Genomic DNA, 49,682 nt, shown 5'->3' on the forward strand with positions numbered 1-49,682 from the left:
CGTCAGGAGGTTAGGGTCAAAAAGACGACTTTCTTGAAATATTCTCAGAGGGTGTTTGCAAAATATAGCGCCAAAGTGGCATAGCCTAATGATTAGGTTAAACAAATCGAAAAGACCGAGCTTCGAGTGTGGCTATGAAAGTCAATTTGTATCAATAGGTTGTGCTTTTTGTAAACACCCTCTCGTGCGAGTATGTTGTCAGATTGGAAATCTGTGGTATAAAATGGGGCTTCCCAGGCTGCGGTGTTTTCAAATGATCGCCTGTGTCGGAATGAGGTGAATAAAATTTAAAGAGCTGTATGCCTATGATTTGTAACTGAGTTTAGAGGAGGAATGGTTTGTTGTGGGGGTTGAAATACCATTATATATATAAGGTTTTTTAGTTGCTTAATAATTTGAGAAATGGAATGCCTAAATGATGAGTAATAACGGTGGGAATGGTGCGGGTTTTTTTCATAATGTATGGGCGCAAGTAATCGCGACGTCAGTGGTGTTATTATTTGTTGGCCTGCTGGGATTGATTGGGTGGCTTATTCACGTAAATCAGAATACTAAAGATGCTTATCAAGATCTTCGGGAAGTTGTAAGAGAGGGCGAGGAGCGGTTGCAGAAGAAGATTCGGGATGCTACGGATAATGGGGGTGTGGAGAAGGATATGGCGAATGGTGGGGCAAGTAATTTGGTGAGTGAGGGGGCTGGTGAGTATCTCGTATCCAAAGATGAATTGTATAACGAAATTAATAGGGTGGTCGGTCCGATATTTAAAGATATATCTAGATATAGTGAAGTGAATTTTCAGGAGTTGCGACGAATTGAAAGAGAGGTGACTCAAAGAATGAGTGGTTTGCTTGAGGACGAGAGGAAAAAAAGTGAATCGCTTACGGAAAAAATTATTGTGCTGAGTGGCGATAAGTCATCTATCGAGGCTAAATTGATTTCCATTCAAGAAAAGCTGGAAGAAAAAGAAGGAAGAATATCGGTGCTGGAAAGGGAAAATGAAAGGCTGACTCTTATTGGTTCAAAAATGGGAGCGCTTCAAGCAAAGACTTACGAAGTGGCTGACCAATATGGGAGAGGGTACTTGTCATGCCTGAAAGATGATAACGCGCTGTCTCAAATTGGTGGCACATTGAAAAATATTGTGTCCATTGATTGGGTTAACAATGATGATTATAGAGGGGAAGAGGAGAATTATAGAAGAATAATGAGTCGTTTGCAGGATGAGCAAAATAAGATTGATTTTCATCAGTCTGTGTTGAAATTAAATTGATGAATTTTTAGCTTGTGATTTATTACCCAAAAAGCCGGCGCTCCAAGCCGGCTTTTTGCATCAGGGTGGTGGCGATCTCCTCGATCGACATGTTGGTGGTGTTGAGGTAGGGGATCGCCTCCATGCGGTAGAAGGACTCGACCAGTTCGATCTCATAGCGGCATTGGCGAAGTTCGGCGTATTTGGAGCCGGGGAGGCGGCGTTCGCGGATCTCCTGCAGGCGTTCGGGGTCGATGATCAGGCCGAAGAGGCGGCTGCGGTAGGGTTTCAGTTTCTTCGGCAGGTGGTTGGCCTCCAGGTCGTCCTGGGTCAGCGGGTAGTTGGCGGAGAGCACGCCGAACTGGAGCGAGAGGTAGAGGGCGGTGGGGGTCTTGCCGGTGCGTGAGACGCCGAGCAGGATGATGTCGGCGGCGTCGTAGTTGCTGTTCATGGCGCCGTCGTCGTTGACCAGCGAGAAGTTCAGCGCGTCGATGCGGGCGTTGTAGACGTTGTAGTTGCGCGCCGAGTGGGAGACGCCGGCGACGTGGGAGGCGGGCATGCCCAGCTCCTTCTCCAGGGGGGCGGCGAAGGCGTCGAAGAAGTCGATCAGCAGGCCGTCGCTCTTCTCGATCACCTTGCGCACCTCGGGGTTGACCAGGGTGCTGAAGATCAGCGGGCGGGTGCCGCGCTCCTTGCCGGACTGGTTGATCTTGCCGACCGCGGCGCCGGCCTTCTCGACGGTGTCGAGGAAGGGCCAGGAGGTGAATTCGAAGTCGATGCCGTCGTACTGGGTGAGCAGGCTGCGGCCGAGGGTCTCGGCGGTGATGCCGGTGTGGTCGGAGACGAAGAAGACGGGACGTTTCATTGGCGTGATCTCCGGAATCGATTCAATACGCGTTTCGTGGTTTCGCGCTCGGACGCGGTGGAGCGGGGTTTCGCATGGGTGCCTCCGTTTGCGTCGCCGCGGTAGCGACGACCTACGCTGCATCCATCGCCTTACCTGTTCCAGTATCCAAATTCTTTTTTTTCGTCAGAAAAAAAGTGGGCGCATCCGTGCGCCCGATGGGTAAGGTTCGTCTCAAGGCGAGACGAAAGCGCAGAGTCGGTCGGTCAGTCGGTCAGGCCACTTCGGCGTGGTTCTTCTTCGCCGCGGTGGCGGCCAGTTCGAGCCAGGTGGAGACGACGGTGTCGGGGTTGAGCGAGACGCTCTCGATCCCCTGTTCCATCAGCCACTTCGCCAACTCGGGATAGTCGGAGGGACCCTGGCCGCAGATGCCGACGTACTTGCCGTGCTTGCGGCACGCCTCGATCGCCATCGCCAGCATCTTCTTCACCGCGGGATCCCGCTCGTCGAAGTAGTGGGCGATCAGCCCGGAGTCGCGGTCGAGCCCGAGGGTCAGTTGGGTCATGTCGTTGGAGCCGATGGAGAAGCCGTCGAAGTGCTCCAGGAACTCTTCGGCGAGCACCGCGTTGGAGGGCAGCTCGCACATCATGATCACCTTCAGCCCGTTCTCGCCGCGCTTCAGCCCCTGCTCGCCGAGCAGTTCGATCACCCGTGCGGCCTGATCCACGGTGCGCACGAAGGGGATCATGATCTGCACGTTGGTCAGGCCCATCTCGTCGCGCACCCGCTTGAGTGCCGCGCACTCCATCTCGAAGCAGGGGCGGAAGTCCTCGGAGACGTAGCGCGCCGCGCCGCGGAAGCCGATCATCGGGTTCTCTTCGCCCGGCTCGTAGCGGTCGCCGGCGAGCAGGTTGGCGTACTCGTTGGACTTGAAGTCCGACATGCGCACGATCACCGGGCTCGGCGCGAAGGCGGCGGCCAGGGTGGCGATCCCCTCGCTCAGTTTGCCGACGTAGAACTCGGTGGGGCTGGCGTAGCCGGCGGCGCGCTCGTCGATGGCGGCGCGGATGTTCTCCGGCTGCTTGTCGTATTCGAGCAGCGCCTTGGGGTGGACGCCGATCATGGTGTTGATGATGAACTCCAGGCGCGCCAGGCCGACGCCGGCGTTGGGCAGGTTGGCGAAGTCGAAGGCGCGGCCGGGGTTGCCGACGTTCATCATCACCTTCATCGGCAGCTTGGGCATCTCGCCGGTGTCGGTGCGGTTCACCTCGAAGTCGAGCAGTCCCTTGTAGACCATGCCGGTGTCGCCCTCGGCGCAGGAGACGGTCACCTCGACGCCGTCCTTCAGCCGCGCGGTGGCATCGCCGCAGCCGACCACCGCCGGGATGCCCAGTTCGCGGGCGATGATCGCCGCGTGGCAGGTGCGTCCGCCGCGGTTGGTGACGATCGCCGAGGCGCGCTTCATCACCGGCTCCCAGTCGGGGTCGGTCATGTCGGTGACCAGCACGTCGCCGGGCTGGACGCGATCCATCTCGGCGATGTCCTCGATCAGGCGCACCGGGCCGGCGCCGATCTTCGAGCCGATGGCGCGGCCGTTGACCAGCGCCTCGCCGATCCCCTTGAGGCGGTAGCGCTCCAGCACCTGGGCGTTGCCGCGGCTCTTCACCGTCTCCGGGCGGGCCTGCACGATGTAGAGCTGGCCGTCGCCGCCGTCGAGGGCCCACTCGATGTCCATCGGCCGCTGGTAGTGGTTCTCGATGATCACCGCCTGGCGGGCGAGGTCGTGGAGCTGTTCGTCGCTGAGGCAGAAGCGCTTGCGCTCGGCACGTTCGACGTCGACGGTGTCGACGGTGTGGCCGGGCGTGTCGTCGCTCGCGTAGACCATCTTGATCGCCTTGCTGCCGAGCTTGCGCGAGAGCACCGCGGGGCGGTCGGCGGCCAGGGTCGGTTTGTGGACGTAGAACTCGTCGGGGTTGACCGCGCCCTGCACCACGGTCTCGCCGAGGCCGTAGGAGGCGGTGATGAAGACCACGTCGCGGAAGCCCGACTCGGTGTCGAGGGTGAACATCACGCCGGCCGCGCCGATGTCGGAGCGGACCATGCGCTGGATGCCGGCGGAGAGGGAGACCTCGGCGTGTTCGAAGCCCTTGTGTACGCGGTAGGCGATGGCGCGGTCGTTGTAGAGGGAGGCGAACACCTTCTTGATCGCGGCGATCACGTTGTCGAGGCCGCGCACGTTGAGGAAGGTCTCCTGCTGGCCGGCGAAGGAGGCGTCGGGCAGGTCCTCGGCGGTGGCCGAGGAGCGCACGGCGACGGCGAGTTCCGCATCGCCCGTTTGCTTCTCCATCTTCTCGAAGGCGCCGGTGACCGCGTTGAGCAGCGGCTGGGGCAGCGGGGTCTCCTCGATCCAGGTGCGGATGTCGTTGCCGGCGCGGGCCAGCTCGGCGACGTCGTCGATGTCGAGGTTCTTCAGCCGCGCGTAGATCCGGTCGTTGAGCCGGTCGTGACGCAGGAATTCGCGGAAGGCGTCGGCCGTGGTGGCGAAGCCGCCCGGCACGCGTACACCGGCTCCGGCCAGCCCCCCGATCATCTCGCCGAGGGAGGCGTTCTTGCCGCCCACGCGATCCACGTCCCCCATGCCGAGGGATTCAAACCAGATGATGTATTCCACGGTAGTACCCTTTCTCTCTTTGGTGATCAATTTTTTTCCGCAAATGAACGCGAATGAACGCAAATGAAGAGGAAGGGTTTCTGTTTGCGTTCATTGGTGTTTATTTGCGGAGTGCCTACGACTTCCGGCAGCTTCCGCCGCCGCACAGACAACTGCCGCCGCAGCCGCCACCTTCCTGGGTGGAAGGGCCCAGTTCGGGGTGGCGTCGGGTGAACAGCCGTGTGAGCTGCTGCACGGTGACCCAGCCGAGGGTGATCAGCAGGGTGGCCCCGATGGCCGCGATGTAGTGGTTCATGACTCTCCTCCCGGGGTTGTTTGGGCGGGACGCCTTACCCGTTCTCGTTCCCACGCTCCGCGTGGGAACGTCTGCTTCGACGCTCCGCGTGGGAACGTCTGCTTCGATGCTCTGCGTCGTACCTGGTTCTGCTTCCCGCTATCGGGCGAGGTGCCACATTCAGGACGCAGAGCGTCCAAGGTGGGGGTTACGACGCGGAGCGTCGTAACCAGAAGGTTGGGGGAGGGCGGTGGGTTCGCGTTCATTTGCGGATCCCTCTTTTTCAACCCACCGCGCCGCCGAGGCCGGCGAAGCCCATGAAGGAGAGCGACAGCAGGCCGCCGAGCATCAGCGACAGCGCGGCGCCCTGGCTGACGCTGGGTACCTCGGCCAGCTCCAGCTTTTCGCGCAGGCCGGCCATCAGCATGATCGCCAGGATGAAGCCGCCGGCGGAGCCGGCGCTGTAGGCGAGCGATTGGGTGAAGTCGTAGCCCTTGAAGGTCTGGAACAGGGCGAGGCCGAGGATCGCGCAGTTGGTGGTGATCAGCGGCAGGAAGATGCCCAGTGCGCGGAACAGCGACGGGCTGAACTTCTTCATCGCCATCTCCACCAACTGCACCGCCGAGGCGATCACCGCGATGTAGCAGATCAGCCGCAGGAATTCGAGATCGAGGGCGACCAGTGCCTCGTTGATGAAGTAGGCGACCGTGGAACTCATCAGCATCACGAAGCCGGTGGCCAGCCCCATCGACCAGGCGGTGTTGAGCTTGCCGGAGACGCCGAGGAACGGGCAGATGCCGAGGAACAGCGCCAACACGAAGTTGTTGATCAGCAGCGCGTTGAGAAAGATGAAGCTGACGGAATCGTGTGCCATTACCGGTCACCTCGAAGAATAGGAGTTGTCCGCAAACGCAACCGAATGGACGCAAATAGAGAAATGGATCTGCTCACTTTCATTGCTGCTCACTCGTGCTCCTTGTCGTAGGTCGGCGCTACCGCGCCGACGCAAACGGAGGCATATCGGTTGAATTACGCGCCGAAACCCTCCGAGCGGTACGAGGCACTCGGAGCGAATCATGTGGTTCACGCCGCGGTGCCTCCGTTCCGTCGCGGCGGTAGCCGCGACCTACGACAGCACCTGCCGACATCCTGGATTCGACCTCTTCGCATTCGCGCTTGTTTGCGTTCATTTGCGGAAAACTCTTCTCTTAGGCCTTGGCCGCCACCGCGGCGTCGAGTTGGCGCTGCTCCTTGCGGTTCTTCAGCCAGTTGAAGAAGAGCAGCCAACTGCCGAGGACGAAGAAGCCGCCGGGGGGGAGGATCATCACCACCCACGGCTGGAAGCTCTCGCCGAACAGCGGGAAGCCGAGCAGGGTGCCGGCGCCGAGGATCTCGCGCACCACGCCAAGCGCCAGCAGGCCAATGGTGAAGCCGAGGCCCATGCCGGCGGAGTTGACCACGGTCTTCACCGGCGGGTGCTTGGAGGCGTAGGACTCGGCGCGGCCGAGGATCATGCAGTTGACCACGATCAGCTGGATGAAGGCGCCGAGCTGGTTGTAGAGGTCGAGGCTGATCGCCTGGATCAGGTAGTCGACGATGGTGACGAAGGTGGCGATGATCACGATGTAGGTGGCGATGCGCACCTGCTTGGGGATCAGCCGGCGCAGTACCGAGACCATGAAGCCGGAGGCCATCAGCACGAAGGTGGTCGCCAGCCCCATCGCGAGCGCGTTGGTCGCCGAGTTGGTCACCGCCAGCACCGGGCACATGCCGAGGAGCATGACGAACACCGGGTTCTCTTCCCAGACACCTCTCAAGAAGGTGTCGAGGGTGATCGGCTCGCCGGGGTTTTGATCAGCCATGGCTGGTTACCTTTAAGAATTCTTGTCCGCAAATGAACGCGAATGGACGCGAATGGACGCAAATCAAGAAGGAGATAGGTCGGTTCGATTTCATGTGGCTGTTCATCTTCGTAGGTCGGCGCTACCGCGCCGACGCGAGCGGGGGCACCGGGGTCCAATTACGCGCCGAAACCGTCCGAACGGTATGGATGGTTCGGAGGGGGGCGTGGAGCTCATGCCGCGGTGCCTTCGTTTCGTCGCGGCGGTAGCCGCGACCTACGCGGGCGGGTGCCTTTTCCCATTTGCGTTTATTTGCGTTCATTTGCGGACCCCTCTTCTTTCTTCACTTCGATCCGCTCGATCTCCTTCAGGTGCGGCATCAGCTTCGGCATCAGGTGCTGGGCGCCGCGGTCGAGCGCCTTGGCCACCGCGGTGGAGGAGACGGTGGCGCCGGAGATGGCGTCGATCTCCCACGGGTTCTTCTTGCTGCCGTGCTTCACCGCGACCACCGGGTGGGCGAGGGTGTCTCCGGCGACGGTGACGTCGAGCGCCTTGAAGTTGGCGAGGAAGCCCTTGTCGGTGAAGATCTTGTCGCCCAGCCCGGGGGTTTCGGCGCTCTTCAGGATGTAGTTGCCGGTGATGCATTGGCAGTGCGGATCGATGCCGAAGAGCACCCGCACCAGGTCGGCGTAGCCCTGGGCCGCGCTCTCGACGGCGACGCCGACCAGCTTTCCTTGCGCGTCGTAGGCGGCGTAGAAGGGCACGCCTTTCTTGCCGTCCGCCTCGGCGGCGGGAACGATGCCGGCGTCGGTGGCCACGTAGTCGCGGCGCTGCACCGCACCCTTCGGCACCACCTGGAACAGGGCGCGTTCGATCAGCTCCTGTTTGTTGGCCTCGATCATCGGCTTGGTGGTCTCGAAGACATAGACCACCAGCAGGCCGGAGATCAGCGAGACCAGGCCGAGGGTGAGGATCATCGCGGCACTCGCGGTCTTCGGCGGCGCGGGCATCGGCTTGCTTTCGGTCGCGGCGTTCATTGCGCGCCCTCCTTGCCCTTGCGCGCGCCGTAGATGCGCGGCTGGGTGAACTGTTCGATCAAAGGCGACGCGGCGTTGCCCAGCAGGATCGCGTACATCACCCCCTCGGGCAGCGCGCCGAAGAGGCGGATCACCACCGTCAGCACGCCCATCAGTCCGCCGTAGATCCACACCCCGGCGGGGGTCACCGGCGAGGCGACCATGTCGCTGGCCATGAACAGTGCGCCGAGCATCAGGCCGCCGGAGAAGATCATGAAGAAGGGGTCGGGGAAGCGGCTGGCGTCCACCAGATAGAAGATCGCCGAGAGCAGGAAGGCGCTGCCGATCATCGCCGCCGGGATGCGCCAGTCCATCATCCGCCGGGCGATCAGGTAGCCGCCGCAGAGCAGCACCAGCAGCGCCGAGGTCTCGCCGGTGGAGCCGGCGGTCATACCGGTGAAGAGGTCGAGGTGCGCGGTCTCGACGCCGCCGTATTTCCACGCACCAAGGGGCGTGGCGCCGCTGAAGGCGTCCACCGCCACCTGCGCCGACCACTCCTTTACCGACGGCGGCACGGTGAAGGGGAAGGCGAGGGTGGAGGGGATGAATTCGAGGAAGCGGCCGTGGGCGCCGGCCGGGGTCCAGGTGGTGATCGCCACCGGGAAGGCGGCCTGGACGAAGGCGCGGCCGACCAGTGCCGGGTTGAAGACGTTGAAGCCGAGGCCGCCGAACAGCGCCTTGCCCAGCGCGATGGCGACGAAGCCGGCGACCGCCGCCATCCACAGCGGGAAGCCGGGGGGGAGGGTCAGCGCCAGCAGCAGGCCGGTGATGGTGGCGCTCCAGTCGCCGAGGGTCGACTCGCGTCCGGCGAGGTGGTTGGAGAGTCGTTCGGTGCCGATGCAGGCGAGCACCACGGTGACGATCAGGGCGAGCGCGCTGAGGCCGAACTGCCAGACCGAGAAGGCGGCGAGCGGCAGCAGCGCGTAGACCACGTTGCGCATGATCTGCGGGACGCTCGCCGCGCTCTTGATGTGCGGCGAGGTGCGCAGTTCGACTCGGATGTTCTGTTCGGGCATGGGGTGTTGCCTGGTCTCTGTGGTCGTTCGCCCCGCGGGCTTCGTTGGTCGCTTCGGTGGCGGGTCGGTCGGTGCCTTCTTCATCGCGGCCTGGGGGCCGCTCCTACAGGGGGTGTCGCGCTGTAGGAGCGGCCCCTAGGCCGCGATGGCGCCCTTTCCGCCGCTCCCGCAAGTTCATGCCGCCGTGCGTTCCCGGTTGATCGACTTGGCGATGCGGAAGTACTGCACCAACGGAATGTTGGAGGGGCAGACGTAGGAGCAGCTGCCGCACTCGAAACAGTCGTTGAGGTGGTACTTCTCCGCCATCTCGCCGTAGTGACGCTTGGCGGCGAGGCGGCCGAGCATCGACGGGTTGAGGTGCAGCGGGCAGGCGTCGAGGCAGCGGCCGCATTTGATGCACGGCTGCACCTTCATCTCGGCGCTCTGGCGCTCCTCGCTGCGCCGCTCGGGGAGGATCACCACCCCGGAGACCGCCTTGGTCACCGGCACGTCGAGGGAGGCGACGGTGGCGCCCATCATCGGGCCGCCGAGGATCACCTGGTTGGCCGCCGAGGCGCAGCCGACCCGTTCCAGCAGGAAACGCAGCGGGGTGCCGATCGGCACGAGGTAGTTGCCGGGGTGCTCGATACCGGGGCCGGCGACGGTGACGATGCGCTCGATCAACCCCTCGCGGCGCGGCAGCAGGCGGCCGATCTCGGCCAGGGTGGAGACATTGTTGACCACCACGCCGACCTGATAGGGGAAGCCGCCGGAGGGGACCTCGCGGCCGAGCACCGCCTTGATCAGCATCTTCTCCGAGCCCTGGGGGTATTTGGTCTCCACCACCTCGACGCTGATCGAGCCGTCCTCGGGCAGCACCTTGCGCATCGCCTCGGCGGCCTCGGGCTTGTTGTCCTCGACGCCGATGATCGCGCGTTCCACTCTGGCTGCGCGCATGGCGACGCGGATGCCGGTCATCAGCTCCTCGGGGCGTTCGACCATCAGCCGGTGGTCGGCGGTGAGGTAGGGCTCGCACTCGCAGCCGTTGACCAGCAGGGTGTCGACCTTGTGGCCTTCCGGGACCGACAGCTTGACGTGGGTGGGGAAGCCGGCGCCGCCGAGGCCGACCATGCCGCAGGCCTGCACCTCGCGGATGATCGTCTCCTCGTCGAGGCGCTCGAGATCGAGCGCGCCGCCGTAGAGCACCTCCTGGCTGGAGCCGCCGAAGGGGCGCAGGATGATCGCCTCGCTCTTGGGGCCGCGGGCGGTGGGCATCAAGGCCACCGCCTCCACCTCGCCGGTGACCGGGGCGTGCATCGGTACTGACATGTGGCCGTCGGCCTCGGCGATCGGTTCGCCGCGGGCGACCTCCTGGCCGGGGCGGACGATCGCCTTGGCCGGGGCGCCGAAGTGCTGGGAGAGCGGTACGACGAAGCGCGGCGCGAAGGGCAGCCGTTTCAGCGGCTGATCGCGGGTCTGCTCCTTGTACTCCGGCGGGTGGATGCCGTGGGGGAAGCTCTTGCGTTTGAACAGGTCGAGGATGCCCATGTCAGTTCGTTTCCGCTTCGGGGTGATCAACGCGGAGGACGCGGAGGCGCAGAGACGCGGAGGGGAATAGGGCTTGGTTGGTCACTGCGCTGGTCCTGGTCTCGTCGTTGTATTGTGTCGTTCAGTTCTGCGAAGGCCGTTGCGGTGCGTTACGGCAGTGCCTTCGTTTTGGTGGATGCGCTGCGCTTATCCACCCTACGGTTTTGCGAGGGCGTCTCTTGTGGGAGCGGCCCTTAGGCCGCGATGACGCCCTTTCTGCGAACCGCCGTTGGTGTCGTCGAGGGTGGTGGTCCGCACCGATCGCGGCCTGGGGGCCGCTCCTACAGGTGACGGGGTGCCGGCGTCTCGCGATACCTTCAAATTCGTCGGGTCCTTCATTCCTCAAAAAAAGGGCTCCCTCCCTGGAGCCTATGGGGAGGATGTCGTCGTGATGACGACCGGATTGAACCTTATTAGTGGTTCGTTTTGCCTTCGATCAAACTCTTCTCCGCGTCTCTGCGTCTTTGCGTTCTCCGCGTTTCTTTCCAGAGCGCCTATTGATACTTTTCAGCGCGCTTCATCAGCTTGTCGATCCCGGCCTCGGCGGGATTCGCCGGGGTGCCGGGGTGGATGCACGAGGCGGTGCACTTCTCCGCGGCGCGCACGATCTCCTTGAACGGTGCGCCCGCCGGATCGACCACCACCGCCTTCTTCTGGTCGTTGTACTGGAACACCTTCGGCGCGATGTTGATGCACTCGTCGCAGGTGGTGCACTCGGGGGTCTCGACCCATACCGGCTCGAAGCCGCCGCCGTTACCGTTGGCGCCGTTGCCCGGCTTGGGTGCGGCGGCGCCGTCGGAGAGCATCGCGGTGAGGTTGCCGCCGCCGCTGCCGGTGGCCAGCGAGAGCAGGCTCTCGGTGAGACGGCGGGCCATGTCGACCCGTGCCGCCTCGGCCGCCTGCTCGGCGCCGATGCGCTGGGTGTCGCCGGTGAGCGACTTGAGCTGGCGCCAGAAGCGACGCCGCTCCAGGGTCGACTCGACGATCTCGGCGGAGACCAGCACCCGGTTCAGGCGGTTCTTGCCATCCACCGTCCAGATGTAGGGGTAGAGCCCCTCGCGCTCGCTCTCGTCCATCTCCAGGAAGTCGGTCAGCGCCACCATCTCATCGCCCCAGGTCTCCGGCGGCGCCTTCTTGAAGTGCTTGCGGAAGCGCCCCTCGGTCACCGCGAAGTCGGCGAAGGTGAGCGGCAGCTCCATGCTCTTTTCGGCGCCGTCCTCTTCATAACGCAGGGTGTAGCTCGGCCAGTCGCGCTCGACGAAGGGGTTGCCCTCCAGGGTGGAGCACTCGTCGAGGGTCTCGCCGGCGTCGGGGTCGAACTTGAACAGCGGGTAGGCGCGCGACTCCACCGCCAGCTTGGACTGGGCGCGGGAGGCATCATCCGCCACGCCGTGCTCCGGCTGGCACACCGCGTAGACGTTGAACAGCGCCGGGCGGCGGCTGTTGAGGCCCTCGATGTAGCCCTCCAGCAGGTGGGTGATGTTGGAGATGGAGCCCTGCAGGGTGTAGGTGGAGCGGTGGCCGACGGCGATCAGGCTCATCTCCTTGCGGATCTCCTCCTTGCCCTTCTGGCGCTTGCCGTAGGGGGACATGTCGGCGATCTGCGCGACGAAGCCGGAGGTGCAGGCCTGGCCGCCGGTGTTGGAGTAGACCTGGGTGTCGAGCACCAGCACCTTGATCGGCATGCCGGATATCATCATGCGTGAGAGGTTCTGGAAGCCGATGTCGTACATCGCGCCATCGCCGCCCACCGAGACCACCGGCGGGCTGAGGCGGAACTCCTCGTCGGAGAACTGCTTCCAGTCGAAGTACTTGAAGAACTTGTCGTGCTTGTCGCGGTTGTACTGGCCGGCCAGCTCCAGCTCGGCCATGCGGATCGCCTTGAAGCCCTCGGCCATCTTCGCCATGTGCCCTTCGAAGAGGCCCATCGCCATCGACGGGGAGTCCTGGAACAGGTTGCTGGTCCACGGGAAGGGGTAGGGGGCGTAGGGGAAGGTGGAGCCCCACACCGAGGTGCAGCCGGTGGCGTTGACCATGCCGAGGTTGGCGCGGCCCTGGCCGGTGTTGCCGTGGGTGTACTGCCACTTGAGGTGCTTGAGCTTCTCGATCAGCTGGGTCACCCACTGCAGCCACTCGGGGTCGATCGGCTCGTCGTCGGAGGCGCCGAGCTTGGCGGCCAGGGCGGCGAGCGAGAGGTTCTTCTCCTGGTGCTCGTTGATCGCCTCGGTCACCGCGGCCAGCGAGCCGAGGTTCATGTGCTCGGCGAGCTTGATCCGCACGTGGCGTTCGAGGCCGTGGATCAGGGTGTCGAGCTTCTCCAGCAGGGCCTTCACCCGCGGCTGCATCAGCGCGGTGACGGTGGCGGTGAAGAGGTGGACCACGGTCTTCTCGCCGCAGCCGATGCAGGCGCCGTCGCCGCACACCATGGAGCCGTAGGTGGCCTTGTCGAGGAGCAGGGTCTCCAGCGCGCCGATCTTCTCGTCGAGGTCCTCGATGCGGATGAAGTCCTTGCGCGTGTTGGGCAGCTCCAGGTAGCGCGACCAGTCGTCGCGCAGCCGCTGGATCGCCTCCGGGGTCTGCGGGCGCGGGGTCAGGGCGTCGTCGCCGCACACCTCGACGCACTCCATGCAGCCCTTGCAGGTGTAGGGGTTGATAGTCAGCGAGAAGAGGCCGCCGGAACCCTTCTGCTTCTTCTCGCGGGTGGTGTAGTAGGGCTTGGTGATGGCGAAGCGGTAGTCGCCGATCCAGTCGAGGAGTAGCGCCAGCTCTTCGCCGAGGGTTGCCTTGGCGTCGGTTTCGAGGTCGCTCTCGGCGAGGTGCTGATCGCACGCCTCGCGCAGGCGGGTGGAGACCTCGCTCGCTTCACCGTCGCTCTCGACCAGCGCGGCGAGGCGCTTCTCCACGTCGCGCACCGCGCGGCGCAGGTGGACGGTGGGGTGGCCGCTGGTCTCGATGCGCTCGACGGCGGTGTTGAGCACCTCGCCGATGGAGCTGACCAGGCCGGGGATGGCGCTGTCCGGGCAGACCGTGTAGCAGTCGCCGCAGGCGGTGCAGTTCTCGGCGTTCCACTCCGGGTAGTCGAAGCGGATCTGGGTCATGTCGCGGAAGAGCCCGGTGGAGGCGGGGATCAGGCTGACGCCCATGAAGGGGTCGACCAGATTGTCGGAGCCCTGGCCGGAGAGGTAGAAGTTGCCGGTCTGCTCCCAGAAGCGGTGGATGTCGGCGATCTTGTGCTCGTTGGCCGGCAGGTGGCGGACCATCTTCGGCAGCTTGATCTCGCGGCGCAGCTGGCGGTAGCCGGCGGCGGTTTCCGCCTCGATGCGCTTGTCGGTGACTTCGAACAGCTCGTCGAAGCCGCGGCGCACCACCCGCAGGTTGTCCTCCACCACCCGGCGACCCTTGGCGCCGAACTTCGATTCGAGCTGGTGCTCGATCGCCTGGAACAGGGTGGTCTCGTTGAGCCCGGCGTTCTCCATCACCGGCGAGGCGCGGAAGAAGGCGCCCTGGAAGGCGATGCCCTGCATGCGGAACTGCAGTTCCGGATTGGAGGCCTCGTCGCGGGCGATCCTGAAGGCGTCGAGGTAGAAGAGGCGAATCTCGTTCTCCGCGATGTAGCGCCGGGTGGTCAGCGGCAGGCTCCGCCACACCGCCTCGGGGGTCTCCAGGTTGCTCTGGATGATCAGCACGCCGCCCTTGCGCAGGCCGCCGACGGCGTTGGAGTGTTCGAAGACGTTGGGGTCGGGGGAGAGCACCACGTCGACGAAGTTGAACTCGCAGTTGACGCGGATCGGGGTGGGCGCGGCCGACAGGTAGTAGGTGGTGGGCTGGCCCTTCTTCTCCGAGCCGTACTTGGGGTTGGCCTTGATGTCGTAGTCGAGCAGTTCGAACAGGGTCATCGCCAGGTTCTTGCCGGTGGTCACCGCGCCCCAGCCGCCCACCGAGTGCATGCGCACGGTGATCGCCCCCTCGGGCATCAGGTTGGGGTTCTCGCTGCCGCGCAGGGCCAGTTCACCGATGGTCGGGTAGGCCTCCAGCAGCTCCTGCATATGCAGTTCTTGCTTTGGGGAGGCGGCGGCCTCGCGGACGAACTCCACCGAGAGGTAGAAGAACTTGCGCCGCTTGCCCCCGGGCAGCATGTTCTCCACCGCGGCGACGATCCCCTCGGGCTGGAGGTCGCGGGAGCCGAGGCCGTAGCAGCCGGAGTAGAGGCGGGGGGACTCGCCGATGCCGTAGGCGGCGTAGCCGGGGTAGGGGAGTTCTTCACCTTTTTCGATAATGCCGTTCTCCAGGCACTTGCCGACCGCGGCGCGGATCTCGCGCATCAACGGCAGGTCCTCGGCCATCGGCTGGTCGGTGCGTTCGAGCACGGCGACGCCCTTCTTGCCCTTCAGCGCATGGCCCATCAAGTCGCCGGGGAAGGGACGGAACAGGGTTGCGTTGACCACGCCCACCTTGATCCCGCGGCTCTCGCGCAGGTAGTCGGCCACCGCCTCGGCCTGCACCACCATGGAGCCCTGGCCGACGATCACGTAATCGGCGTCCTCGGTCTTGTAGGTGCCGACCCGCTTGTATTCACGGCCGGTGAGCGCGGTGAATTCGGCCATCGCCCGGTCGGCCAGCTCCGGCACGTGGGCGTAGAAGTAGGGGCGCTGGGCGGCCACCGCCTGCATGTAGGCGTCCTGGTTCTGCACCGAGCCGGAGGTGACCGGGTTGTCGACGTCCCAGATCTCCGGGATGCGCCGGCGGGTGGGGCCGAAGAGCATCTTCTGCGCCGGGGTGGGGCAGTCGATGATGTCGTCGGGGCGGCCCAGGTATTCGGCCACCAGCTCGCGCTCGGGCACCTGCAGGGACTCGATCAGGTGGGTGGTGAGGAAGCCGTCCTGGGCGCAGATGCCGGGGGTCAGCGCCAGCTCGGCGATGCGGTGGCTGATGAGGTTGAGGTCCGCCGCCTCCTGGGCGCTCTTCGCCATCACCTGGAAGAGACCGGTGTCGTCGGCGCAGTGGTAGTCGTCGTGGGCGCAGTGGACGTTGAGGGAGGCCTTGGTGATGGCGCGGCAGCCGAGGTTGAGGACATAGGTGAGGCGCTTGCCGGCCGCGGTGTAGAGCGACTCGTGCATGAACGCCATGCCCTGGGCGGAGGTGAAGTTGGTGGCGCGCAGGCCGGTCATCGAGAGGCCGGCGGTGACCGCGGCGGCGGCGTGCTCGGACTCGGGCTCGACGAAGATCAGCGGCCGGTCGGAGATGTTGAGGTGGCCGTTGGCCGACTCCACCGACCAGTACTCGCCCATCTGGGTCGAGGGGGTGATCGGATAGGCACCGGCGGCGTCGGTGGACTCCCGCTCGCACATGATCACGGCGGTGTTGCCATCCATCGCGGCGCGGTTGCCCGGGTATTTGGGGGTGGTGGTCATTGGCTCGTCTCTCCGTCAGTTCTCGTGCGTCGGCTTCGAGGCGCCGCAATGGATCAATGGGTTCCGTTCACTCGCGGCGAACCGCGGTCCGATTTCGTAGGTCGTCGCTACCGCGGCGACGGGAACGGGGGCAGCGGGATGTCGGCTGCTGCGTCCTTTCCGAATGCGACGAACCGTTCGGTGAGGTTCGGCGCGTGATTTTTGGTTGGTGCCTCCGTTTGCGTCGCCCCGGTAGGGGCGACCTACACCGCCCTCGGCAGGGGTTCGAGGCGGCGTAACGGTTCCTTGCGCAGCACCTTCTTGGCGTCGGCCCCCTTCAGCGGCCGGCCGTCCTGGTCGAACCAGACGATCGCCCCGGTCGGGCAGCGCTCGATCGCCACCGGCGAGGCGAGCCCGTTTTGCTCGTAGTCGATCTCCGCCAGGTCGTCGCGCAGAGTGATCAAGCCGGCCGGGGAGTCGGCCACGCAGCGCCCGCAGGCGGTGCAGGCCACGTCGCAGTGGGAGGTCACCTCGTCCTGGTCGTCGTGGTTGCGGCAGGCCACCCACAGGCGGTGGGAGACCGGCTGCAAAGAAAAGAGGTCCCGCGGGCAGGCGTCGACGCAGTCGCCGCAGGCGGTGCAGCGCGCCGCGTCCACCTGCGGCAGGCTGAAGCGATCCATGCGGATCGCCTTGAAGTCGCAGGAGACCTCGCAGTCGGCCAGCCCCAGGCAGCCCCACACGCACCCCTTGTCGCCGCCGGAGACCAGCGCCGCGGCGCGGCACGACTTCAGTCCCTGGTAACGGGCACGGGTGGCGGCGACGTGGCTGCCGCCGGCGCAGGCGAGGCGCGCCACGCGCTTCTCCTGACGGCCGGGATCGACGCCGAGGAAGGTGGCGATGGCCAGCGTCATCTCATCGGAGTTGACGGTACACTGGGAGGGGGCCGCCTGGCCCTGGACCAGCGCCTCGGCGAAGGGACGGCAGCCGGCGACGCCGCAGGCACCGCAGTTGGCGTGGGGCAGGCGCTCCTCCACCTCGTCGATGCGCGGATCCTCGTAGACGTAGAGGAGGCGGTTGGCCACCACCAGCAGCAGGGCCAGGAGCACACCGAGCCCCGCCATGAAGGCGCCTGCGATGGAGAGGGTCTGTAACGAATCCACGTTGGCCAATCCCGATACTGTCTACAATGGGTTCAAGGATTTCCGACAAAAAGAGTCGGATAGCCCTGCTGTTCGTAAGGGTTGGTGGAGTGTCGAAAATGTTACAGGATTGATCCAGTAAATTATTTCAATCGGAAGAATTGAAAATTATCATAGCCAATCGGTTGTATTGATTTTTTCAATTTTCAATGCTGTTTATTGCTAGGGCCAATGATTGCCAGTCAGGAGAGACCGGGGGATGAATGAGACGACCCAACTCTATTACAAGAAGAACCGGCTGAAGCAGCTGCGTGCCTTCTGCCATGCGGCGCGGGCGGGGAGCATCACGCTCGCCGCCGAGAGCCTGTTTCTCAGCCAGCCGTCGGTCTCTTTGCAGATCCAGGCACTGGAGCGGGAGATGGGGATCACGCTGTTCGAGCGGCGCGGGCCGCAGATCAAGCTGACCCCGGAGGGGGAGGTGCTCTACCAGCTCTCCGATCCGCTGGTGGAGGGGATGGACAAGCTGCACGAGACCTTCGCCGCCCAGTGCGGACGGCTGGAGTCGGGGGAGATCAACGTCGCCGCGGGGGAGTCGACGATCCTCTACATCCTGCCGGAGTTCATGAAGCGCTACGCCGATACCTACCCGCACATCCGCTTGAAACTCCATAACGTTACCGGCCGCGACGGCATGTCGATGCTGCGCGCCGACGACGCGGACTTCGCGGTGGGCTCGATGATCGACGTCCCCGATGACGTCATCTACCGGCCGATCTTCACCTACGGCCCGAAGCTGATCGTCCCGCTCGACCACCCGCTGGCGAAGAAGCGCGCGGTGAGCCTGGAGGACGTCAGCCCCCACGGCCTGATCCTGCCGCCGCACCATCTATCGACCTGGCGCATCGTCGACCTGGTGTTCCGCCAGCACGGCCTCGGCTATCGGGTGGCCCTGGAGGCGGGGGGCTGGGAGGTGATCAAGAAGTATGTGGAGCTGGGCCTCGGCATCTCGATCGTCACCGACGTCTGCCTCACCGGCGAGGAGCAGCTGAAGGCGATCCCGCTCGACGACTACTTCCCGGCACGCAGTTACGGCATCGTCATCCGCAAGGGGAAGTTCCTTTCCCCCCAGGCGAAGCGGTTCATTGAGATCATGGATCCGCACTTTTTCGAGGAGTTGGAGAAGGAAGAAGAGGAGGGCGGCAAGAAAAGCGTCAAGAAGCGGAAAAAGTAGCGTTCCTCCGCTGGCTCGCGGCGAGCCACGCGGAAGGTGTCATCAGATCTGCGGAAGGGCGCCCCTTGGGTGCCAACCTCCTCTCCGTGAAGGAAACCGTCTTCTCGATCCCGCGATAGGGCTCCTCATAGCCCGCTTTACTTACCAACCTCCATAGCTCGTGGGATGGGCAAAGGAGCGATAGCTGCGTGCCCATCCGACGACAGTAGAAAACTTTTTCGTGGCGGCGCTGTTAGATGGGCGCGCAACGCTTTTCCGCATCCCACGGTCGTAGGAAAATTTCTTCTCCAATTATCGCACGAGTCAACTATTCATTCTCTGGCGTTGCAGATAGATAGCACGAAGTGTCTCGCATAATGTCGCTCGAATAAATGTCAGTATATCCCAGCAACCTCGTAACTGGCCGCTTTTTCTATTATGTGTGTTGATGGATAATACAATCCGTGTTGCGAATGGCTGGCTGTTAAGGTTTCATTCATTGTCTACCTTTCAGTTTTCTAAAAAATATTGACGATTCCGGTGTTGTTTAACGATAATCCGGTGCGCGTAATGGGGTTGAATGATTTGATAATATATTCTCAAGGAGAAAGAAATGAACCTAAGGATTGTTATGTTTTTGCTTGCGGTTGCTTTCGTGCCTAACGGGTTCGCTGATGATGTGCATTGGGATACGCCATATCAGATTACGTGCGAGTGCACCGGTGCCGGGGGGGCAGGGACTGCATCCGCTCGACTTTCGGGCTCGACAAGCGCCAACCGGCAGCATGATTGTAAAACCACTCCCGGATTCGATGGCCGAACTCCAGATTCGTGTGAAAAAGATGGGAAGTTGGGGTATTGGAACTTCACGAATCGAGGGGATCTCTGTCAGCCAGGGTACGAAGTGCAAGAGTGTTATAAGACTTGCAACAGCGAATTGCATGATTGCAGCATTCCTTGCGTGGCGGAGGGGGACGAAGGCGATGCTTGTTTTGATGAGTGCAACAAAGAACACGATAAATGCATTCTTGGTTGCCAAGGCAACTCGAATACCACTTACCCCGGTTGCTCATGACCGATAGATGCTGGGGTCCGAAGCAGGGGTCGGAGTCGGGCCTATTGCTTGGTCTTAATGAAAAATGCGTGTTTAGATAGTAGGAAGTCCTTGGTCAGAGAAGCGCTGATTCGATAGACGTCATTTGGAATATACTCCAAAATCTGTTGATCAGCGCTTCCCTGCTGAACTATGAGGTCGGGTTTTCCCTGTTGCGTAATGCTGGCTTCCAGACTATTCGATCCAGGATGTTGTGCCGGCTGATGGGAGGAGGGCCATGGGAGGAGGGTCAGGTCTTTCCTTTTGCCAAGAAAAAAACACGCTTGGAGAGGGGTGATTTTCTGTTTCGGGAAGCGCTGGCTCAATATGCGTCATCTGGGATGCACTCATAGACCTATTGATTCTATTCGACACAGAATTGTCTGAATCGATCGGATCAGCGCTTCCCTAAAAGCCTATGCGGCGTTCAAGAAGCAGTGTGCCGGATAGGTTGGATCGACCTATCTGCGCGTACGGTCATCGTTTCCTGCGTGGCCCGCTCATACGCTTTCCAACGACGCATAAGGATTGGCCGCATGATTCTCCTGCCCTAGGATCGCCAGTCCGGTCCATGCCGACGAGGCGACGTGCAGATAGTTGAAGTATTTCCACCCCAGGCCAGGACCGGTGTCCGCCGCCTCGGCCGGGGTGGCGACCACGCCGTAGCCGATGCTGTTGGGCGCCTCGGTGATCTGCCGGGTCAGGCTGTCGATGTACGCTTGGGCGGTGGTCTCGAATGCGGCGTCGACTCCACGGGCGAACCATAGCGCCATCGCCGCGCCGGCGGTCGCCTCGTTCTGGATCTCCGCCCCGTCGCGGGCGAACTTGGTGCCGACGAATCCGCCGCTCTCCGCCTGCATCGCGTCGATCATGTAGTGCAGGCTGCGCGCCTCGGTGGCCGGGTCGATCCGCGCCAGGCTCACCCAGCTCTGGCAGTCGGTGGGTGCCACGCCGGCGTTGAGGTCCTGCTGCTCGCCGGTACCGGTGATGTAGTAGCGCTCGTCCACCAGGCACGCCTTGACCAGGGTGCGGGCGCTCTCGCGGGCGGTCTCCCACACCGCCTTACCGGTGAGCTGGTGGAGGTTGTCGAAGAACGCAACGCAGTCGACGTTGTGCTCCACCGAACGCCAGTGGTACTTCCCGCCCCAGTGGTCCTCGCCGCCGGTGAAGCCGCGCCAGGGGTCCTCCTTGGTGCAGTGGTCGAGGATCCACTGGCCGATGGTCTCGGCGGCGTTGAGGTAGCGGTGGGTGCGGGTCCGGTGGTAGAGGCGGGTCAGCGCGATGCCCGCCCACGACAGGTTGCCGACGTCGCGCCGCCCGCCGTCGGGGACGTAGATCGAGGTGGCGAAGTTTTGCGCGGGGTCGAGCAGCCGGTTGGCCATGGTGGTGGCGACGATCCGGCCGCCCCCCTTGGGGTCGTGGTTGAGCGCCTGGACGATGCCATCGCCGAGGTCGCGGGCCCGCGCGACGTCGCCGCGCACCAGGAAGTAGATGCAGGCCATGGCGGTGTCGTAGGTGTCGGCGCGGTAGTAGACCAGGTGGTGGTCGCCGCCGAAACCGGCGGCGGGTGGCCGGTAGGTCTGGGCGTAGCGCGGGCCGCTCACCGTGAACTGGTCCATCTGCTGTTCCAGGAACAGGTCGATGCGCTCCAGCGCCTCGGCGCTGTGGTGCGCGCTACGGCTGGGGACGACCGGGAACACCCGCTGGTCGGGCAGGCGCGGCAGTTCGCCCTTCTTCTCGCGCTCCACCCCCGGCCAGTCGACCAGCTGCATGAACGATTGGGTCACCTTGAGCAGTGCCCGGTTCCAGGTCTCGGTCCACTCCTGCTGGACTTTCTGGTCGTACTCGCGGAGCAGCCGGTAGGCCTCCTCTTTCGCCGCGCCGTATTCGATCAATCCACCGCCCTTGGGGATGGGCGGCGTGCGCGTCATGACCGCCACCGATCCCTCGCCGGCGTGGTAGTGGTTGCCGGCGTACTTGTCGTAGGCGGTGAACACCACCTCTTTCTTCTCGATCTCCAGCACCCGGGTGTCGACGCCGACGTCGCGCTCGTGGAGCACGCCCTTGCCCTCGGCGATCATCGAACGGCGGAAGGCCATCGAGCGCTGGAACATGCCGCCGGCGGTGTCGGAGTAGAGGATCGCCATGTTGTTGAGTGACGACTGGTGCTTGTAGGCGTCCGGTTCGAGGTCCTTCAACTGCATGATGGCGGCGATGTGGGCGGCGGAGATCACCTGCAGCAGCTTGGCGGCCGGCAGCAGGTAGAGACCCGGGATGGTGTTGATGTCCGCCACCAAGCTGTTGGCCTCATTGGTCAGCAGCAGCAGGTGCAGCTTCCGCTCCGGCAGGTTGCTGATGTAGGCCAGCTGGCGAAACAGGTTGCCGAAGTTGCGCAGCCGGTTGAGCAGGTTGCCGGCGGCCATCTCCCCCACAACCCGTTGCACCTCGTCCTCCACCTGGGTGGAGACCATGGCGGCGACCTTCTTCTCCAGTTTCTTCCACAGCGCCTCGGTCTTGTCGACGTCGCTCTTGGGGAAAAAGATGCTGTCGATGACGTAGTTGACCACCTTGTCGCCACCGCCGGGGATCTGCTTGGTGGCCATGTGGATGACCTCCTGCAGGAAGGTCTCGGCGTTGAAATTGTCGAAGTCGATATTCATGGGGCTGCATCCGTGTTGTGGGGATTGTTGGTTGTTATGCGCCTCGCATGAAACCATCGCTCCGCCCGCTGGACAACATGGGAATCACCCTAACACATGGGTAATGTGACACCACTCAGCGAAACCTTTACGGGGAGCATCGCCGGGTTGGTTATGAGGATGTAAAAACGGGGTCGTGTCGCAGTAGTCGATACGTTTTTTTTGTTATGTGGGAGCGCTTCGCTTCCGCGGTATCACGGCAAATCCGCGTTCCATCAACCGCCCAGCCATATCCGCTTTGCGGGCGATCATCTTCTCCGCCAGTTTGTGACTGCCTCCGCAATCGATGATCGCCTGGCGAATCCGCTGGTCGGGAATCCGTACCACCACCAGGATGGCCTGCTCGATCTCCGCGGAACTCATGTCGGCGAAGAGCCGGAGGGCGTGGGGATTTGCGTCGTCGCCGCGCAGTTTGTCGAGTTCGTCCACGTGGCTGCCGAACGCCTTGCCTTTGGGGTCCCCGTGGGCGCGAAACGCCAGCGCCCCGCCCACATCGAGGGTCATCACCCTTCCGTGGGCGACCCCCTGGTTGTCGCCGTCGAAGCCGGCGGCGTCCCAGTTGGCGGTCCAGGCGTGTACGCCGAACCACCGTTGGGCCTGTCGGCGCTCCTCTTCGCTGAGGCGCGCGACGCAGCGCTTGTCGAGGTCGATCCATTCGGTCGCGATCTGCTCCGGCGCCGTTGTCGCGACATAGGGCAGGGTGGGCGCTCCCGCCAGTTGGTAGAGCTTGGCCGCGATGGCCTCGTTGCGGGCGTGGGCGACCGACTCCAGCGTCTTGACGTAGTAGCGCCGTCCGCTGTCGTCCTCGAAGATGCCGGCGGGGTTGGTGCCGAGCTGTCCACCCACCCGCGTCATGGTGGCGGTATCGATCATCGGCGTGCCGACGCCCATCACTGTGCTCCGCGTCAGGGGGCAGGCGTGGTTCGGCGCACCAGCGCCAACTGGGAAGGGGTCTCGATGGCGCCCTTGCGTGCCCGGCGCACGGCGCGGATCGCCTCGTTGGGTTCCATGCCGAGCTCCGCCAGCAGTCGCGCCGCGATCATGCCCGCACGGCCCAGCCCGCCTTTGCAGTGGACGACCACGTCCTCCCCGTTGCGCAGCATGTCGCGGATTTCCTGGCCGCGGGTGACCCACTGCGCCTCGAACTCGTCGCTCGGCGCGGAGTAGTCGGGGATGGGCAGGTGGCGCCAGGCGATGCCGCGGTTCTGAACTTCCTGTCCCAGCTGCGGCACTTTGAGGGCGGTGAGCTCGACGGGTTCCACCAGGGTGAGCACCAGTTTGGCACCCCACGCGGCGATGGCGTCCAGATCGGTTCCGAGGTCGCGTTCCCAGGCTCCGGTGTGGGCGAAATGGTCGTGCTTGCCGGGGCAGAAGGTGATCCCGATCCGTCCGTGCGACGGGCTGGCGCGGACCTCGGCGATCTCCAGGGGGTGGGTATGGCTCGTTCGCACCGCTGCCATCTTGGCGTCCTGATGTCTCATGGAGTGTCGGCGCGCGAGTCTAACATGAACCACTTGGTTGAATGATTCTCCTCCGGTGCCACCGTTCGGCGGGCATTCATTCGTCGGCGGCGCCTCGGCGCTGCTGTCGGCCGGGTGCCAAGCCGATTCGGGCGAGCCGTTGCGGGTGGGGGCGAATACCTGGCTCGGCTACGAACCGCTCTACTTGGCCCGCGAGGAGGGGCTGCTCGACCCGCGCAGGCGCGGCTGGTGGAGATGGTCACCGCGGCGGATGTGATGCACGCCTTTCGCGGTGGGAACGACCCTGCAAACCCTCTCCACCATTTTTCTATTGTCATAATAAATGAGAATCATTATCATCTACGCCATGCGGTAAGCGCCCTTTCTCAACCACCCCAACCAGGAGTCCTGTCATGGCCTGTGATACCCCGAAAGAGAAGCCGATCTCGTTCACCGTTCCTCGTCCGGCCCAACCTTCCGAATCTGCCGAGCCGACCGAACGTACGGGCGGTTGCAGCAACGGTTGCGCCAATTGCCCTTGCCGCAACGGGAAGAAGCGTCATGCAGTGGCTGGTTGAGTTCCAGCCGGAGGGGCCGCAGGCGGGCCTGCGGCTCTACGATCACCCCGGCGGCCGGCTGCTCGGCGAGGTGGGCGGCGCGGAGCTGGCGAATCTTGGCTTCGCCAACGGCCCGCCCGATGCGGAGCGCACCCTGACCCTGGCGGCGACGCTGCTCGGCGACAAGGGGGAGGAGGGGGCGGTGGCGACGGCATCCCTGCCGGCCCCCGCCAACGGCCGGCGGCGCAAACTGTGGGAGCTGCCGCCGGCCTTCCACTGCACCCTCATCGGTACCTGCCTGGGCGCCAGCGAACTGCGCAAGCTGGCGCCGAGGGTGGGGGTGCGCGATGCCCCCGCCCTCACCGACTACGAGCTCCACGGCCTGTTCGTCCGTGGCGCCCGCGCGCGCGGCGCGATCTCCCACCGTCTGCACAAACTGCTGGAGCGCAAATACGCCGCCTCCCTGCGCCGCTTCGCCCGCGCCCGCGACGAGGCGGCCCTGGAGGCGCTGTGGGCGGAGGCGTGGGAGCAGGGGACGTTTGCCGGCCCGCTATGGGCGGTGATGAGCCATGGTGCCGCCGGTGAGGCGCTGCTGTGGCGGGTCTATGGCGAGATCCACATGCTCTCCCATCAGGTGGGTGCCGCCAATCGCGCGGACCTGCGTCGTCTCGCTCGCGCCGAACAGGGCCTGGAGGAGGCGCGTCTGCAGGTCGAGGCGCTGCGCCGGCGTGTCGCAGAGGCGGAGCAGGGGCTGCGCGGGGCCTCCCGCTCCCGGGTGGAGTTGAACGCCCTGCGCGAGCGGACCCTGGTGGCCGAGCGGCGGGTCGATGCGCTGCTCGGTGGCCGCGAATGGATCGAGCTGGAGCGCGCCCGGCAGGAGGCGGAGCGACGCCGCGCCGCCGAGGCGGACCGCGCCGCCCGCCTGGAAGTGGCGTTGGGTTGTCGGGAGGAGGAGCTGATGCGCCTGCGCGACCGCACGGGAGAGCTGGAACACGAGCTCATGGAGCGGGGTGCCGGGATGGCCGCCCTGGAGCGCCAGCTCGACCGGCTGTTCGACGACACGTCGGACTGCCCCGACGGCTGTCCGGCAGAGGCGGTCTGTCGGGGAGGGTTGGCCGGCCGCCGGGTCCTCTGCGTCGGTGGACGCGCGCGGCTGACCCCCCACTACCGCGCCCTGGTGGAGGGGCAGAACGGCCGGTTTCTCCACCACGACGGCGGCTTGGAGGAGAGCGCCGGCCGTCTCCAGGGGCTGCTGGCCAGCGCCGACGTGGTGATCTGCCCCGCCGACTGCGTCAGTCACGACGCCTACTACCGGGTGAAGGGGTTCTGCAAGCGGACCGGCAAGCCCTGCCTGATGCTCGACGGCTCCGGCATCTCCTCCTTTGCCCGGGCGTTGGACGGGCTGGCGACGCTGGATGGTGGAGGCGCGGGGGAGGGCGGGGGCGTGGTGCCGGTTCCCCGGACTAATTGACGGCGGTTATCGTTCGCACGGCGCGGAATCGTCTCGGCCGTTTGCTATCGCCGAACCGGGCAGTGGACGAGTTCCTGGCGAAAACGAATATTAGTTATGGCGTTCTCTGACGTTCGGGAGCCCTATTCCCGTCAACATCTCAATGGGGTTGATGTGGTCGTGTTCCCGAATGTATTCAGCGACCTTTTTTGCGAGTGGTACCGTATCTTCCCAGATGGTGTATGTTCTGCTGGATATGAATGACGTGGCAACTATGGATACACCGTGCCCAAAGCGCATTTCAAACTCGACGTGTCCTGAATCTGATTTTTTGAACCAGCATGTCAGTGTGGAATCGTCCGCTATAAACTGATCAAATGATAATGTTCGCGCGGAAGCCGTGGTTTGAATTAAGAGTGTGATGGCTAATGCAATTAGTGTTTTTTTCATGGCTGATTCTCTGAGTTATTGGAACTATATGATTTTTTAGTCTTTGGATGCTTTTTTTGAGATTTTTGATTGTTTGTGCGTTGTTCTGAATTTATCAAGTTTCTTTTTGGAAAGGTAGTCGAAGGAAAGCACCTTGTTAGTCGAGCGAGGGCGCTTCGTTGACGGGTTAGAGGGAAGTATCGGGGGGATGGCGCCTTCGTTCGCCACGGCGCGCGCGGCGCGCCCTATAGGGCGGCCTGTGGCCGCCGTGCCGAACGAAGGCACTGTGCCGATGGGGCGGCACGACCTGTCGAGGGGGTGGGAGGTCAGCCCATCTGTGACTGGAGATAGTTGGCCAATCCAACCTTGTCGATCAGCCCGAGCTGCTTCTCCAACCAGTAGGCGTGGTCCTCCTCGGTGTCCTCCAGCATCTGCACCAGCAGATCGCGGGTGACGTAATCGGCCACCGATTCGCAGTAGGCGATCACCTCCTTCAGGTGGGCCACCACGGCGATCTCCAGGGCGAGGTCGTTGTGCAGCATCGCGGGGACGTCGGCGCCGATGTGCAGCGGGTCGCGTCGGGCGAGGTCGGGGGTCCCTTCGAGGAACAGGATGCGCTGGATCAGCGCGTCGGCGTGGCCCTTCTCGTCCGCCATCTCATGGTCGATCCGCTGGTACAGCGCGTTGAGCCCCCAGTCCTGGTACATCCGCGAGTGGGCGAAGTACTGGTCGATGGCGGTCAGTTCGCCGCGCAGGAGGTCGTTGAGGCGGTCGATGACCTGGATATTGCCCTGCATGATCACTCCTCCCCTTCCATCGCGCTCTGCAGATAGTTCTCGATGCCCACCTTGTCGATCAGTCCCAGCTGGGTCTCCAGCCAGTCGATGTGCTCCTCCTCGTTCTCGAGGATCGACTCGAACAGCTCGCGGCTGACGAACTCCTTGATCGATTCGCAGTAGGCGATCGCCTCGCGCAGTAGCGGCACCGCCTCCATCTCCAGCCGCAGGTCCAGCTCCAGCATCTCCTTCGGCGTCTCACCGATCAGCAGCTTGCCGAGGTCCTGGAGGTTGGGCAGCCCTTCGAGGAAGAGGATGCGCTCGATCAGCCGGTCGGCGTGCTTCATCTCCTCGATCGACTCGTGGTAGGTCTTCTTGTTGAGCCGCTCCAGGCCCCAGTTCTGGTACATGCGTGCATGGAGGAAGTACTGGTTGATGGCGGTGAGTTCGTTGGTCAGTACCCGGTTGAGGTACTCGATGGTCTTGCTGTCCCCTTGCATAGCGGGCCTCCGGTTCTGGTTGGTTTTGGTTGGTTTTGGTTGGTGCTCTGTCAACCTGATCACTTGGGATGAAATCCGCCAATAACCGTAGGATGGGCAAAGCGTAACGTGCCCATAAAAACGGCGCTGCCGCAGCAAAATTCACTGCCTTCGTTCGATGGGCACGTCGCTACCGCTCCTTTGCCCATACTACGAGGACGACATCCCGATTTTTCAGATTGACGGACTAGGCGGACGACGGAGTGCTTTTCGGTTTGCCATCGTCCGCCGCGGGATCGGGTGACGGATCAGGTGGCCGGGTCGGGCGGCCCGGGCACCACCCAGATGCAGTGGGCGACGGCACGCGGCAGACGCAGCCGGGTGCCTCCGGCGGTGCGGCAGCAGAGGTCGCTGGGGTGGCGGGCGGTCACCGACAGCCGGCACCCCTCCAGCAGGCCGAGCCGCAGGATGCGCCGCAGCATCGCGCGGTTGCCGTAGACCGAGTGGACCTCCTGGGCGGCATCGCCGCTGATCTCGTCGAGGGGGCGGGGCAGTGGTGCGGAGCGGGTGGCGTCGTCCATCGCCTTATGCCGCCAGCGCGGCGTCGTCCGCGTTCCGCATTTCGGCCTTCGCCTCCTTCAGCACCCGCTTGGCGCTGCACGCGCAGCGCCCGCATTGTGAACAGACCCCCAGTTGGTCCTTCAGTTGATGCATCGATCGGGCGCCGCCGCGAACCGCCTCGCGAATCCGCCGGTCGGTCACCCCTTTGCACAGACAGACGTACATGGAACACCTCGCAACGTGTGTGCTGGGCCCCGGCGCGGCCGGGGAATTCGTATGGGATCAAGCCTAGCCCGTAATGATAATGATTGTCAATTTGATTATTTTTTACAACCCCATTGACTCGCAAATGAGAATCGTTATCATAGCTGTCGGTTTCCAGACGCAGTGGGCGGAGTGATGCAGGAAAAGCGCAATCGACCGGAACGGGAGGCGGTGTTTCCCGGGCCCCGGCGGGTGAGCAGCGAACAGCTGTTCGCCGGGGCCTCACGGGTGGTGATCGAACACCGGGGCGAGGAGTACCGCCTGCTGATGACTCGCCAGGGGAAACTGATTCTGACCAAGTAGACAGCAGCAGACCATCGGGTAAGCCAGCCGCCGCCAGCCAGCCCTCTTTTCCATTTCCCAATCGACAGAGGGTAATTGAGCATGATCAAGAAGAGCGTGGCGGTCGCCGTGGTGGCGGCCTTGGGCGGGCAGGGAGTCGCGCTGGCGGATGGGGCCCCGGCGGGCGGCGCGGTGAGCGATCGTCTGCAGCGGATGGAGCAGCGGATGGAGTATCTGGAGGAGCGGGTGGCGTCCCAGGAGCGGGAGATCCTGGCGCGCGAGCAGCGCATCGCCGAATTGGAGGGGACTTCCTCCTCCGCCGGCCCGGGCCCCTGGTGGCAGGGGGTGGAGATGGGCGGCACGGTGGAGGTGGAGGCGAGCCACACCGACAACGACGGCTTCGGCGGTAGTGACGCCAGCGACATCGCGGTGGCCACCGTGGAGCTGACCATCGATGCCACGGTCAACGACTGGACCCGCGCCAACCTCACCCTGCTCTACGAAGAGGACGACACCCCGCTGGGGGTGGACGCCGCCACCATCACCTTCGGCAATCCGCAGGTGAGCCCGATCTACTTCACCGCGGGCCACATGGCGGTCCCCTTCGGCCACTTCGACAGCCACATGGTCTCCGACCCGTTCACCCTGGAGCTGGGCGAGACCTACGAGACGGTGGCCCAGCTCGGCTTCGCGCGCAACGGGGCCTACGGTAGCGCCTGGCTGTTCAACGGCGACCAGGACGACGGCGAGGACCGGATCAACGACCTCGGCCTCAACCTCGGTTATGCCTGGGAGGGGGAGCAGTTGAGCGGTGATCTCGGCTTCAGCTACACCTCCAATCTGGCCGACTCCGACACGGTCAGCGACTACCTGGACGATAATGTGGGCCTCGGCGGGACGATCCGCGACAACGTGGCGGGCTATGGCGTCCACGCCACGCTGGCCAGCGGTCCGTTCAGCTTCATCGGCGAGTATGTCACCGCCGCGGACGCGTTCGACCGCACCGAGATGCAGTTCAACGGCGGCGGCGCCGAGCCCAGCGCGTGGAACCTGGAGGCCGGTTACACCTTCGCCCTGGCCGGCCGGGAGAGCACCTTCGCGGTGGGCTATCAGGAGACCGACGAGGCGATCGCCCTCGGCCTGCCGAAGCGGCGCACCTCGCTGGGGTTGTCGGTGGCGATGCGCGAGGACACCACGCTCTCCTTCGAGTGGGCCCACGACGAGGACTACGACCCCGGCGACGGCGACGCGGTCACCGGCGCGGCCGGCAGCGGCGAGGATGCGGATACGGTGACCGTCCAACTGGCGGTGGAGTTCTGACCCGCGGTCGTCCGCTCCAGCGTGGAGCGGACGGCGATGATTTCATCGGACGGGTCGCCGGCCCATGGGCCATCGCGGGCCCTGGGTGAAAACCGCAATTTTATCCGTCAAACCCCGTATTCACCGTCACGCCTCGGGATTGACGAAGAGCCCGCGCAGGATCTCGCACAGCGCCGCGTAGAAGGGGGCGACGCTGGCGGCGTCGAGGCGCTCCCGGATGGTGTGGGGCTCGACGATGGTCGGTCCGATGGAGATGCACTCCATCTCCGCGCCGTACTTCTCCACCACGTAGCCGCACTCCAGCCCGGCGTGGATCACCCGCGCGGCGTGGCGCTCGCCGTAGTGCCGCCGGTAGACCGCGCGGGCCACGGCGAGCAGTGGTGACCCCTCCACCGGCTGCCAGGCGGGATAGGCGGCGGTGCGATCGATCAATGCCTCGGCGCCGAAACGGCGGGCGATCAGCTCGTGCTCGGCGAGCAGTCCGTCGAGGTTCTCCCGGTTGGAGGAGCGGTTGGAGCAGCGCACGGTGAGTTGCGCCTCCGCGGTGCGGGTGACCGCCAGATTGGTGGAGGTCTCCACCGTGTCGGGCAGCGCCGGGATCATCCGCAGGACGCCGTGGGGGATCGCCCCCAGCAGGCCGAGCACGGCATCGCCGTCCTCCTCGGTGAGCGGCGGGTAGGGAGGGGCTTCGAGGTTCCCTTCGACCTGGAAGGTCATCGCCGCCTCCACCGGTTGCAGGGTCTCCCTGAGTGCGGCGAGCAGCCTGAGCAGGTCGTCGGCGAAGGCCTCGGCCTGCGCCTCGCGCACGTAGACCGTGGCGTGGGCGGCCACCGGGATGGCGTTGTCCTTGTTGTGCTCCGGCGGCTGGCCGATGGCCACCAGCCGCAGGTCGTAGCTGCCCCCCTCGGTGGCCGTCAGCCGCCGGTCGAGGCGCGCCAGGGCCCGGGCCAGGAGCTTGACCGCATTGGCCCGTCCCTTGTTGATGTCGATCCCCGAGTGGCCGCCGCGCAGCTGCTCGATGGCGATATCCCGCCGTACCCACCCCGCACCGACGGCGGCGCGGCGTAGTGGCAGCCGGTACTCGGCGGGGGCGCCGCCGGCGCTGCCGTAGGTGATCTCCTCCAGCACCTCGGAGTCGAGGTTGATGAAGCGCCGGCCGTGCAGCAGGTCGGCGGGGAGCTCCCGGGCACCGGCCAGGTTGGTCTCCTCCTGCACGGTGAACAGACATTCGAGCGGGTAGTCGGCGAGTGCCGGGTCGGCCAGTGCGGCCAGCGCGGTGGCGACGCCGATCCCGTTGTCGGCACCCAGCGAGGTGGGCTGCCCGGCGTGGCGGGCACCGACCCACGCGCCGGGCCGGTCGAGGCGGTGGAGCTGCAGCGGAAAGATGTCGTCACGCGGGATGGTCACCATGTCGAGGTGGGCCTGCAGGGTAACCCACGGCGCCTCGGCGAAGGGGCCGCGGCCGCGGCGGCGCAGCACGATGTTGCGTCGTCCCGGCGCGCTCGCCGCCGCCTCGTAGTGGATCTCCTCGACGCCCAGCCGGCGCGCCTCGTCCACCACGTAGCGGCGGACCGGGTCCTCGCCACCGGAGGCGTGGGGGAGGCGGGCGATCGCCAGGAAGTGGTCGTGGATCGGGCGGGGTTCGAAAAGGGGGTCGCTCACGCTGGTGATCTCCGGGTCGTCATGGACGGTAGCCGCGCATGATCGCCGAAGCGGGTGGCGCGGTCCATGGCCCGCCGACGTATGATGGCGACTCCCGCGACCGGCGCGCGCACAAGGAAGCAGAGCATGAAAATAGTGGTAGTGGATGATCACGAGCTGTTCCGCGACGGCCTGGCCACCTTGATCGTCGACCTGATCCCCGGTGCCGAGGTGGTTGGCGCCGATGGTGGCCGGGCCGCCGAGGCGGTGGTCGGCGCCGGCGGGGTCGACCTGGTCCTGGTCGACCTGCGCCTCGCCGACGGCTCCGGGCTGGCGCTGATGGAGCGGCTCGCCGAGCGCGACCCGTCGCTGCCGATGGTGGTGATCTCGGCGTTCGACGAGCGGGCGGTGGTGGATCGCGCGCTGGCCGCCGGCGCCTCCGGTTTTCTGCCCAAGCAGCTCTCGCGCAAGGCGATGGGCCGGGCGTTGTCGCGCATCCTTGCCGGTGAGGTGTGGTCTCCCTACGACGCGGCGTCGGAGGGGGAGGGGGCGGACGCCGCGGCGCTCCCGCCGGAGGTGGGGGAGCGGCTGACGCCGCGCCAGCGGGAGGTGTTGGCACTGCTGCTGGAGGGGCTGCCCAACAAGCGGATCGCCGCCCGGCTGGGGATGGCGGAGAAGACGGTGAAGGCCCACCTCAGCGCGGTGTTCGGCGCGCTGGGGGTGCGCAACCGGGCGGAGGCGGTGGCGCGCACCCTGGAGTTGCGCCTGTCGGTCTGACGAGCGGTTCGGCGGTCGCGGGGGCGTGTGTTCCGAGCGTCCGTCGGGCTTCGCTGCCGCTCAACCCGACCTACCCGGTGGCTGGCGGCCCGTTCTCACCCGCCCGAGGAAGGCGCGCAGGCGGGCCGGCGGCAGCGGCTTGTGCAGGGCGGGGATGCCGCTGGCGTGGATCCGTTCCCACTCCGCGCCGCTGGTGTCGCCGGTGACGATCAGCGCGGGGATCGCGCGCCGGTAGCGCGCGCGCAGCGCCTCCACCACCTCGATGCCGTCGCGCCCCCGCGCCAGGCGGTAGTCGGCGACGATCGCCTCGGGTGCGGCGGCCCCCTCCAATTGCCGCTCGGCCTGCTCCAGGTCGGCGGCGGCGAGCACCCGGCAGCCCCACCGCTCCAGCAGGGTGGCGATGGCGTCGAGGGATTCGCGGCTGTCGTCGATCACCAATACCCGCAGCCCGGCTACCCCGCCCGCCGTCGGAGTCGCGCCGTCCGCCGTCCCGCCCTCCGCCGCTGGCGCCGCGGGGCGTCGGGCGGCGGGGAAGCGCAGGCGGAAGCGTGAGCCGCGGCCGACCCGCGAGGCGACGCTCAGCTCCACCCCGAGTACCCGCGTCAGCCGGCGCACGATCGCCAGCCCCAGCCCGAGGCCCTTGTCGCGGTCCCGTTCGGGGTTATTGAGCTGCACGTACTCGTCGAAGATCGACTCCCGCGCCGCCGACGGGATGCCGATGCCGCTGTCCCACACCTCCAGGTCGATCCGGTCGCCACGCCGCCGGGCGGCGAGCAGCACGCCGCCGCGCTCGGTGAAGCGCAGCGCGTTGACCAGCAGGTTGCGCAGCACCCGGCAGGCGAGCACCGGGTCGCTCTCCACCCAGCCGTCGATCGGCCGCAGCCGCAGGCGCAGCCCCTTGGCGGCGAACTGGCTGGCCAGCTCGCTGTGCAGCTGTTCGAACAGGGGGGCGAGCGCCACCGCCGTGTTCTGCGGATGGACCGTCCCGGCATCGAGACGGGAGAGGTCGAGGATGGTGTTGAGCAGCTCGGTGAGCCCCTGGGCGGAGGCGCGCGCCTTCTCCGCCAACGCCGCGTGGTGGGTGCCGTTGTCGGGGCCGGCGGCCAGCTCGTCGGCCAGCGGGTCGAGGTAGAGGGTCAGCGCGTGCAGCGGTTGGCGCAGGTCGTGGGAGGCGGCGGCGAGGAAGCGGCTGTTGGCGCGGTAGGCCCGCTCGGCGCGTTCCTTCTCCACCTTCAGGTGCTCCAGCAGCTCGAGGTTTTCGTAGCGCAGGGCGATGTTCTCGGCGAACGAGGCGTGGATGCGGTGGGCGAGGTAGAGGGCGAGCGCGGTCATCGGCAGGCCGAGGGCGCCGATCAGCTGCCAATCGAAGCGCTCGCTGAACAGCAGTTGCAGCAGCACCGGGGCGATGGTCGGCAGGGTGTAGGCGTAGTAGGTCTCGACCCGCCAGGCGAGCACCGGGATGCCGCTCAGCGCGTGGCCGGTGATGAAGACCACCAGGAAGGCGGTGTAGGTGGGGTGCTGGGGGGCGCAGAAGAGGGTGCCGGCGACCCCCCAGGCGAGGCCGATGGCCAGTGCCGCGAGGGTGAAGCGCCGCCCCCAGCGCGGCGCCTCCGCGGCGGGCGGCGGGCGGCGCAGGTAGCGCGCCAGCAGCCGTTCGCGGGCCCACAGGGTGAGCAGCATGCCGCCGCTCCAGGCGAGCACCGCGGCGGACGGGAAGTAGTGGGCCGCCTCCAACGCGAAGACCGCCACGGAGAGCAGCAGCAGCAGGCTGACCGAGCCGTGGCGCCGGTAGAGGTGGTCGACGGTGTCGGCGAGGATCCGTGTCTCGCGGGGAGTGGAGGCATCCATCGGGGCGATGATAGGGGCGGCGGCGGCGCTGGGCAAAGGCGCCGCGGTGGGTTGGTGGCGACCACCGCGGCGTCTCCCCGCGGGCGCTCAGCCGCGGAAATTGCCGAGGATCAGCAGGTCGCCGGGGACGTGGGCCTCCGCCTGCATCTCGATCGCCCCTTCGTCGGGGAAGATCAGGTTGCGCACGGCGAACAGCGGCAACGCCTTGAGGGGCTGGAGAAGCTTCTCCTCGATCCGGCGTGGCGTGTCGTTCTGCGCCGCCTCCAGCATGTGCTGCCCGCAGTGTCCCGGGATGTTCCAGCGGTCGCCGATGATCCCGCGGTCCTCGATCCACGGCCGCCGCAGGTTGAGCGGGGCGATCGACGGGTCCTCGGGATGGATGGCGGTGATCTTCAGCCACTGACCGGGGGCGTTCGGCCGGCTTTCGATGGTGACCTTGACCCCGATGAAGAAGCGCAGGAAACCCTCGTAGCCGAACTTGTAGCGCCCCTTCTCCTCCCAGGCGTCCCAGAACTTGCTGAAGCGCTGGTGGAAGACCTCGACGTCCACGCGCAGTTGATCGCCCCTGGAGAGGACCAGCAGGCCGGGCCGCTTCTCCCAGTACTCGACGTGGATCGAGCGGAAGTGGTGGCGCAGCGCGCCGCCGTTCACGCTGTAGTGGTAGCGGTCGACGTGGGCGAAGACCAGGCCGCCGTCCTCGTCGCGGCTCCACTTCGGGGCGTCGACGGTGATCTCTCCGCTGAGGTCGTAGCCGGTGCTCTGTGCGTTGTAGCGCGAGAGCTGCCATCCGCTCCCCCGCAACGCCTCGTTGGCCACCTCCATGAAGAAGCGCTCGCGGGCGATGATCACCGAGCAGTCCGCGCCGTCCGGCAGCGGCTCGTCGAGGTCGATGGCGGTCTCCACCGGGAGCGGGCGGTGGCCGGTCATGACGAACAGCTGGAGCAGCTCCACCCCCCGCGGGGTGCGGGTCGCGCGGAAGCGGAAGGCGGTGGGGCGGAGGACGGTGTCGACCGCGACTTTTTTCAGGTCGATGCGGTGGAGGAGGTAGCTCACCCGGTGGGCGGCGAAGTGCTGCTGGATCGCCCGGCTCACCTGGTGTCCCGTCTCGCCGTCGACCGCGATCCCGTCGATGACGAAGGCGCCGCGGCCGAGGTCGAGGACCACGTCCAGCACCTCGCCGGAGGCGCCGCCGGCGGTCACCGTGCCCTTCACCTGTTTCAGATCGAGGAAGGCGCTCAGGGTCCGTTGGGCGAGGGTGGTGGTCACCGGTTCGCCCACCGTCGCGTCGTGTGCGTCGACGATCCGGCGGGTCAGGGTGCCCTTGCCGATCTCCATCTGCAGCAGCAGGTGGTCGGGGGCGTCCGGGCTGAAGTCGAGCCGCGGGTAGCCGTAGGTGAATTCGAGACGGACCACCGCCTGCTGGCCGTCGCCGAGCGGGTAGCGCGCCTCGTTGGCGATCTCGTGGCGGTAGCCGGCGTCGCGCTTCAGTTTCTCGTACTGCCGGTTCAGCGTCTTGCGCGCCTCGTCCAGGCTCATGCTGATGACGATGTCCCAGTCGCGGGTGACGGTCTTGGACTTGTGGTCGAACATCTTCTTGACCAGCAGGTCGACGTGCTCCCGCTCCGCCGGACGGGCGGTGGTGACCGCTGGCGAGGACGTGTCGGCCGCCACCGGGGCGGGGGCGGGTGGCGGCGCGGCGGCGGCCGGCGCCGCTGCCGGGGGCGGCGTCGCGCCCACGGCGGGAGCGGCTTGTGGCGACTGCGCGGGGTTGCCGTGTCCCTCCTCCTCCTCGACGATGCGGTTGCTCACCGTCAGCTCCAGCGCGACCTCCACCAGCGGCGGTAGCCGGAGACCCCGGTTGGTGGGGACCTCGGGCAGCTCGATCAGCCACTCGCCGAAGGGGGTGATCTCGCTCGGCCGCTCGTCGCTGCTGGCCGGCGGCGTCGGGCCGCTGGCCGCGCTCCCGGCGTCGTCGAGCGGGTGGATGAAGCTCATGGTGCGCGACGGGGTGTGGAAGGTCATCCGCCGGCGCGTCAGGTCGCGGTCGTAGAACGGGGCGCTCTGGAAGGTGGCTCGCACGTTGTAGTGGCCGCCGTCGGTGCGCTCGATCCCCGCCACCCGCACCACCAGGTCGACCACGCGCAGGGTCACGTAGGGGGCGAACTGCGGGTCGTCGGAGGGGATGCGCAGGGCGTGGCAGGCGCCGTGGAGCAGCGCGTCGCTGCTCACCCGTCGTTTCACCACCACGGTTTCCAGTTCGTTGGCCGGGCGGGCGGCGAGGGCCGACTCGGCGGCGATGCGCGCCTGACCCTGGGCGCGGCGGGCGTCGAGGAAGCCGAGGATGGCGTAGTTGCGGATCAGGGTGGGCGGTTGCAGGGTCTCGTACTGCAGCGCCTGATCCTGCAGCAGGAAGGTCTTGGCGAGCATCGCCAGCATCTGCCGCCGCTGGAAGTCGAGCAGGCCGGTGAGACCGACCAGGTCGATCTCCCCCTTCTCCTCCAGCGGGCGGATCGCGGCGGGGCCGTCGAGGCGCTCGATCAGCCGTTGGAGCCGCTTGGCGTGCGCCTCGTTGACCCCCTTCATCCCCTCGGCGGTGTGGATCTCACGCAGCAGCTGGTGCAGCTTCGCCTTGGCGCCGACCACCGCCTTGCCGCGCAGCACCAGCAGCTCGAAGGCGGTGGCCAGCTCGGCGGCGGCGGCGGCGACCACGGCGTCGGTGGACTTGGACTGGGCCATCACCGCGCGGAAGTTGATCACCGTCTCGTTCCACAGCAGCTTGCCGGTGTCGCCGAAGGAGCCGCCGCCGAGGCGGTCGAGCGAGCGCTGGGTCTCCAGCATCCGCCCCATCTCGTCGCCCGCCTGGCGGGCGGCGGCGTCGTAGAGGCGGGTGGTGGACTTGAAGACGTCCTGGATGTTCTGGATGTCCCGGGCCGACTGGGCCAGGTTGACCGCCGCGACGAAGGCGCCGGCCTGGGCGCCGGGGACCACCACCGCCTTGGCCAGGGTGAAAAGGTTCGCCGCCACGTCGAAGACCACCCCGATCGAGGCCTGGAACGCCTGCTCCTCCAGTTCGACCTGGAGTGCCTCCCGATAGCGCATGGCGGCGGCGTCGACCGCCTGCTGCTGGGCGTGGAGGCGCTCCTCGAGAAAACCGATCTGCGTCTTCTGCCGCGTCGCCTCCCCCTCCTGGGCGTGGAGCACGGCATCGTAGTGTGCGGCCAGATCGCCGCGGTGCTTCGCCGTCGCCTGGATCAGCCGGGCGAGGAGTCTGCCGCTGTCGATGATGTTGCGGTTGAGCGTCTCGGCGCGGGCCTGATCGCGCTCCTCGCGGCAGCGGCGGTCGATCTGGCGGGTGCAGTCGCGGATCTCCTCGGCGACCCGTTCGGTCAGCGCGAGCAGGTCCTGTACCGGACGTTCGTAGCGGCTGGAGTGGAGCAGCGGCACGAACGCGCCGTGGTCGGCGTCGGTCCGGTAGCCGCCGAGGTCGCTGGCGCGCAGGCGCAGCCGGGTCAGCTCCACGCGCCGCCGGCAGCGCTCCAGCGGGGCCTCGGTGATGCCGCCGCGGGGCAGCCAGCGGAGGTAGTCGCGCACCACCTGCTGGAGGGGCGGGACCGCCTCGTCGGCGGACGGGCTGCGCTGGAAGCCGAGCACCGCCTCGGCGAAGGCCATGGAGAACTCGATGCTGGTGCAGACCTCGTCGAGTGCCTCGGCCGACGGCGGGGCGAACACGTTGCCCGTTACCCGCGGCATGCCGTCGCTGCCCCGTCGGTAGCGCAGGCCATCGCAGATCACCTCCCACGCCTCGCCGTCGGCGCGCTGCAGCCGCGCCACGCCGAGGAAGCGCCCGCAGTGGATCTCCAGCGCGTCGGGGCCGATCCCGGCCAGCTCCAGCACGGTCGGCTCGCCGCCGGCGTTGCCCGGCGTGCGCAGGTCGAGGATGTGCCCGACCAGCCGTACCCGCCGGCTGCCGGGGAGCGCCACCGGGGTGGCCGAGTCGGCCGCGATCACGTAGCCGTAGGCGGTGAACTCCTCCACCGTCTCGCGGTGGGCGAGGCGCAGCTCGGCGAGGTCGAGGTGGCCGCGATAGAGGTTGATGGTGGGGGTGGGCAGGGTCGAGAGCAGGCCGCCGTGGTCGTCGCCCAGCAGCGGGCGGAAGGCCCGCGTATCGCGGGAGGGCGGAAAGCGCAGCGTCACGCGGCCGCCGAAGACCGCTGCCATGGCGCTCTTGAAGACCCGCTCCCAGCGGCGCCCGCGGCGGTCGCCGGCGCTGTTCATCGGCGCCAGGCGGACGCCGATCGGGGCCTGGTCGCGGTACTCGCGGTTGAGCCGGTCGAGCCGGTGGAGCCGGTCGTAGAGGAAGGGCGCGAAGATCGAGTCGCCGTGGGCCCGCTCCTCCTCGCGCCACTCGCCGCCGGCGAGCTGCTCGACGAAGGTCCTGGAGTGGCTCAGGCAGAGCAGGTTGCCGTATTCGGCGACGAAGCCGTCGACCGCCTGGCCGGCGGGGGAGGTGAAATAGACGAAGTCGAGCGCGTCGAGGTCGCGCAGCGGCAGCGGCCGCCCGGCGTGGGCGGCGCGGACCCGCTCGAACGGCTCGGGCGCATAGGCGAACACCTGCACGATCCGGTCGCCGAGGCGCACCGCCGAGACGTAGTGGGTGCCCCACTCCTCGAACAGCCGCAGGTAGTGCGCGGCGCGCTCCGCGGTCAGCGCGGGCTCCTGCTCCAGGGCGCTGCCGAGCTGCTCCAGTTCGCGGGTGAAGGCCTCGTCGACCTCCGCCTTGGCGGTGTCGTAGCGCGCCTCGCCATCCTCGCGGGTCAGCTTGACCAGGGCGTAGCGGCGCTGGTCGTTGAGCGGGACGCCGAGGCGCGCCTGCAGGGTCTCGCGGGAGCGGGGGCCGTCGCCCGAGAACAGCGTCAGCGCACCGGCGGGGAGCTGCGGGGCGTCCTCGCCAGGGGCCTCCACGGTGTAGTCGAAGAGCGCCGAGAGCAGGCTCTCCGGGGTGTCGTGCAGCGACACCTCGGGATAGCCCCAGTCGCCGCGGGCGCTCAGCTCCGGCAGGGGCTGCGCAGCGAGGGCCCGCTGCCGCGCGGGCACCAGCAGCTTCAACTCACCGGCGGCGGGATTCCAGCCGGGGCGGTAGCCGTGAAGCAGGCTCGCGGTCTGGCCGAGTGGGACGCTGTGCAGGATGCTCATCTCAACTCCTCCTGGTTGGAATTCCCGATGGGTTGCCGCGATTATGGTGGTCCGGGAGTAGGGGCGGTATGGGACGTTGGTCCTATTGGCCGCGTCGCCGCGTTCTGCGATCCTCCCTGCGGGAGCCCTTTCCCGTTCCGTCTTCAGCACAAGGAGTGAACCGCCATGAGTGACCACACCATCGAAATTTCGGACCTGCGACCCGCCGACATCCTGCTCTTCTCGGGCGTGGAGGGCGACTGGATCTCCGAGGCGATCATGTACCTCACCGAGTCGAAGGTAAGCCATGCCGGGATGTCCTACCGGCAGTACCGCGAGATCATCGACCAGGTGCCGCCGACGGTGCGGGTCGCCGAGGCGGCGCCGGCGTTCCGTGGGCGCACCATCTACGTCAACCGCTACGACGGGCCCGAACGGGAACTCGCCCCGGTGCTCGACGCCGCCCGGGGCTACCTCAATGACGAGACCCCCTACGCCTGGGGCAACCTGGTGCTGTTGGGATTGCTCCTGATCTACAAGAAGTTCACCCCCGGCGGCGCGCTGCGCCGGGTGATGATCGAGATCTTCAAGAAGCTCGCCGCCGAGATCATCACCTACATCAATCAGGGGCTCCACCCCGGCAAGCTGCCGATGGTCTGCTCGCAGTTCGTCTACCAGTGCTACCAGGATGCCGGCGCCGGCTATCGGCTGAAGATCGACAACGGCAACCTGGTCGGCGTCTCGCTGCTCGGCGAGGAGGGGGCGTGGAGTCTGCTCGACCAGGTGATCGCGCGGACCCGCGCGGTCGACTCGGCGGAGCGTCGCGCCTACCTCGCCGGCCCGGCGGTGAGCGAGCTCGGCGAGGCGCCCGTCCGCTCGTGGGACGAGCTGGCCGAGGCGCTGGTCGAGGCGTTGCGCGGGGAGGAGGCCGGGCGCGGGGAAGCGGGGGTGCGGGCGGCCGGCGAGGCGCTGGAGGATGAACTGGTGGGCGCGGTCTACCAGTTCGCCGAGGCCTACCATGCGCTGGTCAGCGGCGTGCCGGCCGACTTCGGCGGCCTCGCCAAGGCCGTCGAGCGGGGCGGCTCGGCCGATGCCCTCGGTTTCCTCAAACTGGAGGAGGCCTACTTCGTCACCCCGGCGGACCTGCTGGAGCGCTGCACCAACGCCAAGCGGGTCGGCGTGATCGTCGGCTGATCCCGACCGGCGGGCGGACGGGCCGGGAGGTGGTTTTCCACACTGTGGTAATGTCTTCGCTCCCGATCCCGGTTGGAGGTATCCGTCATGGTTGAGCTCATGCGTTCGCTTTTCCCGTCCCGTCGGCGTCGGCCGATGGCCTTGCCGCCGTTGGCGGCCTGGTGTCTGGCGCTGCTGGCGCTCGCGGCTGCGGGCCCCGCCGCCGCGCGCAGCGTCAGCCCCCTTCCCGCCGCGCTGGCCAACCTCACCGAATATCGCGGTCAGGACGGCGTCAGCTACTACTTCCAGCTGACCGGTTCCAGCGACGGCGGGGTGTGGGGCAGCGGGATCTATACCGACGACTCCTCGGTGGCGGCGGCGGCGGTGCACGCCGGGGTGCTCGCGGTGGACGAGACCGGGGTGGTGAAGGTGACCGTGCTGGCGGGGCAGGCGAGCTACGCCGGAAGCTCGGCCAACGGGGTCACCTCGGCGAGCTACGGGACGTGGAGCGGCAGCTTCCGTGTCGAGGCCGACGACGGCGGCGACAACCCGACGTTGGCCGATCCCGGCACGCTGGTCCGTTTCCGCGGCATGCCGGGCGGCGTCTACCGGTTCCAGGTGAGCGGACAGGCCGACGCCGGCACGGTGTGGGGGACCAACCGCTACACCGACGACTCGTCGCTGGCCGCCGCCGCGGTCCACGCCGGCGTGCTCGCCAATGGCGAGAGCGGGGTGGTCCGAGTGGTGATCGGCCCGGCCGCCGACCGCTACCTCGGGAGCGAGGTCAACGGGGTGGCCAGCGCCAACTACGGCTACTGGGACGGCAGCTACGCGGTGGGGGATCTCTCCGGCACGGTGGCGCCGCAGGGCCACCCGGGCGGTCCCGACAACCCCTACGGCGATCCCGGCAGCCTGACCGCCTATCGCGGCCTCGACGGCGGCGCCTACTATTTCAACCTGGAGGGGACCGGCAGCGGCGGGATCTGGGGGAGCGAGGTCTATACCGACGACTCCGATCTCTCCACCGCGGCGGTGCATGCCGGGGTGCTCGCTTCCGGCCAGACCGCCACCGTGAAGGTGGTGGTGCTCCCCGGCCAGGACGCCTACACCGCCTCCACCGCCAACGGCGTGACCAGCAGCCGCTACGGGGCGTGGAGCGGCAGCTACCGGGTGGCGGCGCCCGACGGCGGGCTCGGCACCATACCCACCTTCGGCGGGGCGACGCAGGCCGCGGCCACGGAGGGGAGCCCCTTCAGCCTGACGCCGACGGTGGTGGGCACGGCCACCTGGCTGGACGCCACCGGCCTGCCCGAGGGGTTGAGCTTCGACGGGGTGTCGATCAGCGGGACGCCGCGGGTCGCGGGGCGCTTCCCGCTCACCCTGTGGGCGGCCAACGGCAGCGGCGAGTCCTCGAGCACCCTGTGGCTCGACATCGGCGGTGACGGGACGGTGGTCGACGGCGGCACCCAGGTCCCCGACGATGGTACCCAGGTTCCCGACAGCGGCGGCGAGGTGGCGGCCCCCTGCGTGGCGACCCTCTCCACCGAACTGCAACTGGAGGTCCCGGCGATCGAATACCGCAGTGGCGCGGATAGCCTGTGGTTGGCCGCCAGTTTCCGCTACGAGCCGTTGGACGACGGCGCGCCGGGCTTCCGGGTGGTGGGTTACAGCACCATCAATGCGCCCCGGGTGGATTGCGCCACCGCCACCTTGAGCTCGCAGATGGCCCTGGAGCTACCGCTGGTGCACTACGTCACGCCGCTCGCCACACTGCCGTTGCGGGCCAGCCTCCAGTATCGAGCCGATGTGGGCGTGGTGTTCGAGCTGACCGACTTCGCCGTCCAGCAGTAGCTCGCCCCTGCCGCGGCGACGCCGATGGGGGCCGCGGGCGCCACGCCTCGACGACCTCGTCGAGCGTGGCGTACCGCTGGCGAGGGATCGCCGCCACCCCTCTTCACCGCACTATCGCCCCGATCCGTAGGGCGGATTAGCGATAGCGTAATCCGCCGGGAGCGAGGGCGCCTTCGCCGGAATCCGCTCCGATCCGGCGGATTACGCGATCGCTAATCCGCCCTACACCCCGTCGAACCATGGCGGGGACCGCAAGGATGGAGAAAATTCCGCGGGGGAGGGCCGTCGTGCCCTCGTTATAGACGCACATGCCGCGACACCCTCGCCTTCAACAGCCTCACCAGCTCCGGCTGCATGTAGTCGTAGCGATCCGCAATATCCAGACAGACCAGCCGCTTCGACTTCAGCAGCGGCGCGTACTTCCTGCTGACCTTGGTGCGGTGCTCCCGCTCCATGACGAAGACCACATCGGCCCACTCGATCAGATCCCCCGACAGCGGCGTCTCCGCGTCGGCATTGGTGCCCGCGCCGATCGCATCGACCCCCGCATAGGCCGAAAACACCGCCTCCGCCGTGGGGCTGCGCAGCCGGTTTTCACTGCATACGAAAAGAAGATTCATCGCACTCTCACCTCCACCGTGCAACCGTAGGTCGCCGCTACCGCGGCGACGCGAACGAAGGCAGCGGGCGTCATGTATTGCCACCCCACCCGAATACGAGAACCGTTCGCAAGGGACCGACGCCGCGTTGCGCATGATGCCCCGTTCCCGGCGCGCCGCGCCCGCCGTGTCGAACGAAGGCTCGTCGTAGGTCGGGTTGAGCGGAAGCGAAGCCCGACGGACGCCTGGGGAGGGCACCGTACCCAGGTTGACCCAACCGCCCGGAGTCTCAACCCAACCTACCTCAGTGAAGGCTGCGCAGCGCCTCCCCGAGCGAGTGGGCCGCGGGGGCGTAGTGCTGCAGGACCATCCCGCCGAGGCTGGAGACCAGCGCCGTCACGGCAAACGGCCAGAAGGTGCGCATCACTGCGGTGGTCAACCAGTGCCGTGTTTCGAGACCGCGCAGCCGGCGATACAGGCTCGCCGAGAGTGCCCCGTCGACCAGCAGTTCGGCGAACAGCGTCGGCGCCGTATAGACGATCCACAGCGACGAGAAGAGCAGCGCTCCCACGATCATCAGGACGGCGAGCGGAATGGCGAACTCCCCCGCCGCGGCGATCGCGCCCGGTGCCTCCGCGGCCGCGCCGCCGTCGTCGAATGTCGCGGACGGCGCCTCGGCGCAGTGGGCCGAGCTGCCGCGGCAGGGGAGGGGCCCGGTCGGCGCGTCCGAGAAGCCCGTGTAGTCCTCGGCGGAACTCCTCAACCAGAGCCACAGCAGGATCAGGAACAGGACGTAGGCGACCGCGATGGCGGCGGGATAGCGGACGGCCATCGACAACACGCAGCAGCGGAGCATCACGAAGGAGGCGAGAAAGCCCATCGCGCCGGTGAGGCCCACGATGAGCGACATCTTCAGCCGCGGGACGTCTCGCAGCATCAGCCGCTTGCGCAGGCGAAGGATCTCGGTGTGGCGCTGGTATCGTGGACGCATGGGATGGGACATCTGGGATTTCCTTGATTCTCTCATTATGCGCCGTTGCCCGATCCCCCTTCCGGCAGCGCCGTCTCGGTGCTCGACCTGCCCTCTCGCCAAATAAGCACATCCATGTGCAAAAGCAGGAGCGAAGCCCGACAGACACGCCTACCGAATCCCAACTTCCACCAACCGCGCCCCGCAGGTGGGACACACCTCCGCGTCGTCGATGGCCCCGTGCCCGCGCAGACAGTGGCGCCGCCGCTTCGACGAACCCCGCCGGTAGGCACTGACCACGACCATCAGCCCGGCCGTATAGAACATCATCCAATGGCCGGAAAAGCCGCGCCACTCGGCGGGGGAGGGGAGATCCGCGCCGTGGCCTCCCGCATGCGGCGAGGTGATGAACCGCAGGAAATTGATCACGGCGTAGACGAGCAGGGCGAAGGTCAGGTATCTCAGCCAGGCGGGGCAGTCGGCGGTGAGGATCCTCCAGTGTTCCCGGCGGAGCACGCCCTTGGTCATCCGCTGTGCGATCAGCACGACTGGAATCCACAGCGGGAAGATGCCGACATGCAGAGCGGCGAAGAGGGCGGTGCCGCCCGGCGGTTGGCCGGCGAGGGCGAGCAGGTGGGCGGCGGTGCTGATGACGAGTCCCGTCGTGGCGTAGGCCATCAGTGCGCGTAGAAGAAGCGGGTTCACGCTGGGCGTACCCGGAGTTCATTCATTGCGAACCGGATCGGCCCTTCCGGATATCCCATCCCAGTTCCTCGTTCATCTGGTCGATCATTTCGACAAGTTGCCTCTCGCCTAACATAGCTTTGCGCGCCACTTTGCCAAGATGCCTTTTTGGGAGTCGCTTATACGGATCGAGATATGGCGCAAGCCCATCTATTTTTTGCGAGAATACCAGTCGTTTGGCGAAGGCGAGTGAGTCAGAATCGTGGGCGAGACTGTACCATCTACAAGCGGCCCATCCTCGCGTACTCGGTGAACCCCCCCGTTTATTCCCAACGTCAGCAAAAAGAGATCGAATTTCTGCGCGTGTCACTTCGTGATTGGCCCAATCTTCGCGAGTGGTCAACAGAGTTAATGCTTGCACGCGAATGTTCTCTCTATCACCATTAATTGCACATTTGGTCAGTAGTTGGCGGGTCTCCTCGGTGGCCCATTCATCGCGAGTGGCCAACAGTTCCAAAGCCCTAAATCGGGTGCTCTCGTCTTCGTCCTCAACAGAACGTTGGATCAGTAGTCGCCGGGTTTCATCGTCGGCCCACCAATAGACTAGCGCGCGCATCGCGCTCCAGCGGATTGTCCAAGTGGACCCAACATGGTGGTCATATTGTCCAGTTGCAAATGATGTAGTCCGTTCCCTGTCGTTGAGGAGTGCGGCGTCAAATTCAGGATAGAATTGGTGTCCAAATCTGTTGAATTTTGAGAAGTCCAGCTTGTGGGTTATTAGCTGTTCACGATTTGGCCACAGTGCCCCGATTTCGATGACCGATGGAAGGAACTCTCTTTCCATGAAAGCGTCTTGCATGAATGGGCTTTGAACACCACTCACAAATTCGACGCACGTTTCCAGCATCTTCGACCCCAATGATCCCATTCTTGCAAGCCCTCTCAATTCGCCCATGCAGCGGATTGCGATCACCAAATGGAAGGGGTAATTGTCTCCAAAAGAAATGTCTTTAGGCAGTTCCTTTAGATTTGCCAAAGTGAGAATCAGACGTTCCGCATACGCCTCTCCCACCTCGCCGCAGATCAGCCGCAGCACCTCGCTCCATTCCGGCTCGTTGCCGTGTTGCCGAAACAGCGTCTCCAGCTCGTCGATACCGAACCCCTCGGTCTGCTGAAACCGCCGCACGTACTCGGTAGCGGTGAGGTACTCCATGAAGGTGCGGTGGAGAAAACCGTAGAGTCGTGGACCGCGGGGGCAAAGCAGGTAGTTGCGGTGCCACAATCCCTGGATCATCTGTTGGGCGGCCCGTTGGGCCTTGGAACCGCGGTAGTCGGGGTAGTTCTCCTCGAACCAGCAGCGGGTGAGCGCCAATAACTCCTGTTCCGCGATGAAATTGCCGCGCAGCCCGGCGGCGCTGGCCTGCATCTCGAAGGCGATGCTGCGCAGCAGCGCCTTCTTGTCCTCCACGTCGAGAAAGCCGAGCGCCTCGTCTTCCAGGTGGTTGTTGATCTCCCACTGGTAGGCGAGCACGTCGATGCACTGCTCATAGAAACGGACCCGTTCGCGGGGCAGCTCCCGCTCGCGGGCGATCAGGCACATGATGGTGAGCAGTAGCGGGTTGCCGGCGAGCCAGCGCACCGAAGGGGAGCGGTCGACGCTGCCGAGGACCCGTTCGACGCGCTGTTCGGCGTCGCGGGGCGCGGTAGGGAAGATGCGGCCGAACCAGGCGCGGGTGAAGCGCTCCTTCTGTTGGCGGTCGAGGTCCTGCAGCCGGTAGTGGGCGAAGCCGGCGGGGCGGAGGATACCCTCGCGGTAGCCGTGGGGGCGGGAGGTGACGACGATCCGCGCCTGCGGGTAGTTCTCGGCGAAGCCGACGATCTGACGCATCACGTGGTCGCGGCGCGCCGGGTCGAAGATCTCGTCGAGGCCGTCGAACAGCACCAGGGCGGGGCCCTCGCGCAGCCGGCGGTCGAGCCAGCGGTCGTCGATGCCGTAGCCCAGCGCCTCGCCCAGGTAGCGGGCGTAGTCCATCAGCGAGTTGACCTCCGCCTCGCTCTCACAGGTGAAGTGGTAGTCGCGCAGCTCGATGAGGAAGGGGAAGTGTTCGCGGCCCGCGGCGGTGAAGCCCTCGGTCCAGGGGAGCGGGCGGTCGGGCTCTTGCGGGTCGCGGGGCGGCTCCAGAATACCGAGGAGCAGGTAGCGCAGCAGGGTCGATTTGCCCGAGCCCGGTTCGCCGGTGAGTACGCAGAGGCGGTTGCGGTCGTCTCTGCGGCCGGTGGGGCGGAGCACCTCCAGTACCGGGCGCACCGGCTGCTCGGTGTAGCGGCTGTGCTGGAAGCGCAGCCGCTGGAGCGCCTCCGATTCCTCCCCCTCCTCCAGCAGGGCGATCAGCTCCGACTCCTCGCCCTTCTCCAGCCGGCCCTCGCGGACCAGCTTCTCGAGTTCGTCCTTGGTGATCTCCACCGGCGGCGGGTTCTCGCGCACGTGCTGCGGTTCGAAGATGTCGCTGACCACCAGGAGGCCGGGGTCCTCGGCGTAGGCGGGGGCGAGGTTGGCCAGCTGCACCGGGGCGAAGGTGTTGCGCATCACCCGCACGTACTGCTCGTGGCGGACGGTGACGCCCACCCCGCGCAGCTGTTCGGTCAGCCGGTGCAGCTGCTGGAGGTTGCGGGCGTTGAGTACCTCGCGCAGTTGCGGAGTGAGGAAGGCGTGCTCCTCGGCCCCCTTGCGGAAGGCGGCGGCGATCACCGGCCAAGCGCCCGCGAGCGGGAGGGGTTCGCCGTCGACGGCCTGCCACTCACGCTCCAGCAGCGCGGGATCCGGCAGGCAGTCGTCGCCCAGCTCGCGCAGGGTCTCCAGCAGGTGTTCGGCGAGTCGCGGGTTGGCGAGGAGGCGTTTGGCGGAGTCGCCGTAGGCGGGCAGGCGGTCGCGGGGCGCGGTCATCCGCAGGAAGTCGCCGAGGGCGTCGATCATCCGCCCCCCGGCATGGGTGAGGGCGTTGCGGTAGGCCTCCTCCAGCGCCTCCTGCTCGGAGCGGTCGAAGGGGATCTGCTCGCCCCGCTCGAAGAGCTTCTTCACCAAGTCCTTGGCGTGCTCCTCCACGGCGGAGGAGAGGACGTCGAGGGCCTTGCTGCCGAGCAGGGCGATGGCGCCGGCGGTGATGGGGTCGATCACGGGGGGCTCCTTTTTATACCGGCCCGTCGCGCTTCTCTACGGGCCGCGGTTGTATTCCGTTCCGGGGTTCGGCCCATCTTCGTTTTCCCGCTGTCGAATGTCCATCATCCGACTCCGCCTCATTCGTCGAGGGTGGTGCTCATGCTCTTTCGGCTTTCTGTAATAGGTGGGTTTGGATGGTGGGCCGTCGAAAGCCCGGCTGCCTCCGCGTGGCTGGGCGTCCGTCTTCGACGGCTTGGGCAGTGTCGTTCGAGGATACCCGGTTCCGGGAGGGCGACCGTGTTGGTTTCCGCGCCCGCCGCAACGGGACGCAGAGCCCTACCGGTGAGGAGGCTGTAACCGTTTTTTCATCTTCCTTTCAGTTTAGATTCAGTCTCAACCCGTTAGCCTCTCCCGCGACCGCGCACCACCTGCGTGCGCCGGTATCCCTTTGTGCGCGCCTTCGCCGCGGCTCCGCCCGGCCGGGCGCGTGGTTTCGGAAGAAGGACTCACCAATCAGGAGAACGGATCGTGAAGCTATCCATGACCCCCATCGCGCTCGCCGTCGGCCTCACCCTCGCCGCCGGCGTGGCCACCGCCGCCACCCAATGGCAGGCGCTGCCGCAGCAGGCGCCGGCCCCCGCCGACAACCCCACCACCGCCGAGAAGGTAACCCTGGGAAAGATGCTCTACTTCGATCCCCGCGTCTCCTCCACCGGTACCGTCTCCTGCTTCTCCTGCCACAACGTGATGGAGGGGGGCGACGACCACCGCCCGACCTCGGTGGGCGTCCACGGTCAGCTCGGCGGGCGCAACGCGCCGACGGTGTGGAACGCCGCCTTCCACTCCAGCCAGTTCTGGGACGGCCGCGCCGCCTCCCTGGAGGAGCAGGCCAAGGGCCCGGTGACCAACCCGATCGAGATGGGCATGAGCGACCTCGACTCGGCGGTCTCGCGGCTGAAGCGGATTAGCGGCTACCAGCCCTACTTCGACGCCGCCTTCGGTCCCGGCGAGAACATCACCGCCGACAACATGGCCAAGGCGATCGCCGCCTACGAGCGCACCCAGATCACCCCCGACAGCCCCTACGATCGCTACGTGCGCGGCGACAAGACGGCGCTCACCGCCCAGCAGGTGCGCGGGATGGACGGCTTCGCCGCAGCCGGCTGCACCTCCTGCCACTCCGGTGCCAACTTCGACGGTCCCACCCTCGAGGCGGGCCAGCCCTTCCTGATGAAGTTCCCCACCTTCCCGGGCAGCGTCTACGAGGCGAAGTACGGTCTGACCAAGGACCTGGGCCGCTACGCCAGCACCAACAACGAGGCGGACAAGCACATGTGGCGGGTGCCGACCCTGCGCAACCTGCCCTATACCGCGCCCTACTTCCACAACGGTTCGGTGAAGAGCCTGCCGGAGGCGGTGCGGGTGATGGCCAAGACTCAGCTGAACAAGGAGCTGGACGACGGCCAGGTGAACGACATCGTCGCCTTCCTCGAGGGGGGGCTGACCGGTCCGTTCCCCGATCAGACCATGCCCCACCTGCCGCCGACCCCGGGCGATCTGCTGGAGTAGGTGGCGCTCCTCACGGCCGATTCGTCATCGCGGACCGGCCGTTCGGATATCTAGGGGCGCACCGCTATCCGGTGCGGTGTGCCCCTGCCGCAGATTCCTTCCGTCCGAGGATAGGGAAACGACAAACGTGTCGGCGGCGGGGGAGGGCTTGGCGGGGTTACCAGTGGCAGGCGCGTCTGAGCGGTGCGATTGCCTTGGGTAGCCCGCCGATATCGAACTCGAAAGTAGCCGGGTTGTCATGGTACGGCGTCAGTTGAACCAGCAGTTTTTCGTGATTCATCAGCGTCTTCGTGAATTGGATGGGGCTGGTCGGGGCGAATACGGCTTTCGTGTCCGTTGAGATCGACCAATCGGAGGTCGAGGCCGTTTCCTTGTCGAGGCGGGTGAGTACAGAAGTTTTCCGTAGGCCGAGGTATAGGCCCACGTTGATAAACACTTCCGTTTTGTTCTCTGCGCAGCGCACCCAAAGCGATGGCCGCGCCCTACCAAATGTTCCGAGCCGATATCGCGCGCGGCTGGAGTCGTGGGTGCAATCTGATGTTTCGTCGCCCAGCAGGCGTTTTATCAAGAATTGGGGGAACGGGAAACCCGAGGG

At 66.0% G+C, this 49,682-nt stretch carries 35 protein-coding genes; 10 read left to right on the plus strand and 25 right to left on the minus strand.

The window, feature by feature from the left end:
• Window positions 1–415 precede the first annotated feature (415 nt).
• Window positions 416–1,270 carry a hypothetical protein gene (locus tag ACYQ2W_RS10260; RefSeq protein WP_459865983.1) on the plus strand — a complete coding sequence of 285 codons (855 nt, stop codon included), beginning with the start codon at window positions 416–418 and terminating at the stop codon, window positions 1,268–1,270.
• 22 nt (window positions 1,271–1,292) lie between these two features.
• Here ACYQ2W_RS10260 and ppsR read toward each other — a convergent pair whose 3' ends face one another.
• The 10 genes from ppsR to ACYQ2W_RS10310 all read right to left on the minus strand — a co-directional run bounded on the left by ppsR (window position 1,293) and on the right by ACYQ2W_RS10310 (window position 17,048).
• Window positions 1,293–2,114: a posphoenolpyruvate synthetase regulatory kinase/phosphorylase PpsR gene (gene ppsR, locus ACYQ2W_RS10265; protein ID WP_459865986.1), complete on the minus strand. Its 822-nt coding sequence runs from the start codon at window positions 2,112–2,114 to the stop codon at window positions 1,293–1,295.
• 253 nt (window positions 2,115–2,367) lie between these two features.
• Window positions 2,368–4,764 carry a phosphoenolpyruvate synthase gene (gene ppsA, locus ACYQ2W_RS10270; RefSeq protein ID WP_459865989.1) on the minus strand — a complete coding sequence of 799 codons (2,397 nt, stop codon included), beginning with the start codon at window positions 4,762–4,764 and terminating at the stop codon, window positions 2,368–2,370.
• Window positions 4,765–4,879: 115 nt separating this feature from the next.
• A complete protein-coding gene (locus ACYQ2W_RS10275) occupies window positions 4,880–5,059 on the minus strand; it encodes a chemotaxis protein (protein ID WP_459865992.1) in 180 nt (59 codons plus the stop codon).
• A gap of 262 nt (window positions 5,060–5,321) precedes the next feature.
• Window positions 5,322–5,912: an electron transport complex protein RnfA gene (locus ACYQ2W_RS10280; RefSeq protein ID WP_459865995.1), complete on the minus strand. Its 591-nt coding sequence runs from the start codon at window positions 5,910–5,912 to the stop codon at window positions 5,322–5,324.
• A gap of 334 nt (window positions 5,913–6,246) precedes the next feature.
• Complete coding sequence (gene rsxE, locus ACYQ2W_RS10285; RefSeq protein ID WP_459865998.1) at window positions 6,247–6,900, minus strand: electron transport complex subunit RsxE; 654 nt, start codon at window positions 6,898–6,900, stop codon at window positions 6,247–6,249.
• Between the two features lie 287 nt (window positions 6,901–7,187).
• Window positions 7,188–7,916, minus strand: a complete 729-nt coding sequence (locus ACYQ2W_RS10290) for an RnfABCDGE type electron transport complex subunit G (protein ID WP_459866001.1) — start codon at window positions 7,914–7,916, stop codon at window positions 7,188–7,190.
• Entirely contained in the window at window positions 7,913–8,971 is a 1,059-nt protein-coding gene (locus tag ACYQ2W_RS10295) for an RnfABCDGE type electron transport complex subunit D (RefSeq protein WP_459866004.1), read from the minus strand. The genes ACYQ2W_RS10290 and ACYQ2W_RS10295 overlap by 4 nt, the downstream gene beginning before the upstream one ends.
• Before the next feature lie 174 nt (window positions 8,972–9,145).
• The gene (rsxC, locus tag ACYQ2W_RS10300; protein ID WP_459866007.1) at window positions 9,146–10,498 is read right to left on the minus strand and encodes an electron transport complex subunit RsxC; all 1,353 of its coding nucleotides are present in this window, start codon (window positions 10,496–10,498) and stop codon (window positions 9,146–9,148) included.
• 533 nt (window positions 10,499–11,031) lie between these two features.
• The gene (locus ACYQ2W_RS10305) at window positions 11,032–15,948 is read right to left on the minus strand and encodes a 2-oxoacid:acceptor oxidoreductase family protein (RefSeq protein WP_459866010.1); all 4,917 of its coding nucleotides are present in this window, start codon (window positions 15,946–15,948) and stop codon (window positions 11,032–11,034) included.
• Between the two features lie 242 nt (window positions 15,949–16,190).
• Entirely contained in the window at window positions 16,191–17,048 is an 858-nt protein-coding gene (locus ACYQ2W_RS10310; RefSeq protein ID WP_459866086.1) for a (Fe-S)-binding protein, read from the minus strand.
• A 277-nt stretch (window positions 17,049–17,325) separates the two neighbouring features.
• Between ACYQ2W_RS10310 and ACYQ2W_RS10315 the strand changes: the two genes are divergently transcribed.
• The gene (locus tag ACYQ2W_RS10315; protein WP_459866013.1) at window positions 17,326–18,297 is read left to right on the plus strand and encodes a LysR family transcriptional regulator; all 972 of its coding nucleotides are present in this window, start codon (window positions 17,326–17,328) and stop codon (window positions 18,295–18,297) included.
• A gap of 1,572 nt (window positions 18,298–19,869) precedes the next feature.
• Here the strand turns inward: ACYQ2W_RS10315 and ACYQ2W_RS10320 are convergent.
• The 3 genes from ACYQ2W_RS10320 to ACYQ2W_RS10330 form a co-directional block, all read right to left on the minus strand.
• The gene (locus ACYQ2W_RS10320; RefSeq protein WP_459866016.1) at window positions 19,870–22,029 is read right to left on the minus strand and encodes a glycoside hydrolase family protein; all 2,160 of its coding nucleotides are present in this window, start codon (window positions 22,027–22,029) and stop codon (window positions 19,870–19,872) included.
• Window positions 22,030–22,233: 204 nt separating this feature from the next.
• Window positions 22,234–22,959 carry a hypothetical protein gene (locus ACYQ2W_RS10325; protein ID WP_459866019.1) on the minus strand — a complete coding sequence of 242 codons (726 nt, stop codon included), beginning with the start codon at window positions 22,957–22,959 and terminating at the stop codon, window positions 22,234–22,236.
• Between the two features lie 14 nt (window positions 22,960–22,973).
• A complete protein-coding gene (locus ACYQ2W_RS10330; RefSeq protein WP_459866022.1) occupies window positions 22,974–23,528 on the minus strand; it encodes a cyclin-dependent kinase inhibitor 3 family protein in 555 nt (184 codons plus the stop codon).
• A gap of 58 nt (window positions 23,529–23,586) precedes the next feature.
• On the opposite strand from ACYQ2W_RS10330, the gene ACYQ2W_RS10335 reads away from it, so the two are divergent.
• Both ACYQ2W_RS10335 and ACYQ2W_RS10340 read left to right on the plus strand, forming a co-directional pair.
• Window positions 23,587–23,805 carry a hypothetical protein gene (locus ACYQ2W_RS10335; RefSeq protein ID WP_459866025.1) on the plus strand — a complete coding sequence of 73 codons (219 nt, stop codon included), beginning with the start codon at window positions 23,587–23,589 and terminating at the stop codon, window positions 23,803–23,805.
• Between the two features lie 284 nt (window positions 23,806–24,089).
• Window positions 24,090–25,556 carry a DUF2325 domain-containing protein gene (locus ACYQ2W_RS10340; protein ID WP_459866028.1) on the plus strand — a complete coding sequence of 489 codons (1,467 nt, stop codon included), beginning with the start codon at window positions 24,090–24,092 and terminating at the stop codon, window positions 25,554–25,556.
• Window positions 25,557–26,290: 734 nt separating this feature from the next.
• On the opposite strand, the gene bfr (ACYQ2W_RS10345) is transcribed toward ACYQ2W_RS10340, so the two are convergent.
• The 4 genes from bfr (ACYQ2W_RS10345) to ACYQ2W_RS10360 all read right to left on the minus strand — a co-directional run bounded on the left by bfr (ACYQ2W_RS10345) (window position 26,291) and on the right by ACYQ2W_RS10360 (window position 28,005).
• Window positions 26,291–26,761: a bacterioferritin gene (gene bfr / locus ACYQ2W_RS10345; RefSeq protein WP_459866031.1), complete on the minus strand. Its 471-nt coding sequence runs from the start codon at window positions 26,759–26,761 to the stop codon at window positions 26,291–26,293.
• A 2-nt stretch (window positions 26,762–26,763) separates the two neighbouring features.
• On the minus strand, window positions 26,764–27,240 hold the full coding sequence (gene bfr / locus ACYQ2W_RS10350; RefSeq protein WP_459866034.1) for a bacterioferritin: 477 nt from the start codon (window positions 27,238–27,240) through the stop codon (window positions 26,764–26,766).
• A gap of 287 nt (window positions 27,241–27,527) precedes the next feature.
• Window positions 27,528–27,800: a FeoA domain-containing protein gene (locus ACYQ2W_RS10355; protein WP_459866037.1), complete on the minus strand. Its 273-nt coding sequence runs from the start codon at window positions 27,798–27,800 to the stop codon at window positions 27,528–27,530.
• Between the two features lie 4 nt (window positions 27,801–27,804).
• On the minus strand, window positions 27,805–28,005 hold the full coding sequence (locus tag ACYQ2W_RS10360) for a (2Fe-2S)-binding protein (protein WP_459866040.1): 201 nt from the start codon (window positions 28,003–28,005) through the stop codon (window positions 27,805–27,807).
• A gap of 174 nt (window positions 28,006–28,179) precedes the next feature.
• Between ACYQ2W_RS10360 and hemP the strand changes: the two genes are divergently transcribed.
• Complete coding sequence (hemP, locus tag ACYQ2W_RS10365) at window positions 28,180–28,347, plus strand: hemin uptake protein HemP (RefSeq protein ID WP_459866043.1); 168 nt, start codon at window positions 28,180–28,182, stop codon at window positions 28,345–28,347.
• 81 nt (window positions 28,348–28,428) lie between these two features.
• A complete protein-coding gene (locus tag ACYQ2W_RS10370; RefSeq protein WP_459866047.1) occupies window positions 28,429–29,646 on the plus strand; it encodes an LbtU family siderophore porin in 1,218 nt (405 codons plus the stop codon).
• 126 nt (window positions 29,647–29,772) lie between these two features.
• Here the strand turns inward: ACYQ2W_RS10370 and ACYQ2W_RS10375 are convergent, their stop codons facing one another.
• Window positions 29,773–31,308, minus strand: coding sequence for a M20/M25/M40 family metallo-hydrolase (locus ACYQ2W_RS10375; RefSeq protein WP_459866050.1), 1,536 nt, complete (start codon window positions 31,306–31,308; stop codon window positions 29,773–29,775).
• A gap of 126 nt (window positions 31,309–31,434) precedes the next feature.
• Here ACYQ2W_RS10375 and ACYQ2W_RS10380 point away from each other — a divergent pair, with 126 nt between their 5' ends.
• A complete protein-coding gene (locus tag ACYQ2W_RS10380) occupies window positions 31,435–32,064 on the plus strand; it encodes a response regulator transcription factor (RefSeq protein ID WP_459866053.1) in 630 nt (209 codons plus the stop codon).
• A gap of 60 nt (window positions 32,065–32,124) precedes the next feature.
• Here ACYQ2W_RS10380 and ACYQ2W_RS10385 read toward each other — a convergent pair whose 3' ends face one another.
• Together ACYQ2W_RS10385 and ACYQ2W_RS10390 are read right to left on the minus strand one after the other, a co-directional pair.
• On the minus strand, window positions 32,125–33,948 hold the full coding sequence (locus tag ACYQ2W_RS10385; protein ID WP_459866056.1) for an ATP-binding response regulator: 1,824 nt from the start codon (window positions 33,946–33,948) through the stop codon (window positions 32,125–32,127).
• 51 nt (window positions 33,949–33,999) lie between these two features.
• A complete protein-coding gene (locus ACYQ2W_RS10390; protein WP_459866059.1) occupies window positions 34,000–39,105 on the minus strand; it encodes an MAC/perforin domain-containing protein in 5,106 nt (1,701 codons plus the stop codon).
• A 165-nt stretch (window positions 39,106–39,270) separates the two neighbouring features.
• Between ACYQ2W_RS10390 and ACYQ2W_RS10395 the strand changes: the two genes are divergently transcribed.
• Together ACYQ2W_RS10395 and ACYQ2W_RS10400 are read left to right on the plus strand one after the other, a co-directional pair.
• Complete coding sequence (locus tag ACYQ2W_RS10395; RefSeq protein WP_459866062.1) at window positions 39,271–40,278, plus strand: hypothetical protein; 1,008 nt, start codon at window positions 39,271–39,273, stop codon at window positions 40,276–40,278.
• A gap of 87 nt (window positions 40,279–40,365) precedes the next feature.
• Entirely contained in the window at window positions 40,366–42,108 is a 1,743-nt protein-coding gene (locus tag ACYQ2W_RS10400; RefSeq protein WP_459866065.1) for an LCCL domain-containing protein, read from the plus strand.
• Between the two features lie 296 nt (window positions 42,109–42,404).
• Here ACYQ2W_RS10400 and ACYQ2W_RS10405 read toward each other — a convergent pair whose 3' ends face one another.
• The 4 genes from ACYQ2W_RS10405 to ACYQ2W_RS10420 all read right to left on the minus strand — a co-directional run bounded on the left by ACYQ2W_RS10405 (window position 42,405) and on the right by ACYQ2W_RS10420 (window position 47,536).
• On the minus strand, window positions 42,405–42,728 hold the full coding sequence (locus ACYQ2W_RS10405; protein ID WP_459866068.1) for a low molecular weight protein tyrosine phosphatase family protein: 324 nt from the start codon (window positions 42,726–42,728) through the stop codon (window positions 42,405–42,407).
• A gap of 283 nt (window positions 42,729–43,011) precedes the next feature.
• Window positions 43,012–43,698, minus strand: coding sequence for a hypothetical protein (locus ACYQ2W_RS10410; RefSeq protein ID WP_459866071.1), 687 nt, complete (start codon window positions 43,696–43,698; stop codon window positions 43,012–43,014).
• Window positions 43,699–43,848: 150 nt separating this feature from the next.
• Window positions 43,849–44,382, minus strand: coding sequence for a hypothetical protein (locus ACYQ2W_RS10415; RefSeq protein ID WP_459866074.1), 534 nt, complete (start codon window positions 44,380–44,382; stop codon window positions 43,849–43,851).
• A gap of 22 nt (window positions 44,383–44,404) precedes the next feature.
• Window positions 44,405–47,536, minus strand: a complete 3,132-nt coding sequence (locus ACYQ2W_RS10420) for an NACHT domain-containing protein (RefSeq protein ID WP_459866077.1) — start codon at window positions 47,534–47,536, stop codon at window positions 44,405–44,407.
• Between the two features lie 510 nt (window positions 47,537–48,046).
• On the opposite strand from ACYQ2W_RS10420, the gene ACYQ2W_RS10425 reads away from it, so the two are divergent.
• The gene (locus ACYQ2W_RS10425) at window positions 48,047–49,087 is read left to right on the plus strand and encodes a cytochrome-c peroxidase (protein WP_459866080.1); all 1,041 of its coding nucleotides are present in this window, start codon (window positions 48,047–48,049) and stop codon (window positions 49,085–49,087) included.
• A 157-nt stretch (window positions 49,088–49,244) separates the two neighbouring features.
• Here the strand turns inward: ACYQ2W_RS10425 and ACYQ2W_RS10430 are convergent.
• On the minus strand, window positions 49,245–49,682 hold a 438-nt coding region (locus ACYQ2W_RS10430), incomplete at its 5' end, for a type VI secretion system-associated protein TagO (RefSeq protein WP_459866083.1).

Source organism: Endothiovibrio diazotrophicus (assembly GCF_054657215.1).

Bases quoted from the DNA above. Each gene is read 5' to 3' on its own strand.
- ACYQ2W_RS10260 (WP_459865983.1), top strand. From the start codon at position 416: ATGATGAGTAATAACGGTGGGAATGGTGCGGGTTTTTTTCATAATGTA.
- ppsR (WP_459865986.1), bottom strand. From the start codon at position 2,114: ATGAAACGTCCCGTCTTCTTCGTCTCCGACCACACCGGCATCACCGCC.
- ACYQ2W_RS10275 (WP_459865992.1), bottom strand. From the start codon at position 5,059: ATGAACCACTACATCGCGGCCATCGGGGCCACCCTGCTGATCACCCTC.
- ACYQ2W_RS10280 (WP_459865995.1), bottom strand. From the start codon at position 5,912: ATGGCACACGATTCCGTCAGCTTCATCTTTCTCAACGCGCTGCTGATC.
- rsxE (WP_459865998.1), bottom strand. From the start codon at position 6,900: ATGGCTGATCAAAACCCCGGCGAGCCGATCACCCTCGACACCTTCTTG.
- ACYQ2W_RS10290 (WP_459866001.1), bottom strand. From the start codon at position 7,916: ATGAACGCCGCGACCGAAAGCAAGCCGATGCCCGCGCCGCCGAAGACC.
- ACYQ2W_RS10295 (WP_459866004.1), bottom strand. From the start codon at position 8,971: ATGCCCGAACAGAACATCCGAGTCGAACTGCGCACCTCGCCGCACATC.
- rsxC (WP_459866007.1), bottom strand. From the start codon at position 10,498: ATGGGCATCCTCGACCTGTTCAAACGCAAGAGCTTCCCCCACGGCATC.
- ACYQ2W_RS10305 (WP_459866010.1), bottom strand. From the start codon at position 15,948: ATGACCACCACCCCCAAATACCCGGGCAACCGCGCCGCGATGGATGGC.
- ACYQ2W_RS10310 (WP_459866086.1), bottom strand. From the start codon at position 17,048: ATGGCGGGGCTCGGTGTGCTCCTGGCCCTGCTGCTGGTGGTGGCCAAC.
- ACYQ2W_RS10315 (WP_459866013.1), top strand. From the start codon at position 17,326: ATGAATGAGACGACCCAACTCTATTACAAGAAGAACCGGCTGAAGCAG.
- ACYQ2W_RS10320 (WP_459866016.1), bottom strand. From the start codon at position 22,029: ATGAATATCGACTTCGACAATTTCAACGCCGAGACCTTCCTGCAGGAG.
- ACYQ2W_RS10325 (WP_459866019.1), bottom strand. From the start codon at position 22,959: ATGGGCGTCGGCACGCCGATGATCGATACCGCCACCATGACGCGGGTG.
- ACYQ2W_RS10330 (WP_459866022.1), bottom strand. From the start codon at position 23,528: ATGGCAGCGGTGCGAACGAGCCATACCCACCCCCTGGAGATCGCCGAG.
- ACYQ2W_RS10340 (WP_459866028.1), top strand. From the start codon at position 24,090: ATGCAGTGGCTGGTTGAGTTCCAGCCGGAGGGGCCGCAGGCGGGCCTG.
- bfr (WP_459866031.1), bottom strand. From the start codon at position 26,761: ATGCAGGGCAATATCCAGGTCATCGACCGCCTCAACGACCTCCTGCGC.
- bfr (WP_459866034.1), bottom strand. From the start codon at position 27,240: ATGCAAGGGGACAGCAAGACCATCGAGTACCTCAACCGGGTACTGACC.
- ACYQ2W_RS10355 (WP_459866037.1), bottom strand. From the start codon at position 27,800: ATGGACGACGCCACCCGCTCCGCACCACTGCCCCGCCCCCTCGACGAG.
- ACYQ2W_RS10360 (WP_459866040.1), bottom strand. From the start codon at position 28,005: ATGTACGTCTGTCTGTGCAAAGGGGTGACCGACCGGCGGATTCGCGAG.
- hemP (WP_459866043.1), top strand. From the start codon at position 28,180: ATGCAGGAAAAGCGCAATCGACCGGAACGGGAGGCGGTGTTTCCCGGG.
- ACYQ2W_RS10370 (WP_459866047.1), top strand. From the start codon at position 28,429: ATGATCAAGAAGAGCGTGGCGGTCGCCGTGGTGGCGGCCTTGGGCGGG.
- ACYQ2W_RS10380 (WP_459866053.1), top strand. From the start codon at position 31,435: ATGAAAATAGTGGTAGTGGATGATCACGAGCTGTTCCGCGACGGCCTG.
- ACYQ2W_RS10390 (WP_459866059.1), bottom strand. From the start codon at position 39,105: ATGAGCATCCTGCACAGCGTCCCACTCGGCCAGACCGCGAGCCTGCTT.
- ACYQ2W_RS10395 (WP_459866062.1), top strand. From the start codon at position 39,271: ATGAGTGACCACACCATCGAAATTTCGGACCTGCGACCCGCCGACATC.
- ACYQ2W_RS10400 (WP_459866065.1), top strand. From the start codon at position 40,366: ATGGTTGAGCTCATGCGTTCGCTTTTCCCGTCCCGTCGGCGTCGGCCG.
- ACYQ2W_RS10405 (WP_459866068.1), bottom strand. From the start codon at position 42,728: ATGAATCTTCTTTTCGTATGCAGTGAAAACCGGCTGCGCAGCCCCACG.
- ACYQ2W_RS10410 (WP_459866071.1), bottom strand. From the start codon at position 43,698: ATGCGTCCACGATACCAGCGCCACACCGAGATCCTTCGCCTGCGCAAG.